49 protein-coding genes and 2 riboswitches (1 of these 51 running past the window's edge) are annotated in these 57,671 nt (G+C 43.0%); of the genes, 29 read left to right on the top strand and 20 right to left on the bottom strand.

Going from position 1 to position 57,671, the window contains the following annotated elements:
• From CXF62_RS07500 to CXF62_RS07485, 4 genes are all read right to left on the bottom strand, one after another.
• Positions 1–537, bottom strand: partial view of a vWA domain-containing protein gene (locus tag CXF62_RS07500; RefSeq protein WP_102093651.1) — the 5' portion only. The gene continues 687 nt to the left of window position 1, outside the view; the window shows 537 of its 1,224 coding nt (coding positions 1–537); its start codon is at positions 535–537; its stop codon lies beyond the left edge, outside the window.
• A 146-nt stretch (positions 538–683) separates the two neighbouring features.
• Positions 684–1,547, bottom strand: a complete 864-nt coding sequence (locus CXF62_RS07495; RefSeq protein ID WP_057760758.1) for an AAA family ATPase — start codon at positions 1,545–1,547, stop codon at positions 684–686.
• 284 nt (positions 1,548–1,831) lie between these two features.
• Positions 1,832–2,428, bottom strand: coding sequence for a hypothetical protein (locus tag CXF62_RS07490; RefSeq protein ID WP_102093649.1), 597 nt, complete (start codon positions 2,426–2,428; stop codon positions 1,832–1,834).
• A 261-nt stretch (positions 2,429–2,689) separates the two neighbouring features.
• A complete protein-coding gene (locus CXF62_RS07485) occupies positions 2,690–3,010 on the bottom strand; it encodes a YcgL domain-containing protein (RefSeq protein ID WP_057760762.1) in 321 nt (106 codons plus the stop codon).
• A gap of 249 nt (positions 3,011–3,259) precedes the next feature.
• A riboswitch (glycine riboswitch) is annotated at positions 3,260–3,399 on the top strand.
• A gap of 69 nt (positions 3,400–3,468) precedes the next feature.
• A riboswitch (glycine riboswitch) is annotated at positions 3,469–3,617 on the top strand.
• Between the two features lie 168 nt (positions 3,618–3,785).
• Between CXF62_RS07485 and gcvT the strand changes: the two genes are divergently transcribed.
• From gcvT to CXF62_RS07460, 5 genes are all read left to right on the top strand, one after another.
• Entirely contained in the window at positions 3,786–4,979 is a 1,194-nt protein-coding gene (gene gcvT, locus CXF62_RS07480; RefSeq protein ID WP_102093647.1) for a glycine cleavage system aminomethyltransferase GcvT, read from the top strand.
• Between the two features lie 117 nt (positions 4,980–5,096).
• Complete coding sequence (gene gcvH / locus CXF62_RS07475) at positions 5,097–5,477, top strand: glycine cleavage system protein GcvH (protein WP_057760766.1); 381 nt, start codon at positions 5,097–5,099, stop codon at positions 5,475–5,477.
• Positions 5,478–5,829: 352 nt separating this feature from the next.
• Positions 5,830–6,588, top strand: a complete 759-nt coding sequence (locus tag CXF62_RS07470) for a nitroreductase family protein (protein ID WP_102093646.1) — start codon at positions 5,830–5,832, stop codon at positions 6,586–6,588.
• A 127-nt stretch (positions 6,589–6,715) separates the two neighbouring features.
• Entirely contained in the window at positions 6,716–9,613 is a 2,898-nt protein-coding gene (gcvP, locus tag CXF62_RS07465) for an aminomethyl-transferring glycine dehydrogenase (RefSeq protein WP_102093644.1), read from the top strand.
• A gap of 207 nt (positions 9,614–9,820) precedes the next feature.
• Positions 9,821–10,510: an esterase/lipase family protein gene (locus tag CXF62_RS07460; protein ID WP_102093642.1), complete on the top strand. Its 690-nt coding sequence runs from the start codon at positions 9,821–9,823 to the stop codon at positions 10,508–10,510.
• 110 nt (positions 10,511–10,620) lie between these two features.
• Here CXF62_RS07460 and CXF62_RS07455 read toward each other — a convergent pair whose 3' ends face one another.
• The 4 genes from CXF62_RS07455 to CXF62_RS07440 all read right to left on the bottom strand — a co-directional run bounded on the left by CXF62_RS07455 (position 10,621) and on the right by CXF62_RS07440 (position 14,504).
• Complete coding sequence (locus tag CXF62_RS07455; RefSeq protein ID WP_228153193.1) at positions 10,621–11,934, bottom strand: ribonuclease D; 1,314 nt, start codon at positions 11,932–11,934, stop codon at positions 10,621–10,623.
• Positions 11,935–12,058: 124 nt separating this feature from the next.
• Positions 12,059–12,652 carry a recombination mediator RecR gene (gene recR / locus CXF62_RS07450; RefSeq protein WP_102093641.1) on the bottom strand — a complete coding sequence of 198 codons (594 nt, stop codon included), beginning with the start codon at positions 12,650–12,652 and terminating at the stop codon, positions 12,059–12,061.
• Positions 12,653–12,770: 118 nt separating this feature from the next.
• Entirely contained in the window at positions 12,771–13,100 is a 330-nt protein-coding gene (locus CXF62_RS07445) for a YbaB/EbfC family nucleoid-associated protein (RefSeq protein ID WP_087040100.1), read from the bottom strand.
• A 111-nt stretch (positions 13,101–13,211) separates the two neighbouring features.
• On the bottom strand, positions 13,212–14,504 hold the full coding sequence (locus CXF62_RS07440; protein ID WP_102093639.1) for an O-succinylhomoserine sulfhydrylase: 1,293 nt from the start codon (positions 14,502–14,504) through the stop codon (positions 13,212–13,214).
• A 429-nt stretch (positions 14,505–14,933) separates the two neighbouring features.
• Here CXF62_RS07440 and CXF62_RS07435 point away from each other — a divergent pair, with 429 nt between their 5' ends.
• The 3 genes from CXF62_RS07435 (at position 14,934) to dusA (ending at position 19,196) form a co-directional block, all read left to right on the top strand.
• Positions 14,934–16,577 (top strand): phospholipase D family protein, encoded by a 1,644-nt coding sequence (locus tag CXF62_RS07435; protein WP_102093638.1) that lies wholly within the window; start codon positions 14,934–14,936, stop codon positions 16,575–16,577.
• A 221-nt stretch (positions 16,578–16,798) separates the two neighbouring features.
• Positions 16,799–18,103, top strand: coding sequence for an MFS transporter (locus tag CXF62_RS07430; RefSeq protein ID WP_102093637.1), 1,305 nt, complete (start codon positions 16,799–16,801; stop codon positions 18,101–18,103).
• 109 nt (positions 18,104–18,212) lie between these two features.
• On the top strand, positions 18,213–19,196 hold the full coding sequence (dusA, locus tag CXF62_RS07425; RefSeq protein WP_102093635.1) for a tRNA dihydrouridine(20/20a) synthase DusA: 984 nt from the start codon (positions 18,213–18,215) through the stop codon (positions 19,194–19,196).
• 66 nt (positions 19,197–19,262) lie between these two features.
• Here dusA and CXF62_RS07420 read toward each other — a convergent pair whose 3' ends face one another.
• The 4 genes from CXF62_RS07420 to CXF62_RS07405 all read right to left on the bottom strand — a co-directional run bounded on the left by CXF62_RS07420 (position 19,263) and on the right by CXF62_RS07405 (position 25,526).
• On the bottom strand, positions 19,263–20,051 hold the full coding sequence (locus CXF62_RS07420) for a CPBP family intramembrane glutamic endopeptidase (protein WP_228153192.1): 789 nt from the start codon (positions 20,049–20,051) through the stop codon (positions 19,263–19,265).
• 68 nt (positions 20,052–20,119) lie between these two features.
• Complete coding sequence (locus CXF62_RS07415) at positions 20,120–21,010, bottom strand: alpha/beta fold hydrolase (protein ID WP_102093634.1); 891 nt, start codon at positions 21,008–21,010, stop codon at positions 20,120–20,122.
• 280 nt (positions 21,011–21,290) lie between these two features.
• On the bottom strand, positions 21,291–22,343 hold the full coding sequence (sppA, locus tag CXF62_RS07410) for a signal peptide peptidase SppA (RefSeq protein WP_102093633.1): 1,053 nt from the start codon (positions 22,341–22,343) through the stop codon (positions 21,291–21,293).
• A 264-nt stretch (positions 22,344–22,607) separates the two neighbouring features.
• The gene (locus tag CXF62_RS07405) at positions 22,608–25,526 is read right to left on the bottom strand and encodes a ComEC/Rec2 family competence protein (protein ID WP_228153191.1); all 2,919 of its coding nucleotides are present in this window, start codon (positions 25,524–25,526) and stop codon (positions 22,608–22,610) included.
• Positions 25,527–25,771: 245 nt separating this feature from the next.
• On the opposite strand from CXF62_RS07405, the gene CXF62_RS07400 reads away from it, so the two are divergent.
• On the top strand, positions 25,772–26,347 hold the full coding sequence (locus CXF62_RS07400; RefSeq protein ID WP_228153190.1) for a DUF2062 domain-containing protein: 576 nt from the start codon (positions 25,772–25,774) through the stop codon (positions 26,345–26,347).
• 61 nt (positions 26,348–26,408) lie between these two features.
• On the opposite strand, the gene CXF62_RS07395 is transcribed toward CXF62_RS07400, so the two are convergent.
• From CXF62_RS07395 to CXF62_RS07385, 3 genes are all read right to left on the bottom strand, one after another.
• Entirely contained in the window at positions 26,409–26,714 is a 306-nt protein-coding gene (locus tag CXF62_RS07395; RefSeq protein WP_057760791.1) for a hypothetical protein, read from the bottom strand.
• Between the two features lie 178 nt (positions 26,715–26,892).
• Positions 26,893–27,573 carry a lipoprotein-releasing ABC transporter ATP-binding protein LolD gene (gene lolD, locus CXF62_RS07390; protein ID WP_057760792.1) on the bottom strand — a complete coding sequence of 227 codons (681 nt, stop codon included), beginning with the start codon at positions 27,571–27,573 and terminating at the stop codon, positions 26,893–26,895.
• A 57-nt stretch (positions 27,574–27,630) separates the two neighbouring features.
• Positions 27,631–28,866: a lipoprotein-releasing ABC transporter permease subunit gene (locus CXF62_RS07385; RefSeq protein WP_102092330.1), complete on the bottom strand. Its 1,236-nt coding sequence runs from the start codon at positions 28,864–28,866 to the stop codon at positions 27,631–27,633.
• Positions 28,867–29,310: 444 nt separating this feature from the next.
• Between CXF62_RS07385 and CXF62_RS07380 the strand changes: the two genes are divergently transcribed.
• On the top strand, positions 29,311–30,285 hold the full coding sequence (locus CXF62_RS07380) for a hypothetical protein (protein WP_102093630.1): 975 nt from the start codon (positions 29,311–29,313) through the stop codon (positions 30,283–30,285).
• Positions 30,286–30,414: 129 nt separating this feature from the next.
• On the opposite strand, the gene CXF62_RS07375 is transcribed toward CXF62_RS07380, so the two are convergent.
• Complete coding sequence (locus CXF62_RS07375; protein WP_057760797.1) at positions 30,415–30,804, bottom strand: SCP2 sterol-binding domain-containing protein; 390 nt, start codon at positions 30,802–30,804, stop codon at positions 30,415–30,417.
• A gap of 866 nt (positions 30,805–31,670) precedes the next feature.
• On the opposite strand from CXF62_RS07375, the gene ccoN reads away from it, so the two are divergent.
• The 6 genes from ccoN (at position 31,671) to CXF62_RS07345 (ending at position 37,860) form a co-directional block, all read left to right on the top strand.
• Entirely contained in the window at positions 31,671–33,152 is a 1,482-nt protein-coding gene (gene ccoN / locus CXF62_RS07370; protein WP_057760799.1) for a cytochrome-c oxidase, cbb3-type subunit I, read from the top strand.
• Positions 33,153–33,161: 9 nt separating this feature from the next.
• A complete protein-coding gene (gene ccoO, locus CXF62_RS07365; protein ID WP_102093628.1) occupies positions 33,162–33,800 on the top strand; it encodes a cytochrome-c oxidase, cbb3-type subunit II in 639 nt (212 codons plus the stop codon).
• Positions 33,800–33,982: a CcoQ/FixQ family Cbb3-type cytochrome c oxidase assembly chaperone gene (locus CXF62_RS07360; protein WP_010199605.1), complete on the top strand. Its 183-nt coding sequence runs from the start codon at positions 33,800–33,802 to the stop codon at positions 33,980–33,982. The genes ccoO and CXF62_RS07360 overlap by 1 nt, the downstream gene beginning before the upstream one ends.
• On the top strand, positions 33,979–35,124 hold the full coding sequence (locus CXF62_RS07355; protein WP_102093627.1) for a c-type cytochrome: 1,146 nt from the start codon (positions 33,979–33,981) through the stop codon (positions 35,122–35,124). The genes CXF62_RS07360 and CXF62_RS07355 overlap by 4 nt, the downstream gene beginning before the upstream one ends.
• A gap of 526 nt (positions 35,125–35,650) precedes the next feature.
• The gene (ccoG, locus tag CXF62_RS07350; protein ID WP_102093625.1) at positions 35,651–37,060 is read left to right on the top strand and encodes a cytochrome c oxidase accessory protein CcoG; all 1,410 of its coding nucleotides are present in this window, start codon (positions 35,651–35,653) and stop codon (positions 37,058–37,060) included.
• A 218-nt stretch (positions 37,061–37,278) separates the two neighbouring features.
• Positions 37,279–37,860: a FixH family protein gene (locus CXF62_RS07345; RefSeq protein ID WP_102093624.1), complete on the top strand. Its 582-nt coding sequence runs from the start codon at positions 37,279–37,281 to the stop codon at positions 37,858–37,860.
• A gap of 97 nt (positions 37,861–37,957) precedes the next feature.
• On the opposite strand, the gene ttcA is transcribed toward CXF62_RS07345, so the two are convergent.
• The gene (gene ttcA, locus CXF62_RS07340; protein WP_102093657.1) at positions 37,958–38,980 is read right to left on the bottom strand and encodes a tRNA 2-thiocytidine(32) synthetase TtcA; all 1,023 of its coding nucleotides are present in this window, start codon (positions 38,978–38,980) and stop codon (positions 37,958–37,960) included.
• Between the two features lie 434 nt (positions 38,981–39,414).
• On the opposite strand from ttcA, the gene queC reads away from it, so the two are divergent.
• The 12 genes from queC (at position 39,415) to CXF62_RS07280 (ending at position 52,986) form a co-directional block, all read left to right on the top strand.
• Complete coding sequence (gene queC, locus CXF62_RS07335) at positions 39,415–40,191, top strand: 7-cyano-7-deazaguanine synthase QueC (protein WP_101205716.1); 777 nt, start codon at positions 39,415–39,417, stop codon at positions 40,189–40,191.
• Positions 40,192–40,535: 344 nt separating this feature from the next.
• Positions 40,536–40,865, top strand: a complete 330-nt coding sequence (locus tag CXF62_RS07330) for a hypothetical protein (RefSeq protein WP_057760815.1) — start codon at positions 40,536–40,538, stop codon at positions 40,863–40,865.
• 175 nt (positions 40,866–41,040) lie between these two features.
• Positions 41,041–41,538, top strand: a complete 498-nt coding sequence (locus CXF62_RS07325) for a peroxiredoxin (RefSeq protein WP_102093622.1) — start codon at positions 41,041–41,043, stop codon at positions 41,536–41,538.
• A 144-nt stretch (positions 41,539–41,682) separates the two neighbouring features.
• On the top strand, positions 41,683–43,173 hold the full coding sequence (locus tag CXF62_RS07320) for a dihydrolipoyl dehydrogenase (RefSeq protein WP_102093621.1): 1,491 nt from the start codon (positions 41,683–41,685) through the stop codon (positions 43,171–43,173).
• A 160-nt stretch (positions 43,174–43,333) separates the two neighbouring features.
• Positions 43,334–44,518: a mechanosensitive ion channel family protein gene (locus CXF62_RS07315; RefSeq protein WP_228153189.1), complete on the top strand. Its 1,185-nt coding sequence runs from the start codon at positions 43,334–43,336 to the stop codon at positions 44,516–44,518.
• Positions 44,519–44,669: 151 nt separating this feature from the next.
• Positions 44,670–46,976 (top strand): bifunctional 23S rRNA (guanine(2069)-N(7))-methyltransferase RlmK/23S rRNA (guanine(2445)-N(2))-methyltransferase RlmL, encoded by a 2,307-nt coding sequence (gene rlmKL / locus CXF62_RS07310; RefSeq protein WP_102093617.1) that lies wholly within the window; start codon positions 44,670–44,672, stop codon positions 46,974–46,976.
• 279 nt (positions 46,977–47,255) lie between these two features.
• Complete coding sequence (locus CXF62_RS07305) at positions 47,256–47,831, top strand: TerD family protein (protein WP_057760825.1); 576 nt, start codon at positions 47,256–47,258, stop codon at positions 47,829–47,831.
• Positions 47,832–48,058: 227 nt separating this feature from the next.
• Complete coding sequence (locus CXF62_RS07300; protein ID WP_102093616.1) at positions 48,059–49,126, top strand: DUF475 domain-containing protein; 1,068 nt, start codon at positions 48,059–48,061, stop codon at positions 49,124–49,126.
• Between the two features lie 265 nt (positions 49,127–49,391).
• Positions 49,392–50,312 (top strand): glutaminase, encoded by a 921-nt coding sequence (locus CXF62_RS07295; protein WP_102093615.1) that lies wholly within the window; start codon positions 49,392–49,394, stop codon positions 50,310–50,312.
• A 454-nt stretch (positions 50,313–50,766) separates the two neighbouring features.
• A complete protein-coding gene (locus tag CXF62_RS07290; RefSeq protein WP_057760832.1) occupies positions 50,767–51,342 on the top strand; it encodes a TerD family protein in 576 nt (191 codons plus the stop codon).
• Between the two features lie 206 nt (positions 51,343–51,548).
• On the top strand, positions 51,549–52,301 hold the full coding sequence (locus CXF62_RS07285) for a TIGR00266 family protein (protein ID WP_102093613.1): 753 nt from the start codon (positions 51,549–51,551) through the stop codon (positions 52,299–52,301).
• Positions 52,302–52,377: 76 nt separating this feature from the next.
• A complete protein-coding gene (locus CXF62_RS07280; RefSeq protein ID WP_057760836.1) occupies positions 52,378–52,986 on the top strand; it encodes a TerD family protein in 609 nt (202 codons plus the stop codon).
• 123 nt (positions 52,987–53,109) lie between these two features.
• On the opposite strand, the gene CXF62_RS07275 is transcribed toward CXF62_RS07280, so the two are convergent.
• A complete protein-coding gene (locus CXF62_RS07275; RefSeq protein WP_102093612.1) occupies positions 53,110–54,384 on the bottom strand; it encodes a TerD family protein in 1,275 nt (424 codons plus the stop codon).
• A gap of 288 nt (positions 54,385–54,672) precedes the next feature.
• Here CXF62_RS07275 and CXF62_RS07270 point away from each other — a divergent pair, with 288 nt between their 5' ends.
• Positions 54,673–55,812, top strand: a complete 1,140-nt coding sequence (locus tag CXF62_RS07270) for an ATP-grasp domain-containing protein (RefSeq protein ID WP_102093610.1) — start codon at positions 54,673–54,675, stop codon at positions 55,810–55,812.
• Positions 55,813–55,939: 127 nt separating this feature from the next.
• On the opposite strand, the gene CXF62_RS07265 is transcribed toward CXF62_RS07270, so the two are convergent.
• Both CXF62_RS07265 and CXF62_RS07260 read right to left on the bottom strand, forming a co-directional pair.
• Positions 55,940–56,680 carry an MHYT domain-containing protein gene (locus CXF62_RS07265; RefSeq protein ID WP_102093609.1) on the bottom strand — a complete coding sequence of 247 codons (741 nt, stop codon included), beginning with the start codon at positions 56,678–56,680 and terminating at the stop codon, positions 55,940–55,942.
• 122 nt (positions 56,681–56,802) lie between these two features.
• A complete protein-coding gene (locus tag CXF62_RS07260) occupies positions 56,803–57,510 on the bottom strand; it encodes a hypothetical protein (RefSeq protein ID WP_102093607.1) in 708 nt (235 codons plus the stop codon).
• Between the last annotated feature and the right edge of the window lie 161 nt (positions 57,511–57,671).

Below are 57,671 nucleotides of genomic sequence, written 5' to 3'. Positions count from 1 at the left end.
TGCTGCGCTACGTTTGCGCGACTCACCGCCGACGCGTACGCCTTCTGGATGGTCACCATAGGCACCAAATGGCGAAGTGCCGCCCGTTCCTACCCATTTACTACCACCTTGATGACGCTCTTTTTGCTCTTTTAACCGTTCCTCTAACGCCTTCATCAGCTCTTCAAGCGAGCCGTATTTTTTCAGTAATCGTCTTTGCTCTTCCGTTAGATTTTTGGGATCGAGCTTCAGATCCAGCCACTCTTTGGGCACGTCCGTTAGCTTGGCCAACAGCTCATCCATATCGAGACTATCGACACCTTCAAAATAATCCGCCATGGCCCGATCGAACTTATCAAAATGGCGCTCATCTTTGACCATGCACAGTCGAATCAGCCGATACATATCTTCGCGGCTAGCAAAAGTAGTCAGTGCTGGATCTTCAGGATGCGTCTGCATCATCAGCCCTTTATCTAACGCGGCATTGAGATCGAGCAGCTCGCGCGTACTGACTGGCACGCCATAAGTACGCAAGGTATAGAATAGTTTGATAAACATAAGAGTCGTATCACTTATTAGCTGATATTATTATCTGGTGATATTGCTGATATCATTAATTGGTACAGTCACAGGTTGAGCGCTTTCGTTGACTTCTACATCAGATATTGGATATAAAAGGTTAAAGCCAACGCAAGCGGCAAACATTAGCGACGCATCATATTGGCAAAACGCTGTAATAAACTCACATCTGCCTCGTTTTTGAGCAACGCACCGTATAGAGGTGGAATAGACTTTTCGCCGCGCAGATTTTCTTCTAGCTCGTCTTGAGCCATATCATCAGCAAGTAACAAGGTTAACCAATCGACCAACTCAGACGTTGATGGCGGCTTTTTAAGACCTTGAATACCACGCAGCTTATAGAAGATATCCAATGCATCATTGACCAGTTTTTCTTGAATATCTGGAAAATGCACTTCGATGATTTGGCGCATGGTTTCTTCTTCTGGGAAATCAATATAATGGAAGAAGCAACGACGCAAAAACGCATCTGGTAGCTCTTTTTCATTGTTTGAGGTAATAATAACCACTGGACGCTGCGCCGCTGTAATAGTTTCGCCCGTCTCATAAACATAAAAAGACATCTTATCAAGCTCATGTAGCAAATCATTTGGGAACTCGATATCGGCTTTATCGATCTCATCAATCAGCAGTACGCTACGCTCTGTACTGGTAAAAGCATCCCACAGCTTGCCCGGCTTGATATAGTTGGCAATGTCATAAACCTTGTCATCACCCAACTGTGAATCCCGCAGGCGTGATACTGCATCATACTCGTACAGTCCTTGCTCAGCCTTAGTCGTCGATTTGACGTGCCAAGTAATCAGTGGCATGCCCAAACTTTCAGCAACTTCTTCGGCAAGCAATGTCTTACCTGTGCCAGGCTCGCCTTTGATCAGCAATGGCTTTTGTAAGGTCATAGCGGCATTTACGGCCAGTTGCAAATCATCGGTAGCAATATAACTACTCGTACCAGTAAAGTTTTGCTTAGTATTGTCAGCTGTGGTCATAATCAGATCTCGATAGTTGTTATAGATAAGTTGTTATAAATGGATAGGTCTAAAATATAAATGACTAATAAAGGATAAATTAGATTAGCACAGCCTGATGCATTGCCAAAATACTCATGCGTTCGCATTTATTAACAATTGTTATGTGCAGTTCATAGTGAGCAATTATTTATATGCCTAATAAACAATCTGGCATAAAAAAAGACACGCAGCGGTGTCTTTTTATTCGGGTATCAAATAAATTCTAAAACAATAGTACTATCTTAATGCCTAGCTTATTTTTATTACTTGTCAGATGTATCGCTATTCGTTTTTTTAGCCAATGCATTGTCTTTTTTTAATCTCACGTTAGTGTCAGGCTGTTCGGTTACGGTAGTGCCTTCTGGCAAATAACTGCCTGTGGTCATTTGCAATGTGGCATGTGTATCTTCTGCGCTGCGGCTACGGGCTTTGTCCAAGCTTGATGCAAATGCGCTGCGTATCAGTTGCCATACAAAACCAACAAACAACCCTGCGACCAGTATCACCAATATCGGCAGCATATTGGCAACCGCGCCTGCATAATCTTTCATCATCACAGCATAGACGACGCTGATACTGGCTGGTGCAAGCTCGCTCGGATCGCCAAGCGCTGTACCTGGTGCTAGTAATACCGCAAACAGAACCATCCAACTCATACCGCCCAATGGTTTTGGCAGTACACGAGCAACGAGTATCCATAGCACTAGTACCAAAACAGCACCGCCCAGATAAGCATACATCGGCAAATCAGCGGGCGGGACATCCTTTACCATTTGGCCCCACCAAATGGCAATCTCACCGAGAATGTCACTGATAGACTCTAGCGGTAAGCTATGTAAGATATTTTTTAACCAGTCCATGCGTGTTTATTTACCTGCGTTTATCGCCGGTGACACAATCTGTGTCTAGCGGTATATGTGCGTTCTGTAGAACCAGAATGAGGCCAACTACATAATAAACTTATGCATTATGTAGGCTTATATGTACGTTGCGTAGGGTGTCAGTTTATCACGACTCTCTACTCAAATGCATGTGAGCAAGTGTGTCGTAGGTTTTTATCGACACTGTTTTTACAGTAGCATACTGATATGTCCTACCACACTTACTTGCTAACAAATCTATTAATTATAGATGCTGTCCTGCGATTCACGAGCACGCAGCTCTGCTTGACGGCGCATCACGTCTTGCGGCGGCAACTGCACAAAGTAACCTTGAGACTGCAGCTTTGCCAATACTTCTTCTTTATCGACACGAGCGAGCTTATCTTTAGTTGATAAGTCCAAATGCATGACGAACTTACTACGGCCTAAACCTGCACGGAAATCTTTTGGTAATACACCAAGCCAGTCTTTGATTTCATCAGTATCATCAGGATAATCAGGACGCGCAATGTAGATATACATGTCGTCATGTTTGGGAAATTTATAAATATCGCAATGCATAAAAACCACCTATCAGAAACTATGGGCGTAGGTTAGCATATTTCAGGCAAATACCAGTAGTCGCTTTGCGTTTTGCTATCGTAATTTTTGTCAAAACACACAGACAAAACGCTGATATGAGCGATAAAAATATCATTGTAAAACATAACCTATTTGACAGACTTCCCTATCAAAACATTATTTTTGCCAAATTTATTTATTTTAATGGCTTTGATGACTTGTAAAAGCGCTTTGAACCTTTCATAATAAAAGCGTTTTTCAGGAGAGAGTTTATCAGCATAGATTTTGTATTGAACCCTATTGGTTATACAACTATCGCAATTGCTAGATAACCACCGAAGGCGCATCCACCCTGCCAATCGCTCAGGTAAAAGGACTGAAAAACGCATGTCACTGCTGTTTGATAGTGTTTAGTAGCATGACGCTCATAGCGCACTACTTTTTTATCAAGCATAAGGCATAACAAATCTGGAGAGTGGTAAGAACGGACGACGTCTTACCCACCGAAGGGGAGAAAATACGCTATCATCGACGATAGGGCTCATATAACTGCCCAAAAATGATGGTTCGTATTGAAAATCTCAGGTCACAGGACAGATAGGGCTTTTGCTTAAACCGACGTTCAGTGTTGGTTTGGCTTACTGCTTTATCTTTTTTTTCTGTGCTACCCTTGGTTGCAATACTTGCACCCTGCAATGTTGCTTCTCGCTACTATGATACTGCACATCGCTCATTACTCTATCGAGTACGACTGATGTACACATAAGGATTTGTTATGACTGATACCCATTCTCAAGACATCACTTCTCAAAACGATCAGAGCCAAGCTCCTCAGCGCACCCCTTTTTACCAGTCTCATATTGATAGTGAGGGCAAACTGGTCGATTTTTCTGGTTGGGAATTGCCAATTCATTACGGTTCACAAATCGAAGAGCACGAAGCGGTACGCACAGATGCAGGTATGTTTGATGTCTCACATATGGTTGTGACTGATATCAAAGGCGCTGATACCAAAGCATGGCTACAAAAACTGCTCGCAAACGATATCAACAAACTCACTACCGCTGGTAAAGCGCTGTACTCTGGCATGCTCAATGAGCAAGGCGGCGTTATCGATGATTTGATCGTCTACCTGATGAATGCAGAAGAAACTGAGTACCGCATCGTCTCTAACGCAGCCACTCGTGACAAGGATTTAGCACAGTTTAATAAAGTCGCCGAAGGTTTCGATATTACGATTACCGAGCGACCTGAGCTTGCGATGCTTGCCGTGCAAGGTCCAAATGCTATTGCAAAACTGGCTCAGGCCAAACCAAGCTGGACAGATACCTTAGCAGCACTAAAACCTTTCGTTGGTGCTGACTTGACCGATATCGAAGGCACTGATTGGTTTGTGGCTCGTACTGGCTATACTGGTGAAGATGGCGTCGAAGTCATTATGCATGCCGATGATGCCCCTGTTTTCTTTGAACAACTAAAAGGAAATGGTATCAAACCTGCTGGTCTTGGCGCACGTGATACCTTGCGTATGGAAGCGGGCATGAATCTTTACGGTCATGACATGGATGAGAATGTTAGCCCTTATGAGTGCAACATGGGCTGGACGCTTGCACTAAAAGACGATCGTGCCTTTGTCGGCCGTGAAGCATTGGTCAGCAAACGTAAGCAGTCAAAAGAAGACAACACTGCTATGAAGCAAGTGGGTCTGCTATTGACCACGCGCGGCGTATTGCGTGAAGGCATGACAGTGACTATCAATCAAGGCACTGATAATGAGCAAACTGGCATTATCACCAGTGGTACATTCTCCCCTAGCCTAAAAAATTCAATCGCGATTGCTCGTGTACCTGCCAGCTTATCAGAAGATGACAGCGTACAAGTCGATCTACGTGGCAAAGGTAAGTTCGTCGATGTGCGCGTATTGAAGCTACCTTTTGTCCGTAACGGCAAGCAACAGTTTGACTCTTAGGTCTTATAAATTCTATCATTAGAGCGCGTTGTCATTTTGCACGCAATTATAAAAATGACGACACGCCCAGCCTTCATTATTTTTGTTAATTAACCTCTATCACTTAGGAGAGAGACCATGAGCAACATCCCAGCAGAGCTAAAATATATTGCTAGTCACGAGTGGCTACGCCTAGAAGACGACGGTACGATCACTGTTGGTATCACTGACCATGCTCAAGATCTATTGGGTGATGTGGTATTCGTTGAGCTACCAGATGTGGGCGATATCATCGCTGTCGATGACGAAATCTCAGTTGTTGAATCAGTAAAAGCGGCTTCTGACGTTTATGCCCCTATTTCAGGTGAAGTCATCGCTATTAACGAAGCACTAGAAGATGATCCTGAAATCATCAACTCTGACCCATATGGCGAAGGTTGGTTCTTCAGAATGAAGCCTGACAACATCGCTGACTACGAAGCACTAATGACTGCTGACGAGTACGAAAGCGACTTATAAGCTAAGCACGTAAGTTAAGCATGCTCTCACAAGACATGAGCATTTTTAAGATATTAGCTCGTACAAAGCACTAGCCCCGACTAAACATCATAGATACTGGCAGCAGCTGGTATCTATACTCTCTATTTAAACGATTTAAAAACCTTTCTCATGAAAAGTATTGGCTCATTGACCATGCTTGTTATTTGAAAGCAGCTTTATATGTAGATCTCCAACAATCATTATCGTCCGATGTTATTGCTCTCAAGCGTTATCTCATTGACTCGTATTGATCACCTATTCGAATCCCAATGAATACGTGCTATCAATAACGACGCAAACTGATAACCCAATTCTCAGCATGGATCCTAATATGAATGCCAACACCGATAATAAAGACCCCATTGCTACACCAAACCATACGCCGCAGCTAAAAGCCTTTCGCGATATCGTAGAGTCACGCCGTTCCGTGCGCCGTTTTACTGATACCCCCATACCTGATGACGTATTGGCAGACTGTCTGCGTTTGGCCATGCTAGCACCAAACTCTAGCAACCTACAGCCGTGGGAATTTTATGTTATCGATGATGCTGACAATCGCAAACGCGCCGTCAAAAACTGTATGAATCAAAACGCCGCAAAAACATCAGCCCGTTTGATTGCCATCGTTGCTCGTACTGATGTTTGGCACGATCACGCTAAGCAAGTATTGCGCGAATATCCTGACCAGCCAGTGCCAAAGAAAGTGAAAGACTACTACAACAAAGTCGTCACAATGGACTTTTTGCGCGGCCCAGCCAACGTGGTTTCGGCTGCAAAATGGGGCGCAACGCAAGTGGTCAGACGGGTAAAAGGCCCAATCAAATCGCCTTATTATACCTTTGAAGACACCAAAAACTGGGCAACCAATAACACCGCGCTTGCCGCCGAAAACCTAATGTTGGCACTACGTGCTCATGGTTTTGATAGCTGTCCTATGGGCGGCTTTGATGAGCCTGCCATGAAAGCGTTGCTCAATCTTAGCGACGACCATCATATCGTTATGATGATTGGCGCAGGTGAGCGTGCTGACAATGGCGTTTACAACACTCAGTTCCGCTTTGATCAAAAACAGTTTGTGCATTACGTATAACGTACCGCTCACAGTGTTTCCTTAACTGCTCACAGTGTTTCCTTAACTGCTCACAGTGTTTCCTTAACTGCTCACAATGTTTTCTTAATTGCTATTTTGTTTATTACTCCCTTAACCAAGGATTGTCATGACTATCTCTCAAAACCCATCGTTTGATACCTTTCAAGGATTGTTCAACGAAGCTGAATTTGTCTATCGCCACTTAGGTTCGAACGAAACCAAGCAAGCTGACCTACTCAGCGCTGTTGGTTATAAAGATATGCAAAGCTTTATCAATGACACTGTGCCTGAGCCAGTACGTCTGCACAAAGAGCTGGATTTGCCAGTGGCGATGAGTGAACATGCGGCACTTGCCAAACTACGCACGATGGCAGATGACATCACTGTTAACAAAAGCTATATCGGTCAAGGCTACTCTCCGGTTCGTATGCCTGCCGTCATTCAGCGCAACGTCCTTGAAAATCCAGGCTGGTACACCGCCTATACCCCTTATCAAGCTGAAATCGCTCAAGGTCGTCTAGAAGCATTGCTGAACTTCCAACAAGTATGTATTGATCTAACAGGTCTTGAGCTGGCTGGTGCGTCATTGCTTGATGAAGCGACCGCAGCGGCAGAAGCGATGGCGATGTCAAAGCGTGTGAGCAAAAACAAATCAACGCAGTATTTCGTCGATGAACGCGTCTATCCACAAACGCTAGATGTTATCAATACTCGTGCTAAATACTTTGGTTGGGAAGTCGTTGTTGGTGATTTCGAAACGGCTAAATCTGGCGACTATTTCGGTGCGCTATTCCAGTATGTCGGTGCCGAAGGCGACGTTAAAGACTTAACAGACGTCATCAGTGCAGTAAAAGAAAACAAAACTTACGTCAGCGTCGTCAGTGACATCATGAGCTTGGTGTTATTAAAATCACCAGCCGATATGGGTGCTGACGTAGCGCTAGGTAGTACTCAGCGTTTCGGTATTCCAATGGGCTTTGGCGGTCCACATGCCGCTTATTTTGCGTTCTCTGATAAAGCCAAGCGTTCAGCGCCTGGTCGTATCATTGGTGTCTCAAAAGATGCACAAGGCAATACTGCATTACGTATGGCTCTACAAACGCGTGAGCAGCATATCCGCCGCGAAAAAGCCAACTCAAACATCTGTACCTCACAAGTATTGCTGGCCAACCTCGCTGGTATGTACGCGGTATATCATGGTCCAGGTGGCGTGAAGCGTATTGCCACTCGTATTCATGCGTTTGCCACTGCGTTTGCTGATGCTATCACAGAATCTAACGACAGCAGCTTGAGCGTAGTACATGATCAATTCTTCGATACAGTCGTGGTTGATTGTGGTTCAGAGAAGCTTGCTACTCAAATTTTCAAAAATGCAGACAACGTCGGCTACAACTTATGGCGTATAAGCGACACCAAATTGAGCGTTGCCTTTAGTGAAACCAGCGATCAGCAAGATTTCAACACCTTGACTCAGTTGTTCGTCAATAAGTCACACGATCTACCTGAAACAGCTCGCGTCTCTCTAGATAGCGCAAACCTGCGTACGGATGATATCTTGACTCATCCAGTATTCAACTCGCATCATACCGAGCATGAAATGCTACGCTACCTAAAGTCGCTTGAAGACAAAGATTTGGCGATGAACCGCAGCATGATTTCACTGGGTAGCTGTACCATGAAGCTAAACGCCACCAGTGAGATGCTACCGATTACTTGGCCTGAGTTTGCCAACGTGCATCCTTTTGCACCGCGTGACCAAGTCACTGGCTATATCGCGATGATCGATAGCCTACAAGATCAATTAAAAGCCATTACTGGTTTTGATGATGTCTCTATGCAGCCAAACTCTGGTGCCTCTGGTGAATATGCTGGTCTGCTCGCGATTCGCCGTTATCATGAGTCATTGGGCGAGACCAATCGTGATGTGTGCTTGATTCCTCAGTCAGCGCACGGTACCAACCCTGCTACCGCCATGATGATGGGTATGAAAGTCGTCGTGGTCAAAACCGATGAAAACGGCAACGTTGATATCGATGATTTAACCGCCAAGTGTGAAGAGCATAGCGAGCGTTTGGGCGCTTTAATGATCACGTACCCATCGACTCATGGCGTGTTTGAAGAAGGCATCCGTCATATCTGTGATTTGACTCACAAGCATGGTGGTCAGGTCTATATGGATGGCGCCAACATGAATGCTCAGGTAGGCATGATGCAACCTGCAGACGTTGGGGCTGATGTATTGCATATGAACTTGCACAAAACCTTCTGTATTCCGCATGGCGGCGGCGGTCCAGGTATGGGTCCTATCGGTATGAAGGCGCATTTGGCACCCTTCATGGCCAACCATACGCTAAGCCCTGTGCATAATGCACAAAAAGACTGCTCAGCGGTATCGGCTGCGCCTTATGGTTCAGCGAGCATCTTACCTATCTCATGGATGTACATTGCTATGATGGGCCGTGATGGTCTATTAAAAGCAACGGAGCTGGCATTACTGAACGCCAACTACGTAGCAGCCGAATTAAAAGGTCACTACCCTGTCTTGTATGCAGGCAAAAATGGCCGCGTGGCTCACGAATGCATCATCGATATTCGTCCGTTAAAAGAAGAAACTGGCATAACAGAAAGCGATATCGCTAAGCGCTTGATGGATTATGGTTTCCATTCGCCAACGATGAGTTTCCCAGTCGCTGGCACGCTTATGATTGAGCCAACAGAGTCTGAGTCAAAAGAAGAGTTGGATCGCTTTATCAGTGCGCTAAAATCTATTAAAGCTGAAGCCATGAAAGCCAAAGCTGGTGAAGATAACTGGACGCTAGAAGATAACCCGTTAGTCAATGCACCTCATACGGCTGCTATGATTACTAGCGAAGAGTGGACGCATCCATACAGCCGTGAGACTGCTGCATTCCCACTACCGTACATCCGTGCAAACAAGTTCTGGCCAAGTGTCGCTCGTGTCGATGATGCGTATGGTGATAAGAACCTAATGTGCTCTTGCCCAAGTATCGAAAACTATATGTAATTATTATTTCGGATAGTTATTCTCTGTAGTAAAAAACCTCCAAGTCAGCAGCTGACTTGGAGGTTTTTATTTTGCTGACTTTTTATCTATTACATTAGCAGGTAATATTATGAATAAAATAAACGATAAGAACTCAATGTAATAAAAGCTTATATTGATAATAAGCTATTTATCTTAAATTTCTGAAGCAATCATTTGGACAATGCTATGCAACATAAAGCGCCTAAACAAAAAACTCGCGTTATTCTAATTCATGGGCTACACCAAACCCCATGGATCATGCGACCATTAGCCAAGCGCCTGCAATCAGCAGGATTTGATACCCATCAGTATGGCTACCGTAGTATGCGTGATGGTATCAAAACCAATAGCGCCCGCCTAAATAGCTGGCTAGAAACAAACCATCACCCAGATCATCCTATAGATTTGGTTGGGCATAGTTTAGGTGGTTTGATCATTCGTGATTTTGTCGCTCAGTATCCAAAATGGAAAATCGGACGTTGCGTGACGCTAGGAACACCGCATATAGGGAGTGTTTGTGCAGATTATATTTGGCGATTGACTCCTGCTGTCGTAGGTCGCTCGTATGTCGACGCCCTCGACGGCACAGTCGCGCCATTGCCCAAACATGTGACGCTAGGCGTCATCGCTGGCAACCGTCCTTATGGTCTAGGTCAGCTGTTTTTGCAATATCATAATCGCAAACTGCGCAAATCTGACAAGCCACTTCTTAACGAGCAGCTTGCACATGACGGGACAGTCTATATAGAGGAGACGAGGATAGAGGCTGCAGCTGATCATATTGTCATGTCAGTCTCACATACTGGCATGCTAGTGAACCCAGAGGTCGCCGAGCAGACTCAATACTTTTTAGAGCATGGACGATTTAAACGCTAAGAGCTGTATGAATAAGAGCTGTATGAATACTTGAGTGTCAGTTTTCAGTCTTATCGAACGATTTCTTGTTAAACGGTGCCTTATCGAACGCTGCTTTATCGAACGATTCCTTATTGAACACGAATACCCATGCCCTGCTGCAGTTCGGTTTTATGCTTTTTGATGACTGGAATTAAGGTTTTAACAACCCAATCGCTACGCCAACCTTTTAGCCCTTGCGGCAGTTCGCTCACGTCTTTATCAAGAGCAACCACTTCATACAACTGCCCTAGCCATTTTTTACGCATTAATACGCTAGCAGGTATACCAATCTCTCGCGCATGCTCATCAATCGCTTGCTGCACTGCTTTTGAGAGTACTTTATTTTTTGAGCGATATGGCGGCACTAGACAGTCTGGATGCTCTGTAGGCGGTAGACTCTTGGCATCTCTGATTACTTTCAGCAGCTCTTCGCCATATAGTCGTAGCATACTACGGTGCATGGTTGTTTTGTGTGCCAGCTCGCGCATGCTGTTTGGCTTTTCAGTGACTATCTCTCGTACTGCTTGTTTTTTTATCACAAAGGTACGCGGTTGATTGGTCGCGCGTGCCAACTCTTCTCGCCACGTAGCTACCCCTTTGAGTATCGCCATTTGCTGTGAGTTATAGCGGTAATCTGCCATCGTTAGATACATCGCTTCATCTTCGACGTGTTGCGTGTCATACAAATCACCGGCATAAAGCTGACAGTCAGCCCAAACATAATCATATAACCCTTGAGCCTTAAGCGCATGTTCGATACTGAGATATAGCGCTGGCAGATAACGCACATCATCGATGGCATACTGCTCTTGCTCATCTGTCAACGGGCGCTGGAGCCAATCAGACTGACTGTGCTCTTTATCGATATGCATATCTAGCTGATCAGCCAGTGCCTGCTGATACCCCATTTGCAATTGACCTGTTAAATAAGACAACGCAATTTGGGTATCAAAGATATTGGTCAGTGGCGGACAACCAGACAGCAGATAAAAAATCCCCAAATCTTCGCCGCAAGCATGCCAAATAGCCACATCGACTTTACGTAGTGCTTCCCACAGCTCGTCCAGCTGTAGTTGCGGCGCGTCTAGCAGATAAACATGATTACCAGTATTCAATTGTACAAGTGCCAAACGTGGGTAATAAGTGTCACGCTTAATGAATTCTGTATCCAACGCCACTCGCCCGCAAGTCGCCAAAGCCTCAATAACGTCATCTAATTGATTCTGCTCACGAACCCAAGTGATATCAACCGCATCAGCAATATCCAGCAATGCGTCAATGTCTAGTGTATCGACGTCTAACGCTGTTGGCACCGTTTCAGTGCCAGCTAATTGCTCTGAGACATCAATAGTCATGCTATCTGGATCAGGATGGGCTGGAGCGTTTGAAACATTATTGGACACGGGCAGATACCTGCATAAATAAGAGAAAATAAAACGCTAATATGCATTTTATTAAGATTAAAGGAGAATACAATTATAACAACTTCACGAAATAAAGTGGCTAAGACTTAGGCTTTATCAAATACTATAAAAAAGAGCGGTTTTGCATGGCTTGACCAAGTGTCATACTATCAAGATACTCAAGCTCGCCGCCCATAGGTACGCCTTGTGCCAAACGCGTGACTCTACTCACATGACGATTGACTGCCTCGCTAATAAAATGAGCAGTGGTCTGACCTTCAACGGTTGTACCAGTTGCCAAGATAATCTCTTCTACGGGTTCTTGCTTGACCCGCCACACCAGTTGGTCAATATTTAAATCATCAGCACTGATACCATCGATAGGTGATAAATGCCCGCCTAGCACAAAATAGCGACCACGATACCCTGCTGTCTGCTCAATGGCCATCACATCTGCCGCCGTCTCAACCACACATAGCAGACTGTCATCACGCCTAGGGTCTTGGCACAGTGGACATATATCCTCATCGCTAAAGCTATGACAGCGCTGACACTCAACAATATCGCGCATGGCTTCATCGAGTGCTTGGGCAAGTGCCATACCCTGCGGGCGTTTTTTGCTGAGCAGATGGAGCGCCATTCGCTGGGCGCTTTTTTGACCGACACCTGGCAATATACGCAGCTGCTTGACCAGCTGATCAAATTTGGCTGTAAGCAAAGTGACTTTCCTTTAATTGACTTTATCTAACTGAATTTATAAATCATAGTTATAAAAATAGGGTCGTATCGTGTCGATAACAACCCCATTTTTGTCTTTAGTATGAAGTATTTAATGCTTAAAACATGCCTTGCATACCTGGTGGTAGACCCATACCTGAGGTCGCGCCTGCCATTGTTTCTTCATACAACTCGTCTGCTTGACGAACAGCATCATTGATAGCTGCCGCAATAAGATCTTCGATCATATCAGGCTCGTCTTCTAGCAAGCTTGGATCAATGCTCAAACGCTTGACCACATGACGACCCGTCATCGTTACTTTAACCAAACCACTGCCCGCTTCGGCTTGTACTTCTTTGTTAGCAAGCTCTTTTTTAGCGTTCTCAACGTTTGCTTCTACTTTCTTTTGCATCGTTTGTGCTTGTTGCATCAATGCTTGAATGTTCATAGTTGCCTCTTTATCTTTTATGTTTGAATGTTATACGGTGCGCATCGTAATCAGTAATTATGAACAACGTAAAGTCCATATCATGTATGAACAGCGATTATACCGCTATCTTTACAAACTGTCTAAACCACGCGCCAAATCTTTGATTATATCTTCAACATCTTCCAAACCGACTGATAGACGAATCAGACCGTCTTTGACCCCTGCTTCAGCACGGGCTTCAGGAGTCAGGCGGAAATGTGTGGTCGTTGCAGGATGCGTAATAGTGGTTTTGGCATCGCCCAAGTTATTGGTGATAGAGACCATTTGTGTTGAATCAATCACATGCCACGCCGCTTCTTTGGTATCACGGCTATCAGATGCCTTGACTTCGAAGCCCATGATAGCACCGTAGCCATCTTTCATATGATGCTGACGTGTGGCAAGTTCGTGTGCGCTATGATTGCTCAAGCCTGAAAAGTGCACGGTACTAACGTTGGGATGATTGACCAAAAACTCTGCGACTTGATTGGCATTGTTACAGTGCGCCTGCATACGTAATTTAAGCGTCTCCAGTCCTTTGGTGAATACCCATGCATTAAACGGGCTCATGCTGATACCACCTGAGCGCACCACAGTAAAGGCTTCTTGCATCAGCTTATCACTACCAACCAACGCACCGCCCAACACTCGTCCTTGTCCATCTAGATATTTGGTCGCCGAATGAATAACCACGTCTGCGCCCAAGTCTAGTGGGCGCTGTAATGCTGGCGTGGCAAAGCAGTTATCAACGACTAGTAAGATATCATTGGCTTTACATAGCCCACTTAAGTAACCGATATCGCAAATCTGCGCCAGTGGATTACTTGGGCTTTCACAATAGATCACTTTGGTGTTTGGTTGAACGGCATTGGCCCATGCTTCATTGTCAAAGCAATCAACATAGCTAACTTCAACGCCAAACTTGGCCATATAGTTATTAAACAGCCCAATAGACGAGCCAAATAACTGATTGGCAGCGAGCAGATGGTCACCCGCTTTTAGATATGCCAAGCACATGGTCAGGATTGCACCCATACCAGAGGCCGTTGCAACCGCACGCTCACCGTTTTCTAGCGCGGCGAGACGACGCTCAAAAGTACGGACGCTTGGGTTGGTATGACGAGAGTAAACGTTTCCTGTCTTTGTACCGTCAAAATGTGCCGCAGCATCAGCGGCTGATTGATAAACATAAGAGCTGGTCGTAAAAATCGGCTCTGAATGCTCGCCCTCGTCGGTACGGTGTTGACCTGCCCGCACAGCAATCGTCTGCATACCGTAATCTAATCCTAAATCTAAGGCATCGTTACGCCAGTTTGGATCTAACCCATCGTTTGAGTTTTTTTGGTTCAAATTATTCTCATCTTTCGTTTGCGACTGACTCATAGACGTTCCGTTGCTTTGTTTTGGTTGGTATAAAAGGACTGCTTATTTTTTTGATTATTAAGCAAATTCATCAGCGTTATCATAACATGCCGACTTATTCCACACATCTGGTTTCAGATAACTTCTAATTATTAATTTTGCCTATTAAAATAACTGTATGTTCAATATGACAGCCATTATGCAGATTTAACCGACAATAAATCACGATAAAATCAATCGTCAAACCTAACAAAAATAACGTATTTATAATAGGCAGATATGCTAACAGCTGCTAAGCTTAGCAACGATTTGAATTTTGGCGTTGGTGATATTTTTATAGACCGTCCAATCAATGCTATCATCCTTAAAAATAGATGAACAATTTCAGCAAATTACTTATCCATGCATTTTATTTATCAGTATATTTAGGCTCATCAAGGTAAATTCGTTATGTCGATGTTCAGTATAGAACCAAGCAGCTTATCGTTGAGTCTGATACTTGGGCTGACTTTAGGTCTGAGCGCTTGCCAGAGCCTACCCAAACAGCCACATCTACCTGAGAGCCAAGCGCTATCAGCGCGAGTCAATGCTTTATACCAACAAGAAGACAGCCCAAAGATTGAGCAAAATACAGCGACTACAACCAACAATACTGATCTAGTGGCCGCTGTTAGTGCGCAGAATGAAATTCATCCTGATTTGTCAGGCTATCATCCGATCGTCACTGGGGCAAATGCGTTCGCCGCCCGTAGTATGTTAACAGGTATGGCCACGCGCAATATCGATGCGCAGTATTATATTTGGCATAATGATCAGGCTGGCCAACTGCTATTAAAAGACTTGTGGGAAGCGGCTGAGCGCGGTGTGATCGTGCGTTTGTTGTTGGATGATTTTAATAACAGTGCAAAGTTTGATCAGCACCTATTACGTTTTGCGAGCCACCCTAATATCGCGGTGCGTATCATCAACCCATTAATGCACCGTAAGTTTTCAACATTGAACTACGTCACAGGTTTGCCGCGTATCAATCGCCGTATGCACAATAAAAGCATGACGTTTGATAAACAGATTACCATTATCGGCGGACGTAATATCGGTAATGAGTACCTGAGTAACGATCAAAGCAGCCAGTTTGCGGATTTGGATGTTTTACTGATTGGTAAAGTCGTCGCAGACATTGATAATAGCTTTGCCAGTTACTGGTCATCGCCGCTGTCGTTTGACATCGAAACTTTAGCCAAGTTCGACGATGACGTCACGCCTGATTTTTTGAAGGCATTAGACAAGCTGGGTATAGATGAGGAAAATAACGAAGGCAGTAGCTTGACGGTTTATAAAGCCGCCATCAAAGACTCGACGATAGACACTGATCTGATCAACAAACGCGTGCCGTTTCGTTGGACAGACATGCAGTTTTTGAGTGACGATGTTGGCAAGCTGTCCAAAAGCGTCTCATCTGAGACCAACTTGGTGCATCAACTGCGTACGTTACTCGGTAGCCCAACCAAAAAACTGACAATCATCTCGTCTTATTTTGTCCCGACCAAAGATGGAGTCGATACTTTGGTGAAGCTCGCCGAATCTGGCGTTGATATCAAAATATTAACCAACTCATTTGATGCAACCGACGTGACCGCTGTTCATTCTGGTTATAGTCAATGGCGCCCTAGCCTACTGCGGTCAGGCGTAAAAATATACGAGCTAAAATCAACGGCAGCTGAAGAAAAACGTGACAATAAACTCTGGCGTGCACGCAGTCAGTCATCAACCAGCCTACATGCAAAAACGTTTGCGGTAGACGACTATCAAGTGTTTATCGGCTCCTACAACGTTGACCCTCGCTCTGCCAATATCAATACTGAAATGGGTGTAATCATCAATGATGATGAGTTGGCAAGACAGCTGCACGGGGCGCTGAGTGATGATTTACTAAACCAAGCTTATGAAGTTAAGCTGCTAGACAACGGTAGCTTGGAGTGGCACACCATGGAAGATGGCAAAGAAGTCGTTTACGAGTCAGAGCCACGGGTCGATATGAGTGATCATATCTGGCTTACTATTATGTCTTGGTTACCCATTGACTGGCTGTTGTAGATATATAGCTTATTAATTTTGACAGTTCTAGAACACTTAGTTTTGCGACTCAGTTGTATTAAGTAAACAAAGTACTATTCAAAAACTTTTATTTTAAACCCCAACTTATTGTTTCGGCAAATCATCTTTTATATATCTTGATTTGCCGTTTTTACCATGGCCGGTTATCCAAACGATGATCGTCTTAATGACCACTTTACTCTGTGGATATGTGATCTATTATGCCGACTCGTTCTCAATACGCCCTGATGTCTAAAAAAGACAAAAATACAGTCATATTCGTAAGCTTTATCAGCGCTGTAATCTTTTTTGATTTTTTGATTTACTTGTATATCTCAGATATTGTTTCAGCGGCGATTTTTCCTGCTAATGCTGACCCTAGAGTTGCTAAACTGCAAGGAATGGGGCTTTTTGTTATCGGTTATTTAGCACGTCCAATCGGAGGTGTTCTCATCGGTCGTTATGGTGATATAAAAGGTAGAAAGCCAGTTTTATTGCTAAGTATAATAGTTACCGCATGTAGTCTCCTAGCAATGGCATTTTTACCCACTTATGCACAATGGGGGGCTGCTGCGCCTGCCTTATTTATATTGTTAAGAATCATACAGGGTATGGCGTTTGGTCTTTATGTACCGCTATCTTGGGTATTTGTAGCAGAGCATGTGCCCAGACAATATCTGTCAGTTGCCTGTAGCTATGCGACTGCTAGCTTCTTTGTAGGTGTGCTGTTTTCAAATGCCTTTTTTATGTGGTTATCTAGCTTTATGACGACGACTGAGCTAACTGATTATGGTTGGCGTTTACCATTTTTAGTAGCGGCGGCTCTTAGTTTCTTACCACTCTTATTTTGGCGATTCATCGGAGAAACACCCTTTTTTCTGGCACTTACAAAATTAAATGCCGGCAAAAACTCAGGCAAGCCGCTTACCATACTCTTTAAACACTGCAAACACTCTGTGTTTGTCGGCATGGTGCTGACGTTAGTGATTTCTAGCATTACCTCTGTGGTTGTTCTACTATTGCCAGACTTGATAGAGATAAACTTTACGTTAGACAGCGATTTGTTTGGATTCTCCCATAGCTTGGGCATCGTATTTATGATTTTTGGCTGTATATTCTATGGGATAATTTCTAATCATGAGAATTTTGGTAAGGTTCTAGTAATTGGTTCGATACTCCTCATTGCTCAAATACTAGCCTTCTTTTATCATCTACAAGCAGGTGGCGATTACATTTTAATTATGTACGCGCTTTTGGGATTCTGTGCTGGTATTGTCGGTATGGTTCCTGCTATCTTGGTGCAATTGTTTCCAACCAACGTGCGTCTCACAGGTATCTCTTTTTGTTATAATGTGACCTACGGTATCGTTGGTGTACTGATACCTTTTGGTCTTGGTTATGCCACAACTTTAGTAAGCTTTTCACCAGCACTATACATTGCCTTTATTGGCTTTATCGGTATTATCATGGGGCTTTATTTCTATAATTTGCCTGAATTCAAAAAGATTGATCATGTTATTTTATAAATAATAGATCAGTCACTAATTCGAACGATGTTTAAAACTAAGGTGCAATGAGACATCTCATTGCACCTTATCCATTTGTTTAAGACACAGATATTAAGGCTTGATAACCATGGTTGATATGACCAACAAACGCCTATCAGTCGCTCCTATGATTGATTGGACAACGACAGACTATCGTTACTTTGCGCGACTATTTAACCCGCACACGTACCTGTATACCGAAATGATTAGCACCGGTGCATTGATACACGGTAACCGCGCACGGCACCTACGCTTTGACACACTTGAGCATCCACTGGTATTGCAGCTTGGCGGAGCAGATATCAGTGAGATGACACAATGCGCCGAATTTGCTCAGCAATACGGCTATGATGAAGTCAATATCAATGTTGGTTGCCCTTCTGATCGTGTGCAACACAACAAGATAGGTGCCTGTCTAATGGCAGAGCCAAAAACGGTGGCTGACTTGGTCAAGCACATGCAAGCTGCAGTCGATATCCCCGTGACGGTCAAACACCGTATCGGTATCGATGATTTTGACAGTTACGAGTTTATGGTGGATTTTGTGCAGACCGTTGCGACTGCTGGCTGTACGCGTTTTATCGTTCATGCACGTACCGCGTGGCTACAAGGGCTGAGTCCTAAGCAAAACCGCGAGATACCACCGTTACGTTACGAGGATGTCTATCGTCTAAAACAAGACTTTCCTGAGCTGGATATTGAGATCAATGGCGGTATTGATACCATTGAAGACATAAAAATGCATTTGCAACATATCGATGGCGTGATGATTGGTCGGGCGTTTTATCACAACCCGTATCTATTAGCAGAAGCCAATAGCTTATGGAACGAGGCAGCACCCGACGCGATACCTAAGCGCTCAGAGATTTTAGAGCAGCTCTACCCTTATCTACAAGAACAAATCGCCAAAGGCGAAGCACTACCCACGATGACACGGCATTATCTAGGATTGTTTCAAGGGTTGATGGGTGCACGCAAATGGCGGCAAGCATTGAGCGGCAAACCTCAGCTCACGCTCGATGACATTAAACGAGCAGCCGATGAAGTATTATTGTTAAATCCTGACGCATAGCTAAATGCTGATATAACTGGCTTGATAGAATTCACATGCTATCCATTATCGTGGCTAGCATGTTATCTACGCCGCTTGCGCAAGATACTGCCACATCGCTGCGCCATTATTAATGATATGTAATACGATTGGCAGTAATAGCGACCCTGACTTGATACGTGCATAACAAAATATGAATGCCAAAACCACAATAGTACTGATTTCATAAATGCCATACTGCACATGGATAGTGGCAAATATCAAACTGGTCACGATACTTGCTACTATCGCACCGTGATGCACAGAGTATGACGGTGCGGTGAACTGCTCTTTGATGGCTGACCATAATATGCCACGAAAAACCACTTCTTCGTAAATAGGTGCAACCACGACCATTGCAAAGACCAGCAGCCACACTGAACTAACAGACTGATACAACGGATCTACAAATACCAGCGGCGTCATGTCCAGCATATAAGTCAGCGCCTGACTGGCAATCATAAATATCAGTAGTAGCCCAAGCATGCCTATACCTGCCGACAGTGAGAACGGCTTTAAGGCTAGATATTGACGCAGACTGCCACCTTTTAAACGAATGATAAGCATGCTAATTGCCACTAGCAATACACAGCCGATGAGTATAGACAGGCTCACAACTGTTCCATCATTACTACCAAAATAGAATATCTGCCCTATCGATGTCCTTTCATCGGCAGGTAATACCAGCTTGCCAGCGACATAAACACCTACCAACTGGCTGATAAAAAACGCAAGCACCATTCCTACTGTTAGCACGAATGTACCCACACGCGAAAATAGCGGCAGAGACTTAGGTGAGGCAGTCGTACTAGATGGCGCAGTTAGGTTTTTTGGCATAAAGGCGTCACTTAAAAATACTCTGGCAGCTCATATTTATTACAAGCATGACTGATGGTATGTTGCATTTATTTTGACAGTTGCTGCTTGATCAATCCTAGCACCTGCATTGAGACAGACTCTGGATGCTCAAGTGGGAACATATGTCCTCCTTCGTGAGTCTCATAAGGAATACCCAAGCGCAATTTTATCTGCTGCGGAAAGCGACGTTTCAAAAAGATACTGTCTTGACCAATGATTAAAGTTACAGGCACTTTAGGACCACGATTCGGTGCCAGCCAATACCAAGATGGATTGGTACGGAACACAGCAACTTCGCTAGCTTTAGGGATAGCCAATGTCACTTTGCCATCCGCGCGCTCATGCAAGCCATGATCGATATATCCTTGAAAGCTACGCTCATTAAAATTCTTAAAAAACCCTTTATGTCGCATTTTCTCATATGCTTCATCCCGGCTATCCCACACATCACGGCGATGCTTAGACACGCCAGCTGGTGACAGTTTGTCCATCAAGCGGTTATTCATAAGTGGCAATCTATCTGCTGTTTTTGCTAAATGCCACAACAAGCTGACTTTGCCATAAATCCAAGGCGGATCCATAAGTACTGCTTGTGCAAACAGTTCAGGCTGACGATACGTGGCCTGCAAGGTACACATGGCCCCAAGCGAATGCCCTAATCCTACTACCTGTGCAACGCCATGCTTTTTGCAGGCACTGTTTACGCTATCAATAATTTGCTGCGTTAGACTACGCCAATGATCGTCCACCGGATAATCAGGCGTATCACCCAACATCGCAATATACTCAATCGTAAAAAATTCTGATAAACCTTCAAAAAACGGTTCATATACCGCGCTTGGCATTCCATTAGCATGGGCAAAATGCAGCACAGGTTTATTGGTTATTTTAGAGACAGGCAGTTTAGCAAAAGACTGCAAATTTATTTCATCACTCATGACAGACTCTCGTGGGATCGTTTATGTTATATATTATTTTAATGATTGAACCTTGTACCCTTATTAAAATCAACAGCATCAAAACTAATCCCTTCAAAATCAACTATGTTTATATGGCAAATTTGACGACTGTGTTCGATGGTTATAGTTGTATAGCCAATTTAATCAGGCTATCACTTGGGCCAAGGTTTCTTATCTGGTATTACATACAATTAAGGCTGAGCACAATTATATGCTCAGCCTTAACAATCATACACATTATATCTAAAACATAAAACGCTTAACGCATCTGTCCAGTGTTGCTTTCTTGTGGCAATACATCAAGACTAACGCTAGAGCCAATACCTGCACCTAATTTCACTGCAAAACGGTCCATAAACATTTGGAACGGATCAGTTGGGCTATAGCTAATGATAGTATCTAGATCTAGTTGCTTACTTAGACTTGTGATACTACCTGTTTTGTCTGCTAGGCCTAGCTCAATAGACTGCTCACCTGTCCAGAATAGCCCTGAGAACAGTTTGTTTTGCTCAGGATTTTTCAGACGGTCGCCGCGCCCTTCTTTGACAGCATTGATAAAATGCTTGTGCGTGTTTGCTAGTACTTTTTCAACATGATTTTCTTCATAGTCAGTCAACGGACGAGATAAGCTTAAGATATCTTTATACTCACCAGCCGTAATCGTACGATCTTCTACACCAACTTTGTCCATCAAGCCTTTGACGTTGTAGCTTGGCATAATGACACCGATAGAGCCAACTAAACTTGACGGATTGACATAAATCTCATCTGCGGCAGACGCAATATAATAAGCACCTGAAGCACCGATATCACCAATCACCGCATAAAGCTTTTTGTCTGGGTATTCTTGGCGTAAGTCCATCATGGTCTGCCAAATCTCATCAGACTGTACCGGTGAACCGCCAGGTGAGTTAATGTCCAATGCCACTGCTTTTGAGTTACTGTTTGAAAAAGCGTCTCTCAATGCTTCATTGACATCATACGCATTAGCCACATCGTCATTACTGATGACACCTTGCAGCTCAACCACTGCCAAATGTGGATCGCTAGTATCGACTGCGTCCATACCTGTTGGCGTACTGCTGCAACCACGACCAAGGGTCAAAAATATCAATAAGATATAACCAAAGGTCAATAGTTTAAAAAAGATACTCCAACGACGAGCGCGGCGCTGCTCAACCACACTCGCTAATAACGTGTTTTCCAGCACCTTCCATTCTTGTCCACTTGGCGGGCTTGGTTGCTGCAGTTGCGTTGACTGATTTGCCGAGTTATCAGGACGTTTGTTAGGGTCTGGTGGCCAGTTGGGCATATAACTTCCTAAGTTAGAAACAATCTAAAACAATGAAATGAGGTTGTCGAGAAATACAGCTAGAACAGTGGTGTATACCTGACTGATACTGTCTCACAGTATCTGTGACCTGTATTAATAGGCTGCTAAGTATGGTGGTATTTCGATAATGGTTCAATAGTATAACTGTGAAATATCACTATATTGTAACACTGATAATATAAGCCTTATTTTTGAGGGTTAGTAGTTTCGGCATTGGGAGTGCTATTAATGTTATTTAGCGATTTAGTTGTTTAGCAATAATGCCGCGTCTAAGGGTTTATTATCATAGGTTATAACTTCATCGACTCTTTGACGACTTATGGCATCAGCTGTAATTTGCGAGGTACTATGACCAAGCCAACGTGTATTTTTGAATAGCATGTCATCATTATTCGATTCAACTGAACATAGTAATGACCACAGTTGCCAAACGCGTTGATGAGTGTCAGCATTTAAAATCAAACGCGACTGGAAAGACTCTGACTGTTTGCCAGTTAACTGGTTAGATGCTACTTGTGCTTGAGGGCTGACAGGTGAATTGACAGGTAACGAATTGAGTGGGTCTGCCGCATTGTATCTCAGAACGCGTATAGGCAGATTAGTATCAAGAGCAATCGTACAGTCCCAAACGCTAGTATCACCTATCTTGGTCCAACCAGTGATGACCTGCACTGACAATTCATCGTTAGTCGACTGCCATATTTTTCCTTGCTCACAACGTTGAGCACTGATAGTGGGCGTATCTTCAGATTGCCTAACTGTTTTATAGGCTTGCTGAAATGCAGACCAACGATCAGAGCGCCCTGCTTGCCAATATTGGCTAATGGCTAAACGGTCATTTAATTGAGCAACAGTCATCGGTAGTAGTTCAGAATTTTTAGTATTAGCAATATTCTTATCGTCAGGAATTAACGTATCAGTCAGGCCGTCACTGCTGCTCTGTACAACAATACTCTCTAACTTATTGACAGATAAGCTGCCCAGTTGCTGCTCTAAATTTTCAGATAATTTGTCTGCTGTCAGGCTGCTGGGCATCGTTCGTGTAGAGGCTGGTCTATGGTCAGCTAAGAACAACCAATTGGTATTGTCTTCATTGACGGTAGGATATTGTAGCAATGCTGCCGTTATATACGAATCACCCGTTGGCAAAATATATAGGGTCGATACAGTTACCAGTGACTGCTGATTGGCATACACTGTCATCATCAGTAACGTTAATGGTGGCAACATCAACCAACGGCTGAGTAAACCTCGTGGCAGCAGCCAAGGCAATGCACTTAGCAAAGCCATCGATAGTATCGCGATATTAACTGGTGTATAGAGCCACGCATCCGATAGCGCTGGCAATGACGTCAGCCAAATCATTAAATCATGTAGATGACCGACAATCGTACTAATAACCATCCAAAGAATATCAGCAATACTCGGCATTAAAAGGTAACACAGTCCTGCTAATAAATTGAGCGGTACAATCACCCAACCAAATAGTCCAATAGCAAATAAATTGATAAAAAGACCCCATAACGACGCCTTACCGAATAAAAGCAAAGTAACAGGGAGTAAGGTCAAAAACAGCCAAAACTGTAGTTTAAACACACGCTTAATCATTTGCCAAACACGGTTAGATAGCGCGTTATTGATATGAGTACGCGGCTTATCATCGTATATAGTCGTTGCAGCAGTAGTCTGATGCTGATACGACTTATCGTCATACTTGAGTAATAACGCCACTGCAATAAAAGATAGCCAGTATCCCGCCTGCCATAATACGTAAGGGTCACGCCAAGCCATCAATATAGCAAATGCCAATAGCACGCGCATCGTACTGATAGGAAGCAATATCAATCTGACGAATCCAATCGCTAATAACATCCAGGCCGTACGAGCAGCAGGTACGTCAAAACCAGTAAATAGCGCATAAATAAAAGCAGCACCAATCATTACCCACCAGCGCACTTGCCAACGCGGAATACGACGATAAATCGCTGAATAATTACGATCAAACAGCAGTACAACTATGCCTGCCAATACAATAGCCAAAAACAGTACGTGCGTGCCTGAAATAGCGAGCAGATGTGAGATACCCGCCAGTTGATATAAGTCCTTAGTATCACGATTAATCAAGCTACGATCACCCGTGAGAAGACTTAATGTCACGGCTTTCGCTTGTTGTTCTGCTATCGTTTGTGCTGACCAGTCTTGATAGAAATGCTGTCGTAATCGCCAACGCCCCTGATCGATACGAGTACGAAAGCGCTGAAGATATGAATCAGAGTCTAGCGACTGCTTCGAATATTTTTTATCGCTGATTTCATTGCTAATTTCGCTACTATTTACCAATGTAGGGCTAACGGCCAAAATATTTGCAACGCCATCAATATGCCGACCTCGTAACCAGCGATAACTGTCAAAGCCAGTAGGGTTATTGACTGCTTGCTCAGAAGTAGCTAACGGCGCCAGTGCTAGGCTCATGAATATCTCATCACCGGGCTGCAAATCGTTTAAGGCTACAAACTGGCTATCATTTGCAGACTTTCTTGGATAGGCGTTAAGTAGGACTCGGTGTTCGCTAACTTTGAGACTAACTTCATTGGGATTAACATCGTGATTAGTGCTTAGGCTATTTTTATTTGCATCTAAGTAGTCGGATGTTTTAGTTGCTAACTCTTGGGGCGTTAGCTCAGCGACTAATGGAGCGATATTCGTTATCACCGCTACTTGGCGATACCCGCTGTCTGTAGTGGCATCATAAACACTGTCGCTCAACCCTTCGATACGCACGAGTGCTTGTACTCGTATCGGTGCAGTTATTTCAGTGGTTTCTGCTTGTTGATGAGTAACCAAAGCTTGCAGTGCGCTGCCTATCACTAACGCAGTCGCTAGTAGAGCTAAGACTAAGTATCTAATAATTCGGAAAGGAAGTTTAATATGACGAGATGTGTTGTTAGAGGTATTGCTATCAGCGTTGTGGCTGTCTATCGAGGGTATGTTAAATTGAGCAGACGCCAACAGAATTGTGGCAAATATAGTCAGTGCCAACGACAGATTAGAGGTACCAACTGTCTCTAGCAAAGACAAATCAGTTGGCATTATCACATTATCTGCGACTGCCAATACGCCCATCATAACTATAATTATGAGGCTACCAATCAACCAGTACACCAGCACTCCTTGCTTGATGACTTAAATATTATTCGGCCAAATATGGTTACTTACTATAGCAAATGGTACGCGATGCAATAGCATTTATATTTATATTACCCTATACTGAGGCAACGTATTAGGTGGTAACTATCTGACACCACCATTCTGTGTGTTCTAATCTTTATCCTACTCACTATATATTACTTTATACCAGCTTCTCAATACTATTGAGTAGACTGTAGTTAATGATTAAAGGCGATCCTGTGCCCCAAAAACGTCTAAAAGACCTACTTCCTACACCAGAGAAAATCTTAGAAAGTCGCACTTTAAAGCTGTTTGCACCGCACTTGGCTGATCCAAGGTTATGGCATTTCAATCGACACAGCCTAAATAAGGCCGTCTATATCGGTGTACTAAGTGCATTTTTTCCGCTGCCAGGACAGATGTTACTGGCACTTATTGGCTCGCTTATTTTTCGTGCCAATGTTCCTATGGCGCTTGGTTTGACATGGATTACTAACCCAGTCACTAGCTTGCCCATCTTTTATGCTGGATACTATATCGGTGCAAAGATCATTGATGCACCTATGATTAGCTTGCGATTCATCGGTAGAATGATTGCTGATTTTAGCTTATGGGCATTATCAAATGGTGCCAATCCGTTCATTACTTATCGCGGTACAGTATCGCTTGCTGCATTTTGCATCGGGCTAACAATTTTGGCGGTAGTGACTAGCATCGTTTGCGGATTAGCATTCAAGGCTATCTGGCGCTATAAAACCGTGGCTAGTTGGCAGAAACGTCAGCAAAAACCTTCTGACGAATCTGATAAGCGATAAGTAATCTAACTTTATTACACGGCTATAATACTTACGCCCTAGCTAAGTAAGCTAGCAAAGCTCATTCTTCTTTACTGTTCTCTATAGCATTTAAGACTTTGTCAGTAAAGTTGCTATCCATCGGTACGATCTCAATGACTTCATCATTTTTGCAGAGCGTATAACGTTTACCTGTCGCGCTATCTTGGACTTTTAGGTCGTAATCAACCCCAGCCAAAGTGATGGCATCAAACACAGGTGTCAGTAGCTCCGTTTGCGCTTGTCTATCAAGCGTTTCAAACAAAGTTGGATCGATGTAAGGCTTTAACGGCTCATCACCCTCTTCTGCACTGCCAAAAGCCGCAATTGGATTATCATCTTCACGCATTTTACGCATCCTTATAAAATAGATAAGGCGGCTGGCTCACAACCGCTTAATCGCTAGTTTCTATGATATATTTTCTTAATAATACAACAATAACTTTTCAATATGATAGCCACTATATCCATGACAGACGCCAATAGATGGCGTTTCGGTCAGTTTTTCGACCTAATATAAAAAATTATTAATACTGCTCCCAATGCCCATTGCGTAGCAACAACTGACGATCAGCAAGCGCCGCCAAATTGCGATCATGCGTCACCATAAGTAGCGCGGTTTGCATGGTGCTTTGTAGCTCTGACAACAGGCCAAAGACGCTTTGTGCATTGTCGTAGTCCAAGTTACCTGTTGGCTCGTCCGCCAAAATAAGCGATGGCTTAGTCACTAGCGCGCGTGCAATCGCTACACGTTGGCGCTCGCCACCTGATAGCTCACCTGGTCTATGCATCAAACGATGCTCCAGACCGACATTTTCTAGAATCTCAACTGCTTGCTTACGAGCATCAGTTGTTGATACTTCTGGACGCATCAGCAATGGCATAGCTACGTTTTCGATTGCTGTAAACTCTGCCAAAAGGTGGTGAAACTGATAAATAAAGCCCAAATGCTTGTTGCGCATAGCTCCGCGCTCAGTTTCATTCATGCTATTTAATAACTGACCATGCAACCAAACTTCACCACTGGTTGGCGTATCTAGACCACCAAGCAAATGTAGCAACGTACTTTTACCTGAACCGCTAGTTCCAACGATAGCGATGCGCTCACCCGCATGAACAGTCAGATCAAGACCAGTCAATACTTGCGTACTGACCGCGCCTTCATCATATATCTTATTGATATTGGTCGCCTCTAAAATGGCAGACATAGCGCTTCCTTTATTTTATTTATTTCGGTATTTATTTCGATATTTAGGCGTTTGCGATTACTCATAGCGTAGCGTTTGAGCAGGCTGAATCTTAGCCGCTCGGCGCGCTGGATAAATCGTTGCCAAAAAGCTCAATACAAACGATGCACCTGTGATTAATACCACATCTAACAAACGCAACTGCGATGGCAAGTAATTGACAAAATACGCATCAAACAGGTTCAGACCAAAAGCTTGGTTAATAAAGCCTAAAATATCACTAACTGTAAGCGCAAATATCACACCCAATATCGTACCAGCGATAGTACCGATGACACCGATAACCACACCTTGGACCATAAAGACTTGCGTAATCAAACGAGGAGACGCACCAAAGGTTTTTAAGATTGCAATATCTGCTTTTTTATCGGTCACTAGCATAACCAGACTTGAGACAATGTTAAAAGCGGCAACTAAGATGATCAAAAATAGTAATAGGCCAACCATGGCTTTTTCCATTTGAATTGCTCCAAATAGATTGCCATGGGTTTGTGTCCAGTCATTTGGATATAGCTTTTCAGGTGCGATAGCAGCCGCTTTTTCCGCAGCTATCGGCGCAGTAAAGATATCGTTCAGCTTCATGCGTACGCCCTGCGCACCTTCTGGCAGACGCAGTAACTTTGCCGCATCTCCCATCGGGATAAATGCCATGAGACTGTCTACTTCTGGGCTGATCGTAAAGATACCTGTCAGAGTAAAACGCTTAAATCGCGGTATCACACCTGCTGGTGATGGTGACGCTTCTGGCAATACCAGCGTCACTTTATCCCCTATTTGCAAACCCAAGGACTGCACCATCTCCTCACCCAACACGATACTGAAGTCACCACTTTTCAAGGTGTCAATACTACCTTCAATCATATGCTCATTGATGATAGAGACGTTTTTTTCGTATTCAGGCTCGACGCCTGTCACCATGATCCCTGCGACCTGACCATTTGATGTCAGCATCCCTTGCAGTTGAATGAATGGCGCCACAGCTGCCACTTCTGGGTCTTCTTTGATCTGATCAGCCAGCTGTTCCCAGTCGCCAATAATTTCTGATGAGACCACAGTAGCCTGCGGTACCATTCCCAAAATACGGGTTTTCAGTTCACGGTCAAAGCCGTTCATCACTGATAGCACCGTAATCAATACGGCAACCCCAAGCGTCAGACCAATCATCGAGATGAGTGATATAAAGGAGATAAAGCCATTACTACGTTCTGCTCGGGTATATCGTAAGCCGATAAATAACGCTAAAGGACGAAACATATTCAAACTCTTTATCTTATCTACGTGCGACTTTATATAGGTTGCATAACGAGCAGTAGTAAATGCATCATACAGTTGCTACTGCTCACATATAAATCAAACACAAAAACAGGGTGTCAGACGAGCCAATAACAGCTGTCAAAAGGGAGCTAGTTTGACACAAACTAGCTGATATGTGCCAGTCATTAGCAACACCTGAGAGTATTTTTTACCAAAAAACTGGGTTTTGTTATTATTTTTTATAGGGGGCTTGCTATTAGCTGTACCAATACCTATATATTATATGCTAAAGACAATTGTCATTAACCCCTCATTGAGGTTTACTCGCTATTTACTGATAATATCGCTGACCATCATAAACCAATCATTTAAAATGTTGGATGGTACACAAGCAAATATAGTATTAGATACAAACCTCACGCTGACTTAATTTTGAGTATTTTCATGACCATAAATTATCAATACAAAAACATTCAATCTCCTACCAAGATCACGTTGACCGATGAGCAGTCTGCAGGTCACGCCGATCACTGGCGTATTCTGACCGATGATATGAGTCATGATGTGCCTAAATGGCTACAAAAAATGATCGAAGTCGCCGCGATGCCTAAAGGCCTGAACAACAACGTTAGTGCAAAAGACAGCTGCCTGCTTTTATCAGAAGATCAGCCATGCCATATTAATCAAGTGCTGGCGATGAAAGATGGTAAGCCAGAATGCTTTATCAATGCTTATCCCTGTGTCGATAGTCCTTACGGATTGAACTGCAAAATTGAGCGTGTCATCGCCAATGATAACTCGCACGATGCCGTGTTACGTTTACGTACTGCTGATGGCAGTATCATTTATGCGTTTGATCAACTCTATACGACCAACCGTCATCTGTATCAGCGCGACACCTCTTACTATGTCAACTTTAGTGCTTGGGCGCATGAAATTAAGCTAAGCGAGCAAAACGAAGTCATTATGGTCGAAGACCAAGAGTCTATCCGTTATCACCGTGCCTTTAACGACATCGTGGCGGCAAATGACGGAAAAATCCCTGATGACCTACAAGAGCAAATCAGTGAATGGAAACCTGAAACCAAAGAGCAGATGGCACCTGTCGAAATCAACTTGGGTCATATGTGTGCTTACTTGTTTGGCGATACACTAGGACAAGAAGATGAAGCTTGGTGTCAAGGTCAAGTACTTGGCAAGCAAGAAACCGTATTTAATGGTAAATCTATCATATTGTTTGACGTGGTGACGCTACGTGAGCAGGATGCAGATCCTTTCGTCGTGCGTATTGGTGCGCTCAACACTGCTGAAACCAATAGCATCAAAGTACATGACTACGTCCAAGCAAACGTATGGCTACAAGCAGCAATATACAAAGAAAACCAATCAAATGCGACGCAGCAATCAAAAGCTAGCTAGACTGTTTGAAAGACTTTTTATGCCTATTTGATTGCGCAATAAAAAGCCCCTAATATGAATTAGGGGCTTTTTTGTGTCTTACTGACTTACAACGCAAAAACGTAGCATAAAATTCGTATAAATATGCGATTAAGCCATCGTTGTCATTGATTTGATGCGAGTATACAACTCTTTTTGCTCTGCGCTTGGACGTGCAGTCTGTACGGCCATTAGCTGTGACATATCGCCTTCGACGCGGATTTTACCACTCATAAACGCACCCATGATTTGATTGGTATCAAAATCCGTGATGATAGACTGTAGAATATCGCGATCTAATAGCAGTGTCGTCGTTGCATTATCGTTCAAACCGCGATGCAGCAAACCATTTGCAAAATTGGCTTCGATAGTTTTATCAGCTTCAGCCACTTTTAGATTGACGACCATATTGGCAAGTACTGGCGGTAAATTTAACTCACCTGCTTCGTTGCCCATTTTTTCTACTTGCTCAAACCATTCATCTGTCAAAAAAACTGCCATATTATATTATCCTTAATTGATATTCTATCAGGCCAATATCCCTTGAAGTATTATTAGCCTAACTATTAGAATTATTAAAATGATTGCTATCAATAGACCTATGCAATACATAGCCATTAATGACGTTCAGCCTCATTATAAAGGGCGACTTGATAAGAAGTAAAACCTATTTATCGGCTCAGCAATGTTATTGTTACAAAACTTCTTTGCAAGCCTACGCTTATGTCTAGCGAGCGCTTCCCCTATTCAATCAAAATGAGCATCTAGAATAGTGACAAAATTGTGTATAAAATAGAGGAGTAGCACAGCAATAATAAGTTGCTCGCTAACATTTATACCAAAGAGTTTGTATTTTGGCGCATAGTTCTGATGATATTTAATTAGGATTGCGTTACAATACCCTTAAACAGAGTCGGGAGTTTTAACCAAACATTACATAATCGTGTTTTTTGTCAGCCGCCGCTAGCATACATCTATGGTCAATGCGTTTTAATAGCCCTATAGATATGGGTATCTATCTTCATTAGTACAGATTTTTTCGTAATAATTAAGATACATATTTAGCCTTATGAGATGTTTGATGCTCAAAACGGCGCGTCTTCTTATTTACCTTGATGATCTATTAACAATCCTACTATCGATTGACCTTGAGTAAGGTGTATGAAATGCCTATTTCTATTTATTAGTATTAACTAATAGACAGTAAGGGCCTAAATCGATAGTTCATGACGTCATTGCGCTAAATAAGCCAAAAAACAACATGTGTTGGCGCTAGTATAAATACAAATTTGAGAGTATTTATAGTGCAGACAACATAGATTGTTGGTTAATTCTGTTGATAATTCGGGCTGTAAAGGAATCATCCAATGAGTTTACAAAACACAGCAGTCGCCCCAGTTGACCGTGAGTATGAAATTACTATCGTAAGATTTTTTACGATCATGGCTGTCGTTTGGGGCATCGTCGGCATGAGTCTTGGTGTGTTCATTGCTTCACAGTTAGCATGGCCAGCACTCAACTTTGACATTCCATGGCTGACCTTTAGTCGTTTAAGACCACTGCATACCAATGCGGTGATCTTTGCGTTCGGTGGCTCTGCCCTGTTCGCAACGTCTTACTACATCGTTCAGCGTACCTGTAAGACGCGTTTATTTGCGCCATATTTGGCTTGGTTTACCTTTTGGGGTTGGCAAGCGGTTATCGTATCCGCTGTTATTACCCTTCCTCTAGGTTTGACCTCAACTAAAGAATACGCTGAGCTTGAGTGGCCGATCGATATCCTAATTGCCTTGGTATGGATCTCTTATGCCATTGTATTTTTTGGTACGCTCATCAAACGTAAAACCTCACATATTTATGTGGCTAACTGGTTCTTTGCCGCTTTCATCATTACGATTGCATTACTACACATCGTAAACAGCATGGCGATTCCAGTTAGCGCGTTCAAATCTTACTCGCTATTTGGCGGTGCAACTGATGCGATGGTGCAGTGGTGGTACGGGCATAATGCGGTAGGTTTTTACTTAACGGCAGCCTTCCTTGGAATGATGTATTATTTCGTTCCTGTACAGATTGGTCGTCCTATCTATTCTTATCGTTTGTCTATCGTTCACTTTTGGGCATTGATTGCTTCATATATGTGGGCCGGTGGTCACCATTTGCATTATTCAGCGCTTCCTGATTGGACGCAGTCTCTTGCTATGGTCTTCTCAATCATCCTGTTTGCACCATCTTGGGGTGGTATGATTAACGGTGTACTAACGCTATCAGGTAGTTGGGATAAGCTGCGTACCGATCCGATCATTCGCTTTATGATTGTTGCATTGTCGTTCTACGCGATGTCGACGTTCGAAGGCCCAATGATGTCTATCAAAACAGTGAATGCGCTATCGCATAACACTGACTGGACAGTTGGTCACGTACACTCAGGCGCACTTGGCTGGGTTGGTATGATTACGATTGGTTCGCTATACGTACTGTTACCACGTATTTATAACAAACCGAAGATGTACTCTATCAGCTTAATCACCACGCATTTCTGGCTTGCGACTGCAGGAACGATCTTCTATATCGTATCTATGTGGATCTCAGGTATTGGCCAAGGCATGATGTGGCTGGCTACTAATCCAGACGGTACTTTGGTATATAGCTTCGTTGATACTGTTGAATTCTCGCATTTCCCATATATTGGCCGTGCATTTGGTGGCTTCTTATATGTATCGGGTATGTTTGTAATGGCTTATAACTGCTATAAAACACTCAAAATGCCAGAAGGTAAGCCTGTAGATGTCGCTGATCCAACGGATCATGAACCTAGTGTCGAAAAACCTTCGACAGCTAACGTATAAGGAGCGATCATGGCTGGTACACCGCATGAAATTATTGAAAAAAATACAGGCTTGTTAGTCATTGGTATCGTGATTGCTATTAGTTTTGCAACTCTAGTTGAAATCGTGCCATTGATCTATGACAACAAGGGTCCTGAAGAAGGTGGGGTGAACGCTCCCCTTCCTGCAATGGAGCCTTGGACAGCGCTTGAATTTGAAGGTCGTGATATTTATATTCGTGAAGGATGTCACGTTTGTCATACTCAAATGGTTCGCCCACTACGTGCAGAAGTTGAACGTTACGGACCATATTCACGTGCCGCTGAGTCGACGTGGGATCATCCATTCTTATGGGGATCGAAACGCACTGGACCAGATTTAGCACGTGTTGGTGGCCGTTATTCTGAAGACTGGCAAAAGCAGCATTTGATTGCACCACGTTCGCTAGTGCCTGAGTCAGTTATGCCAGGTTTCCCTTGGTTAGCGACTAACGAAGTAGATGGCGAAAACGTTCAAGCTAAAATGCGTCTATTCCGCGATCGCTTCGGTGTTCCTTATACTGAAGAAGACATTGAAGGTGCTCCAGATGCAGTGCTTGGCGCTACTGAGCTTGACGCTTTGGTCGCCTATCTACAGCAGTTAGGTACCGCAATGGAAGGACAGCGCTAATGGGTATTGGTGAATTACAAACAATTGCGACCGTTTCTGCCTTTGTTGCCTTTGTAGGCGTTGCATGGTGGGCGTATTCGCCAAAAAACAAAAAACGCTTCGAAGAAGATGCACAACTTGCGCTTGATGACGAGGATATAAAGTCTCTGTCTGAAGAGCAGCGCAATAAGGATAAACGATGACATTTTTTTGGAGTTCTTGGATCACTGTATTTAGTTTTGCTTGTTGGCTATTTATTCTTGGCGTCCTTTTGATGGTTCTAAAGTACAAGCCAGAAGTAGAAGAAGACGGTACAACAGGTCATGAATATGATGGCATCCGAGAATACGACAAACCCCTGCCCAAGTGGTGGTTAGTGATATTTTTTGGCTCAATCGTCTGGGGCATCGCTTACTGGGTGTTTTTCCCAGCCATGTTCCCGAAACACTGGGAAGGTATCGCCACCGTAGAAGTCGATGGCGAAACGGTACCTTGGACCTCTAAAAACGAGTTGTTCAGTGAGCTTGAAAGCAACAACAAAGTATTTACTGATAACTTTGAAAAAAGCATTTTGGTAAAAGCAGACGCTGCAGGCGCGACTACGACACTTGGTACGCTAAACGAGTTACAAGCGACCATGCGTCGTAGCGAAAACCCACCAGCAGATCTACAGACTAAAATTGACGAAAAAGTTGCAGAACTTGCTCCTTACGTCGAGAAACTGTCTGAAAATCCAAATGCTTTAAAAGTTGGTAGCCGCTTGTTCCTACAGAACTGTTCTGTATGTCATGGCTCTAACGCTAAAGGTGCGACAGGCTACCCTAACCTAACAGACAATGATTGGTTATACGGCGGCGAAGCTAGCAACATTCTGACTACGCTACATAATGGTCGTATTGGCGGTATGCCTGCTTGGCGCGATCAGATCGGCGAAGACGGTGTACGTGCAGCTTCTGAATATGTATTGTCACTATCTCCAAATAACGGTAGTAAGAGTAACGGTGAACTTGACCAAACTTTGGTTAATCAAGGCGAAGCTATCTTTAAGCAGCAGTGTGCACTATGTCACTCTGAAAGCGGTAAAGGTATGATTTCAGCAGGTGCACCAAACTTGACTGACAACATCTGGTTATATGGCGGTGAGCGTGAGACTGTACGTAATACATTACGTTATGGCCGTGCTGGCGTTATGCCTCAGTGGGAAACTAAGCTAGGTAATGAGCGCATCATGCTACTTGCTGCTTATATCTACTCACTATCAGATAAAACAGGCAAATCACCTGAAGCAGCACCAGTTACTGCTGCTACTCAGCCTGTAGCAACTGAAGAAGCAACTGCTAACTAATACGTTGTTACTGTACTGAATATGGACGAGATTTAATGAAGGGAGAACTGTTATTGCAGTTCTCCCTTTTGCGTATAGCGGTATTGTTTTTTATTTAGAAATGACAGTGATGAGCGGCTATCAACACTAGAAAACGTTCTCGTATATTCGTTGCTTTTTACGATTATCACCCCATTATTAGTAGGGAGAATGTTAGAATAGCTATTTTTTAAAATAGTCTATTGGTCATGGCTTTATATCGCTCTGACTCAATCACATAACACGATAGTCAATTTCGCATAAATCAGATACAGGCTTGTTTAGCCTACTACTTGTAGTACCTTTACTCCCCTTGCCTGTATCAAGGTTATGTTGAACCGACTATATTTACAATCGATCATTTGGTAAGCAGATTAGAAAGTTTTTTATCGAATTTTTTATCCGCTATTTACTGACATTGATAACATCATACACTCATATACCTCGACGCTAGAGGTGTTTGTTCATCATGCCAGCAGACTGATTCTTTTTTTAAAGAGGCACGTTTATGTCAGCACAACAATCTAATAAAATCCCCGTACAGCAGGTCGATCTGGATGCAACCAAGCATCGTGTACACCCGAGGTTTGTCACAGGTTTTTATCAAAATATTCGTGTCATCACGATGTATGCTCTTTTGGCGGCTTTTTTACTTTTGCCGTGGCTGCGCTATAATGGCAGACAAGCAATATGGTTTGATGTTCCCTCACAGCATTACTATATTTTTGGTTTGACTTTTTTGACTCAAGATTTTTATTTTATTGCCGCATTTGCCATTATTGCAGCGTTTACTTTGTTTATGGTGACTGTATATGCTGGCCGCGTTTGGTGTGGTTATGCTTGTCCACAAACCATCTGGACGCATCTCTACCAGTACGTTGAAAAATGGGTCATTGGTGATCGTAATAAACGCATCAAGTTTGATAAAGCACCGTTAAGTGCGAGCAAAGTGTTCAAGCGCACGGTGGTATATTCAATTTGGTTTTTGCTTTCTGTGATTACAGCAGCGACCTTTGTTAGTTATGTGGCGGGAACAGATTCTCTATATCACAGCTGGCAGTCAATAGGAGTAATTCCATTCCCTGACTGGCCAACATGGGTATGGGTTTCAATGTTTATCTTCACCTTCGCTACTTATGCCAATGCAGGCTACATGCGTGAGCAGATGTGTGTACAGATTTGTCCTTATGGCCGCTTTCAGAGTGTGATGTTTGATAAAGACACATTGATCGTATCTTATGATTATGAACGCGGTGAGCCACGCGGTGCCCGTAAAAAGGGCACAAATCCAGAGCACCTGGGCGACTGCATTGAATGTACCATGTGTGTGCAGGTCTGCCCTACTGGTATCGATATTCGTGATGGTTTGCAAGTTGGCTGTATCCAGTGTGCAGCTTGTATTGATGCCTGTAACGAAGTGATGGACAAGGTCGGCTATCCGCGTGGACTGATTCGTTATACGACCGAACGTCAGTTAGCAGAAAAAGAGCCAAGCCGCGTACTACGCCCACGATTATTTGCTTACTTGACATTGTTAGCCGTACTATGTGGCGGTGTTATATATGCGCTGACCGATCGCGTGCCCTTAGAGATTGATATTCGCCGTGACCGTAATCAGTTGTCATCTATCAATACCCAAGGCATGATTGAGAACAGCTATATCGTCAAGCTGACCAACAAAACCCAAGAGCCTCACAATTATAAAATAACGCTCGCACCGCAAGAGGGTTTGAGTTTAGAGCTACGCTTCAACGATGTACCTTTAGAAGCAGGCGAAAGCTTCGATATGCCAGTTAGTATTTATGGTGATCCTGATGTGATAGAGTTTGGCCAAACGCCTGTCACGCTAAATGTAAGTAGCGAAAATGGCAAGTATAAGGTAAGTAAGCAAAACATCTTTACGACCCAAGGTCAGTAAGTCATCAGCAGCCCTATTGTTTAATTTCATGTATGTCATTCGGTCGTCTGTAGCTAGTGCAAGTAGTTAAATAGCTAATTGTTATAGTGATAGGCTATCGAATAAATGTTTTACCATTAAACTGGCAGCGCTTAGCCGTCAAATTGTCCGTTGATACCATTTGTCGATATCTGATAAGCAGATCTTTGATAAATAAGTATCTGATGAATAGGTATTTTATGTCTAATCCAGCACCGAACTTTAAACATCAAGATAAGCAGCCATGGTATAAAAATTACATGGTCGTTATCTTTGTGATTGGCATGCCTGCTGCGGTCGTGATCGCTTGTATTTGGTTTGTTTATTACTCTTACCAGATCCGTGATAGCGTGGTACGTGACGACTGGTATATGGATGGCAAAACGCTCTATCATGATGTATCCCGTGATAAGCTCACGTATGACTTAGACTTGCATGGACAAATGCAGTTTGCAGAAAATGGCGATATTGTGTTTTATCTTAACTACCCTGAGCAAAGCGTCCAGTCAGGCAAGCTGCTAAACGGCACACCACTTACTTATCCTGATACGTTGGAACTTTCTATTTCTCATGCAACGGATATCAAAAAAGACCGCGATGTTGTCCTTAAGCATGTTGAGGGCAATAAATACAGTGCACAAGTCGATATTGATCCTGTAAAAGCCAAGTATTACCTACAGGTTAGCAACGACGGTAAAGATGATTGGCGTATGCAAGATGTCGCAAAACTGCCTCGTTCAAAGGTCAGCTTTGACCCACTACCAGTTTTTGCTAAGAGTTAATACTGTTAGTAGCACTTAGACGTGAAAAAACCAGCCAATCTCTGACGAGTGGCTGGTTTTTTTTGAGCTATTTAATATAGCCCTAATTCATAAACTACTAAATCACAGGGTTAATCGTTGGAATTTTCTGTGCTTTACGCTCGTTTTGTGCGGCTTTATCCGTCTCTGTTGAATAAGGCTTATCACTAGCGAACTTAGGATTGAACGTTTGCGTCCTTGGCGATACAGGTAAACCAATCTCAGCCAAACTATCTGTCTGACCAGCTTGAATATTGTCGCCTTCAAATAAACGCTCATCATTATCGCGATCAAGACTGAGTGTTTCAAAATCAAACAATTCACGATCAGCTAACTGTGATGGCGCGACGTTTTGCATGGCCTTAAAGATAGAAGCCAAACGCTGCGGATGAGCATCATCCCATTCACGGAGCATATCGTTGATGATGGCGCGTTGTAGATTGGTCTGGCTACCACACAGGTTACAAGGAATGATTGGGAATTCCTTTAATTTGGCATATTCAATAATGTCTTTCTCTTCGACATAGGCCAATGGGCGAATCAGCATATTTTGCTTGTCATCACTCAGCAGTTTGGGCGGCATGGATTTGAGCGCACCACCATGGAATAAATTCAAAAAGAAGGTCGCTAGCATATCGTCACGATGATGGCCAAGGGCAATCTTAGTCGCGCCAATTTGTTTAGCAAAGCCATATAGTGAGCCGCGGCGCAGACGAGAGCACGCAGAGCAGTAAGTCTTGCCTTCTGGCACCACACTTTTGACGATGCTATATGTGTCTTTTTCTAAAATATAGTGGGCAATGCCCTGCTCGTTTAGATACGCAGGTAAGATGTCTTCCGGATAGCCTGGCTGCTTCTGATCAAGATTGACAGCGACGATATCAAAATGAATCGGTGCAATGCGTTTTAGCAGTAATAAAATATCAAGTAAGGTATAGCTGTCTTTACCACCCGAAACACAGACCATCACCACATCGCCATCTTCGATCATATTAAAATCGCGGATTGCCCAAGAGACTTGGCGACGCAGCTTCTTTTGTAGTTTACGAAAGTACGCTGATTCGGTAGGTGCTTGCGCATCGGCAAACTGCTCATCAATCATGTCCTCATCATTGCCATCTTCAGAGACGTCATCGTACTCTCTACTGTCAGTACTGATGTCTAAAGCCTGAGTATCAAAGCTCGTTGCATCAGATACATCATCAGCTTGAGAAGGAATATTTGGCGTAAATAAGGTTGCTGCGATCATAAGTTACTCAATATCTTTATAAGGGTGATTTTACTATAAAGCGATTTGCGATAAGGCTTTTAAAGCATTATCACCAATGTCATGTGACTGATACTTTAAAAGCTGCGATTATAACAAATATTGCTAACAGATTGAAAAGATGACAGTAATACCGACTTTATTTTATTACGATGCTGTTTAAATTTGCTTTGGTAGCTTAGTGACGGGTGATTGGTCGCTTCGTGGTTCTGTAGTAGACGTATTTTTGCTAAAATAGCCGTTTTCGTAAACCAATAATAGATATCACTATGACTAACGTTACTTTGCAAAACACCCCCAATCAAGTATCAGATGCTGATTTAGCTGCTCTTACCAAAAGCCAGAATGCGGTTGTCCTTTTATCAGGCGGTCTCGATTCGGTGACTTGCTTATATTGGGCAAAAGCGCGCTATGCATCAGTAACAGCAGTCAGCTTTAACTATGGTCAGCGTCATAATAGTGAACTTGTGGCCGCAAAGACCATCGCTGAGACAGCAGGCGTCAATCATAGAATCATCGATATTGATATCGCACAACTGGGTGGCTCTTCATTGACAGACCACAGTATGATCGTGCCAGACGGTGATTCGGACAAATTCCCTAGCAAAAAACGCGACGAAATCGATAACGACGCTATTCCTAATACCTACGTGCCTGCGCGCAACACAATATTCTTATCGTACGCGTTAGCAGTCGCCGAAGTCGCTGATGCAAATCATATTGTCATCGGTGTCAGCTCAGTTGACTATTCTGGCTATCCTGATTGTCGCCCAGAGTATATAGCTGCCTTTGAACATATGGCCAACCTTGCGACAAAAGCGGGCGTTACTGGTCATCGCTTATCGATTCAAACGCCATTGCAGCAATTATCAAAAGCCCAAACTATTGAGCTTGGTCTGTCATTAGGTGTCGATTATGGACAGACGATTTCTTGTTATCGTGCAGATGCCAATGGGCTTGCTTGCGGTGTTTGTGATAGTTGCGCATTGCGTCGTCAAGGCTTTGCCCAAGCTGGCGTAACCGACCCTACTCATTATCAGTCTTAATTAATTTTAGTCAGTCCTATATAAGTTGGGTACGGTATCAGGCGCGCTTAGTCTACTACTCGTATTACGTTTACTCGCCTATCTTGTACCCAAATCATATAAAGCTAACTATGTATTAGCGCTAAATGTTGCGTGGCATGACGATACCCATCAACATTCGCGCAACATTCGCTTGCATTAACACAGCACGTCGTTCTTGTATTCTAATCGACATACTTGCTATCGTATGAACGATTATATTTATCGAAAGATGTACCTGACGATATCGGTCACTCATATATTGATGAGTTGACTTTGCATTGAGCAAAAGATAAAAAATTGACGCTACCCGTAAGAGGAAATTTATGAAGTTGTTGCCAGTACTACCCCTAGCCTTAGCGGCCCTGTTTGCCATGCCACAAGCCAACGCTGCTGACATTAAGCAAGACAATATCAATTCATGTGTCAATGGCGCAGTCAAATACAAAGTCGCTGACAAAAGCAACGCAACCAAACTATGTAACTGTACTATTGGTGTGCGCAGCAACATGACTATCGGTCAAATGTGGGAAATCGAAAGCTACGCACAAGACAAGAAAGACCCTTCTAACCTGCCATATGTGAAAGCGATGCAAAAAGATTTGCAGCAGTGCACCGTTGGTTTGGATTTGAAGAAGCCGCAAAAACCTGCTTAACTTCTAATCGTTTGATATACAAAAGACTGGCTATTGCCAGTCTTTTTTGTTGCCAATGAATGGGCAAAGTGTAAAACTGATTATTTATTTCTACTAATCTGCCTATAATAAGAACACTATAAATAGAACCATCATTAAGCCAATACACATAACTAAAACTAATAAGGATTTTACAATGGCCAAGCCAACAACAGAAACCATTCACCTACCTGATTTTCCAGTAACTATAGTACGCAAGCTTGCTGGCAATTTTATTCATGATGAAATCAATTTAAAAGAAATGGTCGCTAATACTGATAAAGGCTTGATTTTATATTTTTATCCCAAAGACAATACGCCAGGTTGCACCACACAGGCAACAGAGTTTACCTCGCACCTTCATGATTTTGACGAATTGGGCTACGACATTATCGGCGTCTCTCGTGACAGCGTTGAATCTCATGAAAAATTTATCGACAAGTATGATTTACAGATTCCACTCATCAGTGATGCCGACGAAAAGCTATGCCAGTATTTTGACGTTATCAAAGAAAAGAATATGTATGGCAAAGTTACGTTAGGCCTTGTACGTTCAGCATTTGTATTCAATAAAGACAGCGAGCTGACTCATGCGCAGCGTAATCTACGTGCCAAAGACTACACCAGTCGCTTACTGACTATATTGGCGCCGTAATTATTGGTTCTGTAATTAAATTAGTATTATTGACGTTATAGTTGAATCAGTATTAATCATAAGAACGATAAAAACCGAATAAAAAATATAAGCCAAGAATTCAGTCTATTACTGAATATAACCTTGCCCCTATTAGAGAATAATATGAATAAACAATCTGACACGACCACCGACGATACGCCGAAAGAAGTCACGCGCAAAGTATCTGTCGCTATTATTGGCGCGGGTACCGCAGGTCAAAATGCGTTTCGCCAAGCAAGTAAAATCAAAGATGATGTGGTCATTATTAATGAAGGGTTTTGGACCACGACCTGTATTGCGGTCGGCTGTATGCCTAGTAAGCTGTTAATTGCAGCTGCTGATCGCGCACATGATGCCAATCATTCTGCTGAATTTGGTATCCATGCGACCGCGCAAATCGATGGCAAACGAGTCATGGAGCGTGTACGTGACGAACGCAGTCATTTTGCCAGCTACATTAAAAAACAAGTAGACAGCTGGCCTGATCATAAGAAAATCGACGGTCGTGCTCGTATCAATGAGCAAGGGCTAATCGAGGTCAATGATGAGCTGATTGCTGCTGAGCAAATCATTGTCGCCACAGGTAGCTCGCCGTTTATTCCTGATGGATGGGCGGATAAGCTTGGTGATACCATGCTAACATCTGATAGTGTCTTTGAGCTTGAAGACTTACCAAAAACGATGGCTGTCGTCGGTGCTGGTGCCATTGGTCTAGAGCTTGCACAAGCATTCACACGTTTAGGTGTAGAAGTCACGCTGCTAAACCGTGCCAAACAAGTGGCTGGTCTAAAAGATGATAATATTAATAATAAAGCCATGGATTGCTTAAGTCATGAATTAACTATGCATCTAGGCAGCGAAATTACCGATGTAGGCACAAAAGCAGATGAAGGTAATAAAAGTGCATTTATCGAGTATGAAGACAGCTCTGGTGAGTCTCAGCAATGGCAAGGCGAGTACGTATTAGTTGCTACTGGTCGTCGCAACAATATTAAGCAGCTAGGTGTCGAAAACTTGGGCGTTGAGCTAGACGATAAGAACCGTCCAAAAGATTTAAGTAAAAAAACAGGCCAAATTGGCGACTTAAACGTTTATATCGTTGGTGATGCCAATGCTAATATTCCGTTACTGCATGTGGCCAGCGATGAAGGCTATAGTGCGGGCAGCATGGTCTGCGAAAATACAGAAGCGGCCTATATTCGCCCACCTGCGACGCCGTTTTCTATCGTATTTTGCTCACCGCAAATCGTCAATGTTGGTATGTCTTTACCAGAGATTCAAAAAGATTCAGAACTTGAATTTGTTATCGGTAGTGTGAGCTTTGATAATCAAGGACGTAGCCGTGTAATGGGTGTCAATTGCGGGCTGCTACATATCTATGGCTGCAAAAAGACAGACAGAATTTTAGGTGCTAGTATGGTCGGTCCTGATGCTGAATATATCGGTCATATACTTGCTACAGCGATTACCAATGATTTGAGTATCAAGGCTATGCTCGATACCCCTTTTTATCACCCAACGATACTAGAGGGGCTACGTACAGCGTTACGTGATGTGCAGTACAAAATGGAGATACCTTTCCAATCTTTAGATACCCAAAAGGATAGTTCTTAATTGACCATTTAGCTAAGTCCTCAAGTTAGCAATGCTTTCAATTTGGTAGTAATTAGTTTTAAGCGTTACTTTATTTGATTGCCTTGACGACTTGAGGTAATTTATAAATATATATTCATTTATAATTTTTTGTACAAACACATCCTGCATGGACGAAAAAATGCCAATCGCTAGTGTTACCGACTTTTTTAAAGAGATCATTCGCGACTTACATACTAGCCTATATCTTGCTCTCGGCGGCTCTATCGATGAAGAGTCCCTTAATTGGTCCTCTCAAGCAGTAGAACTGGCGAGCACTGGCATCAAAATCCTAATACTGCTTGCGGTATTGGGATTTTTTTATTGGTTGGCCAATTATATCCTTAGGCAAAGCCGCGCCAAAATTAGACTAAATGAGCGCCGCACCAAGATTGTCCGTTCAGTTTTGCGCTATGTCTGGATTGTCGCCAGTCTGATAGCGATTATGAGTCAGATAAACTTTGAGCCAGAAACCATCAAAGCCACTGCGAAGGCAAGCACTTGGGCGGGCATCTATTACGTACTTTGGGCATCATCAGGACAAATCATTCACAGAGTCCTACAGCATTATGGTCTCAATGCTTCCATAGAGCAGCTACTCAAAAATATTTTATCTGTACTACTATTGGTACTCGGGCTTGCCAGCGTTATGGCGCAATTTGGCTTTGACATCGTATCCTTAGTCGCAGGTTTGGGTATTGTTGGTTTGGCAGTAGGTTTCGCCGCTCAATCGACACTTGCTAATTTTATCGCTGGTATTACCATTCTGCTTGAGCAGTCTTTTCAAGTCGGTGATTGGATTCATATCAATGATAATGAAGGGCGTGTGGTACTTATCGCGTTGCGCACCACTCATATCCTCACTCGAGACAATATTACTGTCATTATCCCAAACTCTAACGTTGCCTCATCAGAAGTCATTAACCTGACTTCCAAGAACTTTATCCGTTTTGATATTCGCGTACGTATCGCGTTCGAAGATGATATAGAAACAGCTCGCAAGGAAATCTTGCAAGTACTCAGCGATACCGATGCGGTGCTTAATCGTCCTGAGACTTCAGCGACCGTGGCAGAAATTGGTGAGTACGGGGTATTCTTTATCGTACGCTTTTGGGTCAAACCAGCAGCCGTTGCCCGCATACCCAAAATCAAAGAAGTGCTACAAGAAGAGATTAAAATCGCGTTTGACGCGGCTAATATCTCTACGCCCTATCCGCATATGCGCTTGCTGATGCCAAAGGATGTTGACTACCCTATCGCGACCAAGCCCTTTGCAACCACCACTCAAATCGTCCCGGAGGAATTACCACTGACGAAGGGTGAGTAGAGAATTTATTGTCACGTATTTGACTATCACATAGTCAAAATCTTAAACACGGCTACTTTGAACCATCCTACTGTGAATTATGGTAAAATTGCCGGTTACACCGATTATCTTATTATTTGCTTTTTTGTCAATTTAGCCCACAGGTACCCGTATGACCGAACAAACCGCGCCCGCATCTCTAACAGCAGCTTCACCAGAGTTGTCGCTTGATCTTATTATTACCTGTGCCGATGGGCTTGAGTCACCATTGCAGACTGAGCTAACCAGTTTTGGCATTGACAGCGAAATCAAAAGTACCGGCCGTCTAGCTGTAACTGGTGGCTTACGTGAACTATATACCATCTGTCTATGGTCACGTGTGGCCTCACGAGTATTGATGCTGATTAAACGTAAAAACATCAATGCAGAATACGACGTTGCAGAGCAGCTATACGGCTTGGCAAAATCGGTCAATTGGACTGAGCAATTTAGCCTAGAGCAAACCTTTGCTATTCGTTTGTCTGTCGATAAGCGTGTCGCTGTCAGTCAGCAATTTGCCATGCTACGTATCAAAGATGCTATTGCCGATACGTTTAACGAAGTTTACGACAGCCGCCCTAACGTCGATAGCAAAAACCCAGACTTCTCTGTTTTTGCTACCATCAATGATAAGCAAGCTGAGTTGTATTTAGATTTATCTGGTACCAGTTTGCATCGCCGTGGTTATCGTGTGGCCATGACAGAAGCACCTTTAAAAGAAAACTTGGCAGCCGCCCTACTCTATAGCGCTGGTTGGCACAAGAAAAATGAAGCTGGCGACGCACCTTTCTATAATGCGTTAATTGACCCAATGTGCGGCTCTGGAACGTTCCTTATCGAAGCGTTATTGATGCATTGCGACTATGCCGTGGGTATCGACAAAGCCGCCAATCAATTTGGTTTTTATCAATGGCAACATCATGACGAGACGCTATGGCAGCAGATGATTGATGATGCACAGATACGTTTCCGTGAAGGCTTAGCCATCGCTAATGAGCAGCCAGACACCCTACCGCTGATTTTGGGATTTGATGCAGATAGTGGCGCGATTATCGCCACAGAAAAAAACCTGATTGCCGCTGGCCTACAAGACTTGCTACCGCTACTCGACATTGAAACGCGCGCCCTTGACCGGCTAAGCAGTGTGCTAAAGCCTTTGGTCGATGATGGTCGATTGAGCAACCCTCTAATTATCACCAACCCACCTTATGGTGAGCGTTTGGGCGATGAGGAGATGATTAAACCATTGTATCAAGCGATTGGGCTTATTCTGCAAGACAGCTTTGCCGGTAGCGGCATTGATCCGATGCTTGGTATATTGGCCTCTCATGTCGAGCAAGTCGATATCTTGCCGATTAAAGAGCCAAAAACCTTACGCTGTCATAATGGTGCCATTACCGTTTATTTCCGCTATGGCACATTGATTGCTGGGCAAACAGGCAATCTTGTGAGCCGCTTTGAGAAACGTGAGATTGAAGTAGAAGACGGTCAAGACTTTATTAACCGCCTGCAAAAGAATCTTGCCAAGCTGAAAAAACTGGCTAAAAAAGACAATGTCAGTAATATACGTGTCTATGACGCTGACCTGCCTGATTTTAAAGTGGCTATCGACTTATATGGTGACTACGCGCATGTGCAAGAATATGCGCCGCCGAAAACCATACCACCCGAGACCGCCAAAAAACGCTTTAACTTGGCATTGATGGGTATCCGTGAAGTCTTCGATATTAACCGTGAACAGATCTTTATCAAAACGCGTGCCCGTCAGTCTGGCAACGATCAGTACAGCAAGCAGAACACCACAGAAAAACGTGGCAAGTTTCATGTTGCGCGTGAAGATGGTGCTTACCTTTACGTCAATTTTACAGATTACTTAGATACTGGTCTGTTTATCGATCACCGTAATATGCGTGCTCGTATTAAGGACAACAGCCACGGTAAAGCAGTACTTAACCTGTTTGCTTATACTTGTACCGCAAGTGTGCATGCAGCGCTTGCTGGTGCGAAGAAGGTCACTAGCGTTGACTTGTCACAGAACTATCTAGATTGGGGCAAACAAAACTTTGTCTTGAACGGTTTGGATGTTAGCCGCAATAAGTACCAGTTCGTTGCTGCCGATATCTTTGAGTGGATTAAAGACAATACCGAACAGTTCGATGTTATCTTTATTGATCCACCAACCTTCTCAAACTCTAAGAAATTCCAAGGTACTTTTGATGTGCAACGTGACCATGCGGCATTGATTAATCGTGCCATGAACCGCCTCACCTCTGATGGTGTCTTGTACTTTTCTAACAACTTTACGCGTTTTGAGTTAGATGAGCAGTTGACTCAGCGTTATGAGATCATTGATATCACACAAAAAACCATTGGCTTTGATTTCAACATCAAAAAGCCGATTCATCAAAGCTTTGAGATTCGTCATCGTCAAAGTCTATAATTCGAAGTTTTAGATTTACAGTTTAGAATCTAAAGTCCGTAAACAGGATTTTGATAAGTAAGACTATAGATATATAGTGGCAATATAAGTACCTGAAACTTCTGTTTTTTGCCGAATGTATATGAAATATAACAATGGTCCAATCAGCTTTGATTGGGCCATTTTTTGTTGCTATGATAGAGCGTTACTAGGCGATGGATTTGCGCAGTTATTGCGTAAGCATCGCCTTTTTTCGATGACTTTATAAAACCACTAATGTCTAATAAAAAGGATAACACCATGGCTTTATCACTTAATAAAGGCGGTAATTTATCGCTAACGAAAACTGACCCAAATTTAACCAAGCTACTTATCGGTCTTGGTTGGGATGAGCGTGCCACTTCTGGTGCTGAGTTCGACCTTGATGCTAGCGTATTTTTGCTAAATGGCGCGGGTAAAGTGCGCGGCGATCATGACTTCATCTTTTATAATCAGCTGAAGTCTGACAATGGCGCTGTCGAGCATACTGGTGACAACCGTACTGGCGAAGGCGACGGTGATGATGAAGTTATCAAAGTAAACCTCACTCAAGTACCTGCAGACGTAGATAAAGTAGTCGTGACAGTGACTATTCATGACGCTGCAGCGCGTAGCCAGAACTTTGGTCAGGTCGCAAACGCCTTTATCCGTGTCGTTAACGAAGAGACTGGCACTGAAGTGGTACGTTTTGATCTAGCAGAAGACTACTCTGTAGAGACAGCGATGGTGTTTGGCGAAGTATATCGTCACAATGGTGAATGGAAATTCCGCGCTGTTGGTCAAGGCTATTCTGGCGGCTTGCAAGCGATGTGTCAGCAATACGGTGTTGATATCTAAAACCATTATTTACTGGTATTTAGTCTATTATTAGTCACCGTCATCACGTCCAAAATAGCAAACCGCCATCGTTGCAAATAGTCACAATTTTTAATGACCAAATGACTAGTAATGCTTTCCGTTTCGTTTAAAATTATGCATAAAAAGTGGTTAGCAATAACCGCTTTTTTGCGGTTCATGCCTATACTAGGTAGACCTTAGCTTTACGCAACCAGACAGGATGTGTCATGAGACATTTTTATTTAGACTTTATCTTCACTATCATTGCCTTAGCGATAGCGGCATGGTGGGGATATTCACATGGTGGTATGGGTGGGATGATCACCACGCTATCTATTACCGCTATTTTGGCCGTCATGGAGATTTCATTATCGTTTGATAATGCGGTGGTCAATGCTTCAGTCCTCAAGGGCTGGGACGAATTTTGGAAAAAGATATTTTTAACCGTTGGTATCCTAATCGCTGTATTCGGTATGCGATTGGTCTTCCCTATTGTCATCGTCGCGGTTACTGCTGACCTTGGTATGATGGAAGTCATTAACTTGGCTTTATATAGCCCTGAAGAGTACTCAGCAAGACTGATGGCACACCATGCGGAAATCTCAGCATTTGGTGGTATTTTCTTACTATTGGTATTCTTGAACTTTATTTTTGATGACAAAGAAGTACATTGGTTTGACTGGCTTGAGAGCCGTTTAGCCAAGCTAGGTAAAGTCGATGCCATGAGCGTATTTGTAGCGCTTATCGTCTTGATGATTGCGGTATCATGGGCCAATGCAGAGCAGTCAAGTGCTGTCCTAATCGCAGGTGTTTGGGGTATCTTGGTTTATCTGGGCGTACAGGTTGTATCAGGTATGCTTGAGGGCGATCTGGAAGAAGACTTAGAAAACGAAGAAAATGGTTCGGGCGCTGCGGCGACCAGTGCTATCATGAAAGGCGGTATCATTGGTTTCTTATACTTAGAAGTCCTAGATGCCTCATTCAGTTTCGATGGTGTGATTGGCGCATTTGCAATCACCAATGACGTAATTGTTATCATGTTAGGTCTTGCAATTGGTGCGATGTTCGTACGTTCTATGACTATCTTCTTGGTAGACAAAGGCACGCTTGACGAGTTCATCTATCTTGAGCATGGCGCACATTATGCAATCGGCGCATTGGCACTGATTATGCTATTGTCAGTGAAGTTCCATGTACCAGAGATTATCACTGGTCTGATTGGTATTGCCTTTATTGGTTGGGCGCTGCTAGCGTCACTTCAGCATCGTAAAGCTGAGAAAGCAAGCTTAAACTAAGGCATGTTCTCAGTGTAATCTGTATTCAGTGTAGTCTGTATCTAGTTATACATCTAAGCAGGTCATATCATCAGGTATGGCCTGTTTTTTTGTCATACTGTTTTTGTCACCCTATCAGGTCATATCGAAGTCCAAAAAATATCGAAATAACCAATAATTGAGACAATCAATGGTTAAAGTTACGTTTGCCCTGTTACTATTACCCTATCTTCAGTTAAAATCCTCGTCCTTAAATAAATTGTCGAAATAAGACCCTATAAACGATATGCAAAACATTCTTGATGATATTGCCGCAGAGATGGCAAGAGAAACTGATCGCGGCAAAGTAGCAGATTATATCCCGCAATTGGCTCATATTGATCCTAATCAGTTCGGTATAGCCGTAGCGACTCCTGATGGGCATATGTATACAGCAGGTGATGCAAGCACTCTGTTTTCCATCCAAAGTATCTCTAAGGTATTTACCTTAACCATTGGTCTTGGCAAGCTAGGCGATACACTTTGGACACACGTCGGGCGTGAACCATCTGGCGATCCTTTTAATTCAATTGTGATGCTCGAGCATGAGTCTGGTCGACCGCGCAACCCATTTATCAATGCTGGTGCCATTGCCGTGGTGGATGCTATTATGATGGGGCATAAACCCAAAGAAACACTGGGTGAAATCCTGCAGTTTGTTCACCTCATTGCAGATGATGAGTCAATTCGCTTTGATCACAAAGTAGCGGCTTCTGAGATGGCGCACAAGGACCGGAATGCCTCTCTGGCGCACTTTATGAAATCCTTTGGTCGTTTAAGACACGATGTGGACAATGTATTAGGTACGTATTTTCATCAGTGCTCAATTGCAATGAACTGCCAACAGTTGGCCAGCGCCGGTCTTTATTTAGTGTCTAACGGAGTTGATAAACACTCAGGAGTACGTGTAATCAATGAAAAACGAGCACGCCGTATTAACTCATTGATGATGATGTGTGGTCATTATGATGGTTCTGGCGAATTTGCTTACCGTGTGGGCTTACCAGGCAAAAGTGGTATTGGTGGCGGTATTTTGACGATAGCACCTGGTAAAGGGTCTATCGCTGTCTGGTCACCAGGGCTTGATCATGTAGGTAACTCTAAGCTTGGACTAAAAGCACTAGAGCGCTTTGTACAAAAAACTGGCTGGTCGGTTTTTGCAGAATAAGAGATACATGTATATTTATCTAAATAGGTTTTTTATATAATGCCATGCTCTCATACTAGCTGCGAAGCATACCTAAGCCATGAGTTAGTTTATTCTAAGCCCATATAGTCAGTCGGTGTTTTTTAAAGCGATTGTTTTATCTAAGCTACCTTTGTGCTAAATCCCTTTTGTATGAAACATTACTTTTCATAACAATATCTTAACGACTATTGCTAAGTTGATTAGAAATTATCAAAGATACAGAAGTATTATGTCCCTTAGTAAGCATATAGTAAGTGCACAAAATACGCCTTGCTTAGTGAGCAAACGCTTAGTATAGTAAAACGTAATGATATGCAGGGCATAGCGTACAGGTAAGTTTTTATTATTTGCTCTGAGGTATCAGTCACTGCACAACTTTTAGTTTATTTTTTATCACTCAATCCACTTAACTATTAATCCAAAGGATATTTGTATGGCTATTAGCTTAACAAAAGGCGGCAACGTAAACTTATCAAAAGAAGCGCCAGGTTTAACTAACATTACAGTCGGTCTAGGCTGGGATCCACGTGCCACTGACGGCCAAGAGTTTGATTTAGATGCAATCGGTTTCTTGATTAACGAAGCAGGCAAAGTCCGTAACGACCAAGATTTTATCTTTTTCAATAACCTAAAATCAGACAACGGTGCTGTTGAGCATACTGGTGATAACCGTACTGGCGAAGGCGATGGCGATGATGAGAAAATCAAAATCAATCTTGCAAGCATCCCAGCTGATGTCAACAAAGTAGCTATCTGCGCCATCATCTATGAAGGCCAAGCACGTAACCAAAACTTCGGTCAAGTTGGTGATGCTTATATCCGCGTTGTAAACGACAATGGCGAATCTGAAATCGCTCGTTACGACCTATCAGAAGACGGCAGTACTGAAACAGCAATGATTTTCGGTGAATTATATCGTCACAGCGGTGATTGGAAATTCCGTGCGGTTGGTCAAGGCTTCAGCGGTGGTCTTGGACCATTAGCAGCCTCTTATGGCGTAAATGTTTAACGTTAAAACCAACGTAAACGTTTAGCAAGCCAATTATCATAATCAGACGTCTGGTTATGATCTAATGAGCCATCAAGTGTGCCCCTTTAACGCATTTGATGGCTTTAAATTTAATTGGCTTATCATTAAAAGCTATAGAGCACATAAAAGCACACGCACACATTAAGAGCATTTAACAAAGATATTAGAATAAGGATTTGCAAGCCATGGCCGCAACATTCAGTTTAATCGGTACTATTGAACCTTTTTTGCATTGTAATCTTAAAAAAGGCGATTCAATTTATTGTGAAGCCAATGCAATGGTGATGATGGAGTCCAATCTTGAGCTGAAAGGTAAGCTACAAGGTGGGCTGATGCAGTCACTGATGCGCCGCTTTGCAAACGATGAATCGTTGTTTCAACAGCAGATTGAAGCGGTTAATGGTGAGGGCGACTGTCTGCTTTCGCCTACGCTCGATGGTGATATGCAAATCATAGAAGTTGGCAAACAGCAGTATACCTTGAGTGATGGTGCTTTTGTCGCGGCCCAAACTGGCGTCGATATCAGAGCCAATATTCAACGCAACTTAGGCGGTGCAGTATTTGGTGATACAGGCGGCTTTATGGTGATGCAGACCCAAGGCCAAGGCCAAGTCGTGGTATCTGGTTTTGGCTCGTTGTTTGAAATTGATGTCACACCAGACAAAGACGTCATCATTGATAATGGTCATGTAGTCTGCTGGGATTCGAATCTTGAATACAAGTTGTCAGTTTCGACCAGTAAGAAAAAAGGCATCATGAGCAATATTATTAACTCCGTCACCAGTGGCGAAGGTATGGTTCTGAACTTCTCAGGAAATGGCAAAGTCATTATTTGCTCGCGCAATCGTGACAGTTATCAAGGTTGGATACAAAGCGTCCTAGGTAGTAGCTCAGGCGGACGTGGTGGCGGTGGTGGCTTTTTAGACAATATCTTATAGTGCCTTTCGCAATTTATAACATTCTTTAGCATTATTTTTAAACGGTTTTACTCACAATTATTATAAGGATACTCACATGGCAGTTAGTCTTCAAAAAGGTCAAAAAATCTCCCTAAGCAAAGAAGCTGGTGGCGAGCTGACTCAAGTTAAACTAGGTCTAGGCTGGGATGTTGCTCAAGGGCCACAAGATAAAAAAGGTGGCTTCTTAGGAAAATTATTCGGCGGCGGTTCTGGCGGCGATTCTATCGATTTAGATGCTTCATGCATCATGTTCGATGCTAACAAGCAAGCGGTCGATGCAATTTGGTTCAGTCAGTTAAAATCGAAAGACGGCAGTATCGTGCATACTGGTGATAACCGTACTGGCGACGGTGATGGCGATGATGAAGTCATAAACGTTGACCTCTCAAGAGTACCTGCTAATGTGGTCTCATTGGTATTTACGGTCAATAGCTTTACTGGTCAAACGTTTGAGACAGTAGAAAATGCTTTTTGCCGTATCGTTAATGCCAATAACAATAGTGAAGTAGCACGTTATAACTTATCTGCCCAAGGTGGACACACAGCAATGGTAATGGCAAAAGTTTATCGTCACAATAATGAATGGAAAATGCATGCGATTGGCGAGACAGCTTCTGGCCGCACCTTCCACGACTTAATGCCTGCTATCACACCGCATGCATAATTGACTTGAGACTTTAACTGGATTATTACCAATCTAGTTAAATAGTTTATTTGAAAAAAGAGCGGTCCATCTATCAATAGTTGGGCCGCTCTTTTATATTTATTATTTAGATCTTAAAAAACACTATTTACGTCCACGTTTCCAACTAAAGCCCCAGTTAAACGCTTTGTCCATTTCTTGATGACCTTTGAAGTATTGGTTGATACGCTCAACATTGATACTGCCTTGTTGATTGACCAAACGGGCAATGGCACACATTGGTAGATTACCAGCACCTTCGGTCAAACGTGTCTCAATCGGTGATTGCTCTGGCACATGGATAGTCACAACCCCATCGGTTTTTTCCCAGTTAGGTGCGCCTTCGTAAATAAACGCAAAGATAAATACTTCTTCAATCTGCGACCATTGCTGACCATTGATATCTAGCCATTCACCGCCGCTTACCTGCCCCGTTCTATCATCCGCACGTAAACAAACATAAGGCGCTGATTGCAAGCTACCAAAGCGATTGCCCAACGCTTGAATCAAAGTTTTTTCACCATTTTTTAGATGAATCATAGCGCCAACATCTAGATCGATACCGCTTGATTGATGCTGCTTAAACAAATCACCCAGTATGCCTTTCTTAGGTGTTGATTTATCATTTTGCGGGCGTTGATTCCAATCTAAATTGACCGAAATTTTGCCAAAATCATCACGTTTTTTAAGATTAATGCTAGATTGATTTTTAGTTAAGGTTATTTTACTTAAGTTAATTGAAGAGTTAGCAGGAATCGGTGGCGGATTGTTGGCTTGAGACGTGTTGCCTGCTTTTTGCGTATTGATTGGTCGCTGCGTGTTGATAGGTTGAGGTTGGCTTTGTGCAGGGTTATGATTTTGGGCAGGCGCTTCATCAGCGATTTCCACACCAAAATGCTCAGATAAAGGCTTTAGCCCTCCCTCAAATCCTTGGGCAATAAAACGAAATTTCCAGCTTCCTTGTCTGCGATAGCATTCAGCCAATATAATGGCTTTTTCATTACGGCCTGCGCTACTCAGCTGACAGGTCATCAGTACTTGATTGCCTTGCAGAACTTGAATGTCCACATCGCCAACTTGTGACAGTGTTTGCGCACTAGAAAACGCTAGGGCAATTTTCTCAATACTTGCAGGCTGTGCAGACAAATTAATATCAAAAAACCCATCACTGTCATGACCACGGAAGCTAACATTACCATCATCGCTACGTGTCTGACCATAAAATATCATGTCTCCATCACCGCGTACTTTGCCGTCAGTAGTCAGACGATAAGCGGCACAATCGATGGCATTTTGGCTTAAAATACGAATGCTAATATTGTCAGTCGGTAGTGGCGCATTGGCACCTGCAATTAGTTTTTGAGGTTGGTTTTGACTCATCATACGTCCTTTGGATTATTTATTATGCTGTTGTCATTGTCATGCCTACTATCATCATATAGTAGCATGGATATCATGAATTTTTTGAATCAGACAATCGCGATATAAGCACTAAAGTCGTTCTTACAAATCCCTAGGACTATTTTATCAGAGGCGTTTATAACGCATATCATTTGTATATAATACGTCCTATTAAACCGTATACCTTTGCTAATATTACAACTAGATTTGCAGTAGCAGTATTGACTTGCCCATTCCCCTACACCTAATGATAACGCTGAGAGAATTATGAATAATCTTGCTGACAATAGTAACCCTTCAATACCAGTAGCAGCGTGGTTAGCTGAAGGTCAATCTAGCCAGCGTGATATGTTGGAGAGCTTACAAAGTCTAAAGAGCAAATCAAATAAGCCCTTTCAAGTTTTTGCCTCACACCGTCATGATAGACCTGAGATTTTCGAATTTGCCGATATGGTTTATCGCGAGCCATCTGACTCGATTATAGATACTGATATCCAAATGACTGATGAAACTGCCATACCACGCTGGCAATTCGTATTGGAGCAAGCTCAAAAGCATAACGTAAAAGTACTACTGACTGGGCGCAATGGTATTGATTATGAAGTGCATCGTGAGAAATTTGACGCTGCGGGTATTCGCTTATTGACGGGCGCAACCAGCGTAACGGCACTAGAATCAATCGATGATAAATTTGCTTTTATGCAGCATTGTCACACTCATAACATTCCAGTGGCAGACGCATGGCGTTTTGACAATACGGCGGAGCTTGAGGCTTTATTAGCCGAGCATGGTGACCAACCTCTATGTGTTAAACCTGTTGTCGGTATTTTTGCCCAAGGGTTTTGGCGACTGGACTCTGGTAAAGAATATGGCGAGCAATATGATAGCTTTGAGCACTTATATTTTACTGAAGAGAAAAAAATCAACACAGCTCAGTTTGTGAATGCCTATACCAACAGCCAAATGGTACACGAGCGCCCTATTCCAATGCTGCTAATGCCTTATCTGTCAGGGCAAGAGTACTCTATCGATGTAGTCTGTGAATATGGCGAAGTCCTAGCTGCTGTCACTCGTCATAAAACAGGAAAGATACAACACGTTGGTTATGAGCAGTCTGTCATGGATGTCGTAATCCCATTGATTAGGGCTTTTGGCTGTGATGGTATCGTCAGTGTACAGACCAAAGCTGATGATAGCGGTCAGCACCGAGTTCTTGAAATTAATAGCCGTCCATCAGGTGGCATTGGGTATACCTCTCATAGTGGGATTGATTTGACTCAAGCTGGATTTTCTTATTGGTTGGGGCTATCAGAGAGACCTAACTTAGAGACCAATATTCAGCATATTAAACCATGCCAAGTACGCTCTATTATGATGAGTGTCAAAATTGAAAAGGATGATGAATAAATAATCCGCTACGCATACACGTGGTTAGCAGATGATTTGAACGGACACAAAAAAGGTTTTTAGATATTAATCTAAAAACCCTTGTTTATTTTCATTTTTAATTGATATTAAAAATGAGCGTTTAAAATTACTCGCCAAATGCTAGTGTCGCTTGCTTAGGTGCATTTTTAGAAGCAATGACCCATAGTAAGCTCAATACGATTGCTGAACCGATGAAGATCATAATTGATGAAGATATGGCACCTGCATGCGTATAATCCATAGACATTGAGTGATCAGTCATCGTCATTTCCATCGCGGCTATCCCAGTGTAATGCATACCACAAACTGCCAGACCCATGATGAAGGCACTACCAAAACGCTGTAATGTACCACGTAGATTGAATGCCAACCATAGCGCAGCGATAGCAGCTGCAATAGCAATCACAATCGATAAGATAAGCAGCGGTATATTGTATGACATGGTAGCGTCCATCTGCATAGAGGCCATACCGGTATAATGCATAGCTGCAACACCCAGTCCAGTAAGTACGCCGCCACCGATTAACTTAGCAACGCTTGATTCACCGCGACCTACGATGACAATACCGACTGCAACGAAACAAATCGCGAGTAGCATTGAGACAATTGTTAGCCCTAAGTCATAAGTCACAGGCATCTTCATATCTACTGCCATCATACCGATATAATGCATAGACCAAATCGCACCACCGATAGCAATCGATGATAGCGCTACCCAAAAATACAAATCTGTTCCTGGCTTAGCAGAAGGTACTCGAATGGCAAGGTTTAAGCCAACATAAGAACCAAATACTGCAATGGCGTATGAGACCAATACCAAAAGTAAGTTATATTCAACTTCCATCATTTTTTTGCCTTTTATCTATCATAAGAATTGAGTCAAATAACGTTACTTTTATTGCAACACGGTGCGTCATTCGCTCGTTGATTTTTTTGCATAGACATGAAATTATCTACACACAATTTTTCCTACCCAATGGTAAATTCACAAATATTGGTACTACCGGCGCCGCAGTTAGTCTCTTCAACTTGAACCACATCTATAGCAGGGTTGCTTGCCAAAAAGCCTTCTATATAGCCCACAATAAAATGACATCCTGAGTGAGTATGATCTGACGACTTACAGAACGGACATTTGATTAAATAGATCACATTGTTTTTTGCTTTAACTTTAGACAGACCTTTCAGTGCTGGCACAAGCTCACGAGTGATCGTAGTAGGCATCTTCAGTGGACTGCCAAGTGAATAATCACGCTGGTAAATACCGCCGCCAACCTTACGACCCAACTCTTGCAATGCCGTCACACGTCGCTCAATAGGTAAACTATCTTCATACTGGCTGACAATATCTGCTATTTTAGGGTAATAAGCACCAATGGCTGATAAGACGCTTTTCTCATCCAATGTCTTTTTTGCAGGAGCAGCTGACGAGCCACCCTCTTCTTCTATTTCTAGATTAAAAAGCGTACAACCTTCAATTGAAGATAAATCCTCGATTAGATCTTCCTGCGTTTTAGAGCCCAGGCTTCTTGCGATCACATGAATGATATTACCACCATTCTCTGAAGGTTCTTGCTTTTGGGAGACTAGCTGATAACCTGCTTTGATAAGCGGCGAAATAACATTGACCAGACGAATACGTTCAGAAGACGTTTCTAATGCACAAGAGAATTTCACAGAGCACTCCTTTTCTTAAAATACTGCTACGCTTTCTTATATCAAGCCATCTAGATAAACTGATGTGAATAACGTTTCAAAGGTCCGACCAACTGGCTTTCTCACAATATAAAAGATATGCAGACATCAACCATGTGACAGTTTTTATATATCTTTTATAT

Origin of the sequence: Psychrobacter sp. MES7-P7E, assembly GCF_002863645.1 — a bacterium.
GTDB lineage: Bacteria > Pseudomonadota > Gammaproteobacteria > Pseudomonadales > Moraxellaceae > Psychrobacter.
Note: the sequence above shows the minus strand (reverse complement) of the source record. Positions and strands in the feature narration are given on the sequence as shown.

What these genes read in the sequence shown, in the direction of transcription:
- CXF62_RS07485 (WP_057760762.1), bottom strand. Translation starts at nt 3,010, where the DNA reads ATGCATTGCGATATTTATAAATTTCCCAAACATGACGACATGTATATC.
- rlmKL (WP_102093617.1), top strand. Translation starts at nt 44,670, where the DNA reads ATGACCGAACAAACCGCGCCCGCATCTCTAACAGCAGCTTCACCAGAG.
- CXF62_RS07420 (WP_228153192.1), bottom strand. Translation starts at nt 20,051, where the DNA reads ATGCCAAAAAACCTAACTGCGCCATCTAGTACGACTGCCTCACCTAAG.
- sppA (WP_102093633.1), bottom strand. Translation starts at nt 22,343, where the DNA reads ATGCCCAACTGGCCACCAGACCCTAACAAACGTCCTGATAACTCGGCA.
- gcvT (WP_102093647.1), top strand. Translation starts at nt 3,786, where the DNA reads ATGACTGATACCCATTCTCAAGACATCACTTCTCAAAACGATCAGAGC.
- ccoG (WP_102093625.1), top strand. Translation starts at nt 35,651, where the DNA reads ATGTCAGCACAACAATCTAATAAAATCCCCGTACAGCAGGTCGATCTG.
- CXF62_RS07470 (WP_102093646.1), top strand. Translation starts at nt 5,830, where the DNA reads ATGAATGCCAACACCGATAATAAAGACCCCATTGCTACACCAAACCAT.
- CXF62_RS07435 (WP_102093638.1), top strand. Translation starts at nt 14,934, where the DNA reads ATGTCGATGTTCAGTATAGAACCAAGCAGCTTATCGTTGAGTCTGATA.
- gcvH (WP_057760766.1), top strand. Translation starts at nt 5,097, where the DNA reads ATGAGCAACATCCCAGCAGAGCTAAAATATATTGCTAGTCACGAGTGG.
- CXF62_RS07300 (WP_102093616.1), top strand. Translation starts at nt 48,059, where the DNA reads ATGAGACATTTTTATTTAGACTTTATCTTCACTATCATTGCCTTAGCG.
- CXF62_RS07360 (WP_010199605.1), top strand. Translation starts at nt 33,800, where the DNA reads ATGGGTATTGGTGAATTACAAACAATTGCGACCGTTTCTGCCTTTGTT.
- CXF62_RS07495 (WP_057760758.1), bottom strand. Translation starts at nt 1,547, where the DNA reads ATGACCACAGCTGACAATACTAAGCAAAACTTTACTGGTACGAGTAGT.
- gcvP (WP_102093644.1), top strand. Translation starts at nt 6,716, where the DNA reads ATGACTATCTCTCAAAACCCATCGTTTGATACCTTTCAAGGATTGTTC.
- CXF62_RS07415 (WP_102093634.1), bottom strand. Translation starts at nt 21,010, where the DNA reads ATGAGTGATGAAATAAATTTGCAGTCTTTTGCTAAACTGCCTGTCTCT.
- CXF62_RS07275 (WP_102093612.1), bottom strand. Translation starts at nt 54,384, where the DNA reads ATGAGTCAAAACCAACCTCAAAAACTAATTGCAGGTGCCAATGCGCCA.
- CXF62_RS07295 (WP_102093615.1), top strand. Translation starts at nt 49,392, where the DNA reads ATGCAAAACATTCTTGATGATATTGCCGCAGAGATGGCAAGAGAAACT.
- ttcA (WP_102093657.1), bottom strand. Translation starts at nt 38,980, where the DNA reads ATGATTGATGAGCAGTTTGCCGATGCGCAAGCACCTACCGAATCAGCG.
- ccoN (WP_057760799.1), top strand. Translation starts at nt 31,671, where the DNA reads ATGAGTTTACAAAACACAGCAGTCGCCCCAGTTGACCGTGAGTATGAA.
- CXF62_RS07345 (WP_102093624.1), top strand. Translation starts at nt 37,279, where the DNA reads ATGTCTAATCCAGCACCGAACTTTAAACATCAAGATAAGCAGCCATGG.
- CXF62_RS07375 (WP_057760797.1), bottom strand. Translation starts at nt 30,804, where the DNA reads ATGGCAGTTTTTTTGACAGATGAATGGTTTGAGCAAGTAGAAAAAATG.
- lolD (WP_057760792.1), bottom strand. Translation starts at nt 27,573, where the DNA reads ATGTCTGCCATTTTAGAGGCGACCAATATCAATAAGATATATGATGAA.
- CXF62_RS07385 (WP_102092330.1), bottom strand. Translation starts at nt 28,866, where the DNA reads ATGTTTCGTCCTTTAGCGTTATTTATCGGCTTACGATATACCCGAGCA.
- CXF62_RS07395 (WP_057760791.1), bottom strand. Translation starts at nt 26,714, where the DNA reads ATGCGTGAAGATGATAATCCAATTGCGGCTTTTGGCAGTGCAGAAGAG.
- CXF62_RS07430 (WP_102093637.1), top strand. Translation starts at nt 16,799, where the DNA reads ATGCCGACTCGTTCTCAATACGCCCTGATGTCTAAAAAAGACAAAAAT.
- queC (WP_101205716.1), top strand. Translation starts at nt 39,415, where the DNA reads ATGACTAACGTTACTTTGCAAAACACCCCCAATCAAGTATCAGATGCT.
- CXF62_RS07270 (WP_102093610.1), top strand. Translation starts at nt 54,673, where the DNA reads ATGAATAATCTTGCTGACAATAGTAACCCTTCAATACCAGTAGCAGCG.
- CXF62_RS07320 (WP_102093621.1), top strand. Translation starts at nt 41,683, where the DNA reads ATGAATAAACAATCTGACACGACCACCGACGATACGCCGAAAGAAGTC.
- CXF62_RS07380 (WP_102093630.1), top strand. Translation starts at nt 29,311, where the DNA reads ATGACCATAAATTATCAATACAAAAACATTCAATCTCCTACCAAGATC.
- CXF62_RS07440 (WP_102093639.1), bottom strand. Translation starts at nt 14,504, where the DNA reads ATGAGTCAGTCGCAAACGAAAGATGAGAATAATTTGAACCAAAAAAAC.
- CXF62_RS07490 (WP_102093649.1), bottom strand. Translation starts at nt 2,428, where the DNA reads ATGGACTGGTTAAAAAATATCTTACATAGCTTACCGCTAGAGTCTATC.
- CXF62_RS07315 (WP_228153189.1), top strand. Translation starts at nt 43,334, where the DNA reads ATGCCAATCGCTAGTGTTACCGACTTTTTTAAAGAGATCATTCGCGAC.
- CXF62_RS07460 (WP_102093642.1), top strand. Translation starts at nt 9,821, where the DNA reads ATGCAACATAAAGCGCCTAAACAAAAAACTCGCGTTATTCTAATTCAT.
- CXF62_RS07445 (WP_087040100.1), bottom strand. Translation starts at nt 13,100, where the DNA reads ATGAACATTCAAGCATTGATGCAACAAGCACAAACGATGCAAAAGAAA.
- CXF62_RS07325 (WP_102093622.1), top strand. Translation starts at nt 41,041, where the DNA reads ATGGCCAAGCCAACAACAGAAACCATTCACCTACCTGATTTTCCAGTA.
- CXF62_RS07355 (WP_102093627.1), top strand. Translation starts at nt 33,979, where the DNA reads ATGACATTTTTTTGGAGTTCTTGGATCACTGTATTTAGTTTTGCTTGT.
- CXF62_RS07280 (WP_057760836.1), top strand. Translation starts at nt 52,378, where the DNA reads ATGGCAGTTAGTCTTCAAAAAGGTCAAAAAATCTCCCTAAGCAAAGAA.
- CXF62_RS07305 (WP_057760825.1), top strand. Translation starts at nt 47,256, where the DNA reads ATGGCTTTATCACTTAATAAAGGCGGTAATTTATCGCTAACGAAAACT.
- ccoO (WP_102093628.1), top strand. Translation starts at nt 33,162, where the DNA reads ATGGCTGGTACACCGCATGAAATTATTGAAAAAAATACAGGCTTGTTA.
- CXF62_RS07290 (WP_057760832.1), top strand. Translation starts at nt 50,767, where the DNA reads ATGGCTATTAGCTTAACAAAAGGCGGCAACGTAAACTTATCAAAAGAA.
- CXF62_RS07285 (WP_102093613.1), top strand. Translation starts at nt 51,549, where the DNA reads ATGGCCGCAACATTCAGTTTAATCGGTACTATTGAACCTTTTTTGCAT.
- CXF62_RS07330 (WP_057760815.1), top strand. Translation starts at nt 40,536, where the DNA reads ATGAAGTTGTTGCCAGTACTACCCCTAGCCTTAGCGGCCCTGTTTGCC.
- dusA (WP_102093635.1), top strand. Translation starts at nt 18,213, where the DNA reads ATGGTTGATATGACCAACAAACGCCTATCAGTCGCTCCTATGATTGAT.
- CXF62_RS07265 (WP_102093609.1), bottom strand. Translation starts at nt 56,680, where the DNA reads ATGATGGAAGTTGAATATAACTTACTTTTGGTATTGGTCTCATACGCC.